At 69.0% G+C, this 54,908-nt stretch carries 56 protein-coding genes (2 of these 56 running past the window's edge); 25 read left to right on the top strand and 31 right to left on the bottom strand.

Annotation, left to right across the window (positions count from 1 at the left end; all coding sequences use genetic code 11):
* The 6 genes from kdgD to KW843_RS06430 form a co-directional block, all read right to left on the bottom strand.
* On the bottom strand, positions 1-557 hold the 5' portion of the coding sequence (kdgD, locus tag KW843_RS06455) for a 5-dehydro-4-deoxyglucarate dehydratase (RefSeq protein ID WP_218294224.1). 355 nt of this gene lie to the left of the window's left edge; the window shows 557 of its 912 coding nt (coding positions 1-557); its start codon is at positions 555-557; its stop codon lies off the left edge, out of view.
* A 349-nt stretch (positions 558-906) separates the two neighbouring features.
* A complete protein-coding gene (locus KW843_RS06450; protein WP_218294223.1) occupies positions 907-1,050 on the bottom strand; it encodes a hypothetical protein in 144 nt (47 codons plus the stop codon).
* Complete coding sequence (locus KW843_RS06445) at positions 1,044-1,217, bottom strand: hypothetical protein (protein ID WP_218294222.1); 174 nt, start codon at positions 1,215-1,217, stop codon at positions 1,044-1,046. The genes KW843_RS06450 and KW843_RS06445 overlap by 7 nt, the downstream gene beginning before the upstream one ends.
* Before the next feature lie 188 nt (positions 1,218-1,405).
* Positions 1,406-2,032: a DsbA family protein gene (locus KW843_RS06440; protein ID WP_218294221.1), complete on the bottom strand. Its 627-nt coding sequence runs from the start codon at positions 2,030-2,032 to the stop codon at positions 1,406-1,408.
* A 6-nt stretch (positions 2,033-2,038) separates the two neighbouring features.
* Positions 2,039-2,719, bottom strand: a complete 681-nt coding sequence (locus KW843_RS06435) for a glutathione S-transferase N-terminal domain-containing protein (RefSeq protein WP_218294220.1) — start codon at positions 2,717-2,719, stop codon at positions 2,039-2,041.
* A 15-nt stretch (positions 2,720-2,734) separates the two neighbouring features.
* The gene (locus KW843_RS06430; RefSeq protein WP_218294219.1) at positions 2,735-3,508 is read right to left on the bottom strand and encodes an enoyl-CoA hydratase/isomerase family protein; all 774 of its coding nucleotides are present in this window, start codon (positions 3,506-3,508) and stop codon (positions 2,735-2,737) included.
* Between the two features lie 149 nt (positions 3,509-3,657).
* Between KW843_RS06430 and KW843_RS06425 the strand changes: the two genes are divergently transcribed.
* From KW843_RS06425 to KW843_RS06410, 4 genes are all read left to right on the top strand, one after another.
* A complete protein-coding gene (locus KW843_RS06425; protein WP_218294218.1) occupies positions 3,658-4,389 on the top strand; it encodes an NAD(P)H-dependent oxidoreductase in 732 nt (243 codons plus the stop codon).
* Positions 4,382-5,215: an amidohydrolase family protein gene (locus KW843_RS06420; protein ID WP_218294217.1), complete on the top strand. Its 834-nt coding sequence runs from the start codon at positions 4,382-4,384 to the stop codon at positions 5,213-5,215. The genes KW843_RS06425 and KW843_RS06420 overlap by 8 nt, the downstream gene beginning before the upstream one ends.
* A gap of 38 nt (positions 5,216-5,253) precedes the next feature.
* Positions 5,254-6,012: a Crp/Fnr family transcriptional regulator gene (locus KW843_RS06415; RefSeq protein ID WP_218294216.1), complete on the top strand. Its 759-nt coding sequence runs from the start codon at positions 5,254-5,256 to the stop codon at positions 6,010-6,012.
* Positions 6,013-6,085: 73 nt separating this feature from the next.
* Complete coding sequence (locus KW843_RS06410; protein ID WP_218294215.1) at positions 6,086-6,772, top strand: Crp/Fnr family transcriptional regulator; 687 nt, start codon at positions 6,086-6,088, stop codon at positions 6,770-6,772.
* Between the two features lie 4 nt (positions 6,773-6,776).
* Here KW843_RS06410 and KW843_RS06405 read toward each other — a convergent pair whose 3' ends face one another.
* Together KW843_RS06405 and KW843_RS06400 are read right to left on the bottom strand one after the other, a co-directional pair.
* Positions 6,777-8,465 carry an acyl-CoA synthetase gene (locus KW843_RS06405; protein WP_218294214.1) on the bottom strand — a complete coding sequence of 563 codons (1,689 nt, stop codon included), beginning with the start codon at positions 8,463-8,465 and terminating at the stop codon, positions 6,777-6,779.
* A 22-nt stretch (positions 8,466-8,487) separates the two neighbouring features.
* Positions 8,488-9,249: a nitroreductase gene (locus KW843_RS06400; RefSeq protein ID WP_218294213.1), complete on the bottom strand. Its 762-nt coding sequence runs from the start codon at positions 9,247-9,249 to the stop codon at positions 8,488-8,490.
* A 372-nt stretch (positions 9,250-9,621) separates the two neighbouring features.
* Here KW843_RS06400 and KW843_RS06395 point away from each other — a divergent pair, with 372 nt between their 5' ends.
* Entirely contained in the window at positions 9,622-10,659 is a 1,038-nt protein-coding gene (locus KW843_RS06395; RefSeq protein ID WP_218294212.1) for a LacI family DNA-binding transcriptional regulator, read from the top strand.
* 37 nt (positions 10,660-10,696) lie between these two features.
* Here the strand turns inward: KW843_RS06395 and ispF are convergent, their stop codons facing one another.
* Complete coding sequence (gene ispF, locus KW843_RS06390; protein WP_218294211.1) at positions 10,697-11,176, bottom strand: 2-C-methyl-D-erythritol 2,4-cyclodiphosphate synthase; 480 nt, start codon at positions 11,174-11,176, stop codon at positions 10,697-10,699.
* A gap of 61 nt (positions 11,177-11,237) precedes the next feature.
* Positions 11,238-12,143 (bottom strand): 2-C-methyl-D-erythritol 4-phosphate cytidylyltransferase, encoded by a 906-nt coding sequence (locus tag KW843_RS06385; protein WP_218294210.1) that lies wholly within the window; start codon positions 12,141-12,143, stop codon positions 11,238-11,240.
* Positions 12,144-12,239: 96 nt separating this feature from the next.
* Between KW843_RS06385 and mfd the strand changes: the two genes are divergently transcribed.
* From mfd to KW843_RS06370, 3 genes are all read left to right on the top strand, one after another.
* The gene (gene mfd, locus KW843_RS06380; protein ID WP_218294209.1) at positions 12,240-15,713 is read left to right on the top strand and encodes a transcription-repair coupling factor; all 3,474 of its coding nucleotides are present in this window, start codon (positions 12,240-12,242) and stop codon (positions 15,711-15,713) included.
* Positions 15,714-15,794: 81 nt separating this feature from the next.
* Entirely contained in the window at positions 15,795-16,472 is a 678-nt protein-coding gene (locus KW843_RS06375) for a hypothetical protein (protein WP_218294208.1), read from the top strand.
* A 202-nt stretch (positions 16,473-16,674) separates the two neighbouring features.
* Positions 16,675-17,655 (top strand): tripartite tricarboxylate transporter substrate binding protein, encoded by a 981-nt coding sequence (locus tag KW843_RS06370; protein WP_218294207.1) that lies wholly within the window; start codon positions 16,675-16,677, stop codon positions 17,653-17,655.
* A 128-nt stretch (positions 17,656-17,783) separates the two neighbouring features.
* Here KW843_RS06370 and KW843_RS06365 read toward each other — a convergent pair whose 3' ends face one another.
* Positions 17,784-18,083 carry a hypothetical protein gene (locus KW843_RS06365; RefSeq protein ID WP_218294206.1) on the bottom strand — a complete coding sequence of 100 codons (300 nt, stop codon included), beginning with the start codon at positions 18,081-18,083 and terminating at the stop codon, positions 17,784-17,786.
* A 211-nt stretch (positions 18,084-18,294) separates the two neighbouring features.
* On the opposite strand from KW843_RS06365, the gene KW843_RS06360 reads away from it, so the two are divergent.
* Positions 18,295-20,652, top strand: coding sequence for a DNA polymerase II (locus KW843_RS06360; protein WP_218294479.1), 2,358 nt, complete (start codon positions 18,295-18,297; stop codon positions 20,650-20,652).
* A 107-nt stretch (positions 20,653-20,759) separates the two neighbouring features.
* Here KW843_RS06360 and KW843_RS06355 read toward each other — a convergent pair whose 3' ends face one another.
* On the bottom strand, positions 20,760-22,247 hold the full coding sequence (locus KW843_RS06355) for a carotenoid oxygenase family protein (protein ID WP_218294205.1): 1,488 nt from the start codon (positions 22,245-22,247) through the stop codon (positions 20,760-20,762).
* Between the two features lie 116 nt (positions 22,248-22,363).
* Positions 22,364-23,992: a serine hydrolase gene (locus KW843_RS06350; RefSeq protein ID WP_255594565.1), complete on the bottom strand. Its 1,629-nt coding sequence runs from the start codon at positions 23,990-23,992 to the stop codon at positions 22,364-22,366.
* A gap of 214 nt (positions 23,993-24,206) precedes the next feature.
* On the opposite strand from KW843_RS06350, the gene serB reads away from it, so the two are divergent.
* The 5 genes from serB (at position 24,207) to KW843_RS06325 (ending at position 29,300) form a co-directional block, all read left to right on the top strand.
* The gene (gene serB, locus KW843_RS06345; RefSeq protein ID WP_218294204.1) at positions 24,207-24,920 is read left to right on the top strand and encodes a phosphoserine phosphatase SerB; all 714 of its coding nucleotides are present in this window, start codon (positions 24,207-24,209) and stop codon (positions 24,918-24,920) included.
* 32 nt (positions 24,921-24,952) lie between these two features.
* Complete coding sequence (locus KW843_RS06340; protein WP_218294203.1) at positions 24,953-25,549, top strand: redoxin domain-containing protein; 597 nt, start codon at positions 24,953-24,955, stop codon at positions 25,547-25,549.
* A gap of 158 nt (positions 25,550-25,707) precedes the next feature.
* Positions 25,708-26,172 (top strand): (2Fe-2S)-binding protein, encoded by a 465-nt coding sequence (locus KW843_RS06335; protein WP_218294202.1) that lies wholly within the window; start codon positions 25,708-25,710, stop codon positions 26,170-26,172.
* Positions 26,169-28,268 carry a xanthine dehydrogenase family protein molybdopterin-binding subunit gene (locus KW843_RS06330; RefSeq protein ID WP_218294201.1) on the top strand — a complete coding sequence of 700 codons (2,100 nt, stop codon included), beginning with the start codon at positions 26,169-26,171 and terminating at the stop codon, positions 28,266-28,268. The genes KW843_RS06335 and KW843_RS06330 overlap by 4 nt, the downstream gene beginning before the upstream one ends.
* 24 nt (positions 28,269-28,292) lie before the next feature.
* Complete coding sequence (locus KW843_RS06325) at positions 28,293-29,300, top strand: AraC family transcriptional regulator (RefSeq protein WP_218294200.1); 1,008 nt, start codon at positions 28,293-28,295, stop codon at positions 29,298-29,300.
* Positions 29,301-29,356: 56 nt separating this feature from the next.
* On the opposite strand, the gene KW843_RS06320 is transcribed toward KW843_RS06325, so the two are convergent.
* A complete protein-coding gene (locus KW843_RS06320) occupies positions 29,357-29,857 on the bottom strand; it encodes an Rrf2 family transcriptional regulator (protein ID WP_218294199.1) in 501 nt (166 codons plus the stop codon).
* Positions 29,858-29,947: 90 nt separating this feature from the next.
* Between KW843_RS06320 and ytfE the strand changes: the two genes are divergently transcribed.
* Entirely contained in the window at positions 29,948-30,718 is a 771-nt protein-coding gene (gene ytfE / locus KW843_RS06315) for an iron-sulfur cluster repair protein YtfE (RefSeq protein WP_218294198.1), read from the top strand.
* Positions 30,715-31,167, top strand: coding sequence for a group III truncated hemoglobin (locus KW843_RS06310; protein ID WP_218294197.1), 453 nt, complete (start codon positions 30,715-30,717; stop codon positions 31,165-31,167). The genes ytfE and KW843_RS06310 overlap by 4 nt, the downstream gene beginning before the upstream one ends.
* 51 nt (positions 31,168-31,218) lie before the next feature.
* On the opposite strand, the gene KW843_RS06305 is transcribed toward KW843_RS06310, so the two are convergent.
* On the bottom strand, positions 31,219-31,392 hold the full coding sequence (locus KW843_RS06305) for a LiaI-LiaF-like domain-containing protein (RefSeq protein WP_218294196.1): 174 nt from the start codon (positions 31,390-31,392) through the stop codon (positions 31,219-31,221).
* A gap of 262 nt (positions 31,393-31,654) precedes the next feature.
* Between KW843_RS06305 and KW843_RS06300 the strand changes: the two genes are divergently transcribed.
* Positions 31,655-31,861, top strand: a complete 207-nt coding sequence (locus KW843_RS06300) for a hypothetical protein (protein ID WP_218294195.1) — start codon at positions 31,655-31,657, stop codon at positions 31,859-31,861.
* 149 nt (positions 31,862-32,010) lie between these two features.
* On the opposite strand, the gene KW843_RS06295 is transcribed toward KW843_RS06300, so the two are convergent.
* Genes KW843_RS06295 through KW843_RS06285 form a run of 3 tightly spaced genes read right to left on the bottom strand, consistent with a single transcriptional unit; the run spans position 32,011 to position 33,103 of the window.
* The gene (locus tag KW843_RS06295; RefSeq protein WP_218294194.1) at positions 32,011-32,238 is read right to left on the bottom strand and encodes a DUF3820 family protein; all 228 of its coding nucleotides are present in this window, start codon (positions 32,236-32,238) and stop codon (positions 32,011-32,013) included.
* A gap of 35 nt (positions 32,239-32,273) precedes the next feature.
* Positions 32,274-32,636 (bottom strand): translation initiation factor Sui1, encoded by a 363-nt coding sequence (locus KW843_RS06290; RefSeq protein WP_218294193.1) that lies wholly within the window; start codon positions 32,634-32,636, stop codon positions 32,274-32,276.
* Positions 32,633-33,103: a DUF2721 domain-containing protein gene (locus KW843_RS06285; protein WP_218294192.1), complete on the bottom strand. Its 471-nt coding sequence runs from the start codon at positions 33,101-33,103 to the stop codon at positions 32,633-32,635. The genes KW843_RS06290 and KW843_RS06285 overlap by 4 nt, the downstream gene beginning before the upstream one ends.
* A 210-nt stretch (positions 33,104-33,313) precedes the next feature.
* Here KW843_RS06285 and KW843_RS06280 point away from each other — a divergent pair, with 210 nt between their 5' ends.
* Positions 33,314-34,576, top strand: coding sequence for a DEAD/DEAH box helicase (locus KW843_RS06280; RefSeq protein WP_218294191.1), 1,263 nt, complete (start codon positions 33,314-33,316; stop codon positions 34,574-34,576).
* A 58-nt stretch (positions 34,577-34,634) separates the two neighbouring features.
* Here KW843_RS06280 and KW843_RS06275 read toward each other — a convergent pair whose 3' ends face one another.
* Positions 34,635-34,988 (bottom strand): DUF6172 family protein, encoded by a 354-nt coding sequence (locus KW843_RS06275; protein ID WP_218294190.1) that lies wholly within the window; start codon positions 34,986-34,988, stop codon positions 34,635-34,637.
* Positions 34,989-35,077: 89 nt separating this feature from the next.
* On the opposite strand from KW843_RS06275, the gene KW843_RS06270 reads away from it, so the two are divergent.
* On the top strand, positions 35,078-36,364 hold the full coding sequence (locus tag KW843_RS06270) for a GGDEF domain-containing protein (RefSeq protein WP_218294189.1): 1,287 nt from the start codon (positions 35,078-35,080) through the stop codon (positions 36,362-36,364).
* 36 nt (positions 36,365-36,400) lie between these two features.
* On the opposite strand, the gene KW843_RS06265 is transcribed toward KW843_RS06270, so the two are convergent.
* Both KW843_RS06265 and KW843_RS06260 read right to left on the bottom strand, forming a co-directional pair.
* On the bottom strand, positions 36,401-36,604 hold the full coding sequence (locus KW843_RS06265; RefSeq protein WP_218294188.1) for a hypothetical protein: 204 nt from the start codon (positions 36,602-36,604) through the stop codon (positions 36,401-36,403).
* Between the two features lie 15 nt (positions 36,605-36,619).
* Positions 36,620-38,275: a methyl-accepting chemotaxis protein gene (locus tag KW843_RS06260; RefSeq protein WP_255594564.1), complete on the bottom strand. Its 1,656-nt coding sequence runs from the start codon at positions 38,273-38,275 to the stop codon at positions 36,620-36,622.
* 387 nt (positions 38,276-38,662) lie between these two features.
* Here KW843_RS06260 and KW843_RS06255 point away from each other — a divergent pair, with 387 nt between their 5' ends.
* Both KW843_RS06255 and KW843_RS06250 read left to right on the top strand, forming a co-directional pair.
* The gene (locus KW843_RS06255) at positions 38,663-40,192 is read left to right on the top strand and encodes a CYTH and CHAD domain-containing protein (protein WP_218294186.1); all 1,530 of its coding nucleotides are present in this window, start codon (positions 38,663-38,665) and stop codon (positions 40,190-40,192) included.
* 82 nt (positions 40,193-40,274) lie between these two features.
* Complete coding sequence (locus KW843_RS06250) at positions 40,275-40,961, top strand: 3'-5' exonuclease (RefSeq protein WP_218294185.1); 687 nt, start codon at positions 40,275-40,277, stop codon at positions 40,959-40,961.
* Positions 40,962-41,024: 63 nt separating this feature from the next.
* On the opposite strand, the gene KW843_RS06245 is transcribed toward KW843_RS06250, so the two are convergent.
* Complete coding sequence (locus tag KW843_RS06245) at positions 41,025-43,088, bottom strand: NADPH-dependent 2,4-dienoyl-CoA reductase (RefSeq protein WP_218294477.1); 2,064 nt, start codon at positions 43,086-43,088, stop codon at positions 41,025-41,027.
* A gap of 95 nt (positions 43,089-43,183) precedes the next feature.
* Here KW843_RS06245 and KW843_RS06240 point away from each other — a divergent pair, with 95 nt between their 5' ends.
* Positions 43,184-43,816, top strand: a complete 633-nt coding sequence (locus KW843_RS06240; RefSeq protein WP_218294184.1) for a TetR/AcrR family transcriptional regulator — start codon at positions 43,184-43,186, stop codon at positions 43,814-43,816.
* A 9-nt stretch (positions 43,817-43,825) separates the two neighbouring features.
* On the opposite strand, the gene KW843_RS06235 is transcribed toward KW843_RS06240, so the two are convergent.
* Entirely contained in the window at positions 43,826-44,053 is a 228-nt protein-coding gene (locus KW843_RS06235) for a SlyX family protein (RefSeq protein ID WP_218294183.1), read from the bottom strand.
* A gap of 7 nt (positions 44,054-44,060) precedes the next feature.
* A complete protein-coding gene (locus KW843_RS06230; protein WP_218294182.1) occupies positions 44,061-45,251 on the bottom strand; it encodes a PLP-dependent aminotransferase family protein in 1,191 nt (396 codons plus the stop codon).
* A gap of 125 nt (positions 45,252-45,376) precedes the next feature.
* Between KW843_RS06230 and KW843_RS06225 the strand changes: the two genes are divergently transcribed.
* Entirely contained in the window at positions 45,377-45,853 is a 477-nt protein-coding gene (locus tag KW843_RS06225) for a GyrI-like domain-containing protein (RefSeq protein WP_218294181.1), read from the top strand.
* 11 nt (positions 45,854-45,864) lie between these two features.
* Here KW843_RS06225 and KW843_RS06220 read toward each other — a convergent pair whose 3' ends face one another.
* Positions 45,865-46,848, bottom strand: a complete 984-nt coding sequence (locus tag KW843_RS06220) for a tripartite tricarboxylate transporter substrate binding protein (RefSeq protein ID WP_218294180.1) — start codon at positions 46,846-46,848, stop codon at positions 45,865-45,867.
* A 78-nt stretch (positions 46,849-46,926) separates the two neighbouring features.
* Entirely contained in the window at positions 46,927-48,411 is a 1,485-nt protein-coding gene (locus KW843_RS06215) for an amidase (protein WP_218294179.1), read from the bottom strand.
* Between the two features lie 95 nt (positions 48,412-48,506).
* Between KW843_RS06215 and KW843_RS06210 the strand changes: the two genes are divergently transcribed.
* Positions 48,507-49,454 carry a LysR family transcriptional regulator gene (locus KW843_RS06210; protein ID WP_218294178.1) on the top strand — a complete coding sequence of 316 codons (948 nt, stop codon included), beginning with the start codon at positions 48,507-48,509 and terminating at the stop codon, positions 49,452-49,454.
* Complete coding sequence (gene nth / locus KW843_RS06205; protein WP_218294177.1) at positions 49,451-50,089, top strand: endonuclease III; 639 nt, start codon at positions 49,451-49,453, stop codon at positions 50,087-50,089. Before KW843_RS06210 ends, nth begins: the two co-directional genes overlap by 4 nt.
* A 130-nt stretch (positions 50,090-50,219) precedes the next feature.
* On the opposite strand, the gene KW843_RS06200 is transcribed toward nth, so the two are convergent.
* From KW843_RS06200 to KW843_RS06180, 5 genes are all read right to left on the bottom strand, one after another.
* Positions 50,220-50,966 (bottom strand): aspartate/glutamate racemase family protein, encoded by a 747-nt coding sequence (locus KW843_RS06200; RefSeq protein WP_218294176.1) that lies wholly within the window; start codon positions 50,964-50,966, stop codon positions 50,220-50,222.
* Positions 50,967-50,982: 16 nt separating this feature from the next.
* On the bottom strand, positions 50,983-51,744 hold the full coding sequence (locus KW843_RS06195; protein WP_218294175.1) for a GntR family transcriptional regulator: 762 nt from the start codon (positions 51,742-51,744) through the stop codon (positions 50,983-50,985).
* Positions 51,745-51,757: 13 nt separating this feature from the next.
* Positions 51,758-52,645, bottom strand: a complete 888-nt coding sequence (locus tag KW843_RS06190; protein WP_218294174.1) for an ABC transporter permease — start codon at positions 52,643-52,645, stop codon at positions 51,758-51,760.
* A 1-nt stretch (position 52,646) separates the two neighbouring features.
* Entirely contained in the window at positions 52,647-53,561 is a 915-nt protein-coding gene (locus tag KW843_RS06185; RefSeq protein WP_218294173.1) for an ABC transporter permease, read from the bottom strand.
* Positions 53,562-53,750: 189 nt separating this feature from the next.
* Positions 53,751-54,908 carry the 3' portion of a PotD/PotF family extracellular solute-binding protein gene (locus KW843_RS06180; protein ID WP_218294172.1) on the bottom strand. The gene runs 138 nt beyond the window's last position, so only the last 1,158 of its 1,296 coding nucleotides appear in the window; its start codon lies off the right edge, out of view; the stop codon is at positions 53,751-53,753.

The following is a 54,908-nucleotide window of genomic DNA, read 5'->3' as shown; positions in this document are numbered from 1 at the left end:
CGGTCACCCATCTTCATGAAGATGGAAGACATGGTCTCGATATTGCCCACGCCGTCCTTGAAGCCGATGAGGTTGGGGCAGCGGTCGGCCAGGATGGCCAGGGAATCGGCGGTGAGCTTGGTGCGGTCGCGGTTGTAGACGATGACGCCGAACTTCACGCTGTTGCACACGGCGGCCACATGCTCGATCAGGCCCTCCTGGCCGGCTTCGGTCAGGTAGTGGGGCAACAGCAGGATGCCGTGGGCGCCCAGGCGCTCGGCCTCCTGGGCATGGGCGATGGCGGTGCGGGTGGGGCCGCCGGCGCCGGCAATGATGGGCACCTTGCCGCGGCAGGTGTCCACGGCGGTCTTGATGACCTGGCCGTACTCGGGGCCCGAGAGCGAGAAATACTCGCCCGTGCCGCCGGCGGCGAACAGGGCGCTGGCGCCATAGGGGGCGAGCCACTCCAGGCGCTCGATGTAGGTCCTGGGGCGGAATTCACCCTGCTCGTCGAAGTCCGTGATGGGGAAGGACAGCAGGCCGGAGCCCATGATGAATTTGAGGTCTTGCGGGGTCATGGATGGTGGTATCAGGTCTGGTGGGTGGTCAGGGCGTATCAACAGGTCGTACAAGCGGCTTGCAGCACCCTGCCTTCGGCGGTATCAAGCAGTGTTCAAGGGGACGAGCCGCCTTTCAGACCGACCAAAGCGACTTGAAAACCCACTTCAGACCATGCCTGAACAGCAGCAACGTATGAATGTTAACGTTAACATTTCCACGAACCATAGGGAAAACCCTTTGTTATGCGACATCTTGGGAAATTGCGGAAGGGGCGTGGGCTGACCGGAGCCGGCCCGAACGGCCCCGTCGATGCCCCGAGGACGCCGGGTACGAGACCGTTGTGCCGACGGCGTGACCCCTTCTCGGCTACCGCACCGCAGGCGCGGCCGCAAACACCTCGATGGTTTCGAGCGCCGAGACCGGGCGGCCGGCCTTGCCATCGCCCGCTACCACCAGCCGCGCCATACCGCGTGCCAGTGGCTGGCCGTCCAGCCGACAGGCGATCAGCACGCGCTGGTTGTCCAGCGACACCAGGGCTGGTAGCCGTCGGCCCCGGTAGCTACCAGGTACACGCCCTGCACGTTGGCACCGCCGGCGCTCTCGGCCTCGACGCCGGCCACGCTACTCAGCAACACCCACCGGTCCGCGCCCGTGCAGCGGCCCGGGTAGCGCAGCATGTACCAGCCCGTGGGCGGTGGCGGCCAGCACAGCCTTCGTCAACAGGGCATTCCAACGGAGCATGGGGCTTTCCGGTAGCGCTTGGGCAATGGGTCATTCTGACGCCATGGGCCGGGCCCGCCCCACCACCCTCACACCTGCTTGCACATACCGCACCACCCCGTCCTCTGGCTGGTTTCGCCGCACGTCAATTGGCATCTGCACTGTTGCGCAAGGCCTCCAGGCGCCGTGCCAGCAACTCCATGCGGTCGCCGCCCCAGAACAGCTCGCCCTGGCAGACGAACGATGGCGCGCCAAACACCCCCAGCGCTTGCGCCCTTTGGGAGGCCATCGCAAAGTCACTCTGCGCATCGCGCTGCAGATAGCCCTGCCAGTCGCCGGCCGAGAGCCCGGCAGCCACCAGCGCTGCCTCCACCTGCACAGGCGACTCCAGATCGAACTCGCGGCGCCAGAACGCGGCCAGCAGCGGATCGCAGAACTCCCACAGCCTTTGCCGCGACCGCGCGAACAGCAGGGCCTGGCTGGCCAGTGTCGCGTCCCACAGCTTGGTGGTGGCGCGGATGGTGAGGCCTTGCAGCTGCGCCAGGCGGCGGCAGTCCATGTACAGGTACTTGAGCTTGGCCACGTCCCGCGGGGAGCGATCGCTCACCTCGCCGCCATAAGCCGATTGAAAGTCCGTGATGTATGGCCACCAATCGAAGCGCAACCCGCTGCGCTGCTCCAGATCGCGCGCCTGCCGCAGCGCCAGGTACGAGTACGGGCTGCGCAGATCGATGAAGGCATCCACGCCTGCCGTGCTGCTGTGGTCCGGCATGCCCGGTTACCCGCGCTCGAAGAGGTTGTGCCTGGCGTCGCTGGACGTGGTCACATCCACCCAGCTCCCGCGCAACAGGTCCATCGCTCGCCCCACGGCGGGCCGGCTGCGCACACGGCCATACCAGGCCTGCACGCGCGGAAAATCGTCCAGCGCAACGCCCGTCATCTTGTGGATGCGCACCCACGGAAAACAGGCGATGTCGGCGATGGAATAGGCGCCGCCAATGTACTCGCGGCCTTCGAGCCGCTCATCGAGTACCTTGAGCAGCCGCCGCGTCTCGTTCTGGTAGCGCCCGATGCCGTAGGGAACCGGCTCTGGCGCATAGCGAAAGAAATGCTGCGCCTGCCCCATCATCGGCCCGAGCCCGCCCACCTGCCAGAAAAGCCACTGCAGCACATCGCTTCGTGCACGCAGTTCGGCGGGCACGAAGCGCTGCGCCTTGTCCGCCAGGTACAGCAGGATGGCGCCGGTCTCGAACACCGTGAAGGGCCCGCCCCCATCGGCCGGGGCATGGTCGACGATGGCCGGGATCTTGCCATTGGGGTTGATGGCACGGTAGGCCGGCTGGTGCTGGTCGCCCTGGGTGATATTGATGGGCACCAGGCGGTAGGGAACGCCTAGCTCCTCCACCAGGATGTGCACCTTGTGCCCGTTGGGTGCGGGCCAGCTGTAGAGGTCGATCATGGATACCCCTGTGCTTCAACGCTTGCGCATGATCTCTTGCCGGCGGCGGTCCTGCGCACGGCGGTTGCCCGCGTCGCCCATGCCGGCAGGCAGGTAGTCGTCCAGGGCCACGGTGCGCTCCTCGATCTGGCGCATCACGCTGTCGTGCAGCGCCTTCTTGGACATCGCGTAGGCGGTGTTGCAGTCGGGCGTGATGCACTTCGCATAGCCAATGGCCGTGGCCAGCAGTTGCTCGGGCTCCACCACCTCGTGGAAGAAACCCAGTCGCTCGGCCTCTTCCAGTGTGTAGAGCTTGCCGCGCAGCGTGGCGAGCGCGCCCACCTGGTCGCCCAGGGCGTATTTGATGATCTCCACGTAGGCCGCCGGCATGGGGATGCCGATGGGCACTTCGTTCAGGCCGAACTTGGCGGGTTTGCGCGCCGCCACGCGGAAGTCGCAGTCCAGCGCCGTGATCAGCCCGCCCGCGATGGCATGGCCGTTGACCGCCGCTACCGTGGGCCGGGAGTACTCGAAGATCCGCAGATTGGTCTCGCGGTAGGCCTTGTACCACTCGCGGACGGCATCCTTGCTCCCGCTGCCGAAGATGCCGAAGCTGTAGTCGAAATCGATCCCGGCCGAGAACGCGTCGCCCTGCCCCGTGAGCACCACCGGCAGTTCACCGAACTCGCGTTCGAGCCGGTCGAAGGCATCGTGCAGGTCGGCAAAAAAAAGTGCGTTCTGCACGTTGACCTTGTTGGTGTTCATGCGGACGACGGCGCAGCCGTCCACCGCCTCGATATGCCATGCCATGGGTGTCTCCTTCGTGGGTCTGCAAAGCTTGCTGATTGCCGGCTTCATGCTAGCCACAAGGGCTCGGCCATGTTGTCTTTGCAACGACAACGCACGCGGCGGTTCCGGGCTACAAACCTGCCAACGAACCCAGCCTGAAAGCGAGCCCCATGCCGCGTGCCCACATCGTCTATACCCACCCCGAACCTCGTTCTTTCGTCGCGGCCATGCGCGACACCACCCAGGCGGCATTGGCCAACGCAGGCTGGCAAACCAGCGCGACCGACCTGCATGCGGCGGGCTTTGGCGCCGTGGCCAGTGCCACGGATTTCGGCGAACGGGCAAGCCCCGGACACCTGGTGTACCCGCTGGAGCAGCGGCACGCGTGGGAGCATGGCAGCCTCGCCCCCGAGATCGCGAACGAGGTCCGGGCAGTGGTAGACGCAGACCTGCTGGTGCTCGTCTTCCCGGTGTTCTGGTTCTCGGTGCCGGCGCAGATGAAGGGCTGGATAGACCGGGTGTTCCTGTCCGGCGTGTTCTACGGGGGACGGCGGGTGTACGACCGGGGTGGCATGGTGGGCAAACATGCGCTGGTGGTGGCCGCCCTGGGCGGGCGCGAGCACATGTTCGGCACCGGCGCCCTGCACGGCGAGCTCACTGGAATGATGCGCCACCTGCTGCAGGGCACGCTGGGGTATGCGGGGTTCTCCGTCTACGAACCCTTCTTTGCGCACCACGTGCCTTATGTGGACGATGCCACGCGGGCCGGCATGCTCATGCGCCTGTGGAACGAACTCCAGGCCCTGGGCACCCGGCCTGTGCTGCCCATGCCCAGCCTGCAAGGCTTCGACGACCATTTCAACCCAACCAGCACCACGCCGGGGAGCACCACCAATGCCTGAAATCATCGATGCCTGGATGCAATTGCCGAACCGGCCTTACCTGCTGGACTCCATGTTCGATTCATTGCGCCGCTGGCCCACCCACTGGTGCTCCCTGGCGCAGGAAAACCCCGGCATCACGCACGATGAAGCGCTGGCGACCTTCCGCGCCCAGGGCGTCCAGCGCGTCCTGGCCAGCGCCTGGTGGGGGCCTGCCGGGCCGATGATCACCAACGACGAGGTGGCAGCGGCCACGCAGGCGCATCCCGGCCAGGTGGTGGGCATCGCCTCGGTCGATCTCCACCGGCCCATGGACGCCGTGCGCGAACTGCGCCGCTGCGTGCGGCAGTTCGGCTTCAAGGGCGTGCGCGTGCTGCCCTGGCTCTGGGGCCTGCCGCCCGACGATCGCCGCTACTACCCCCTGTATGCGGAATGCGTGGAACTGGACGTCAGCTTCTGCCTGCAGGTCGGGCATGCAGGCCCCATGCGCCCTTCCGAGCCGGGCCGGCCGATGCCGTACCTGGACCACGTGGCACATGAATTCCCGGACCTGCGCATCGTGGGCGGACACATCGGTTTCCCATGGGTGAACGAGATGGTCTCGCTGATGATGAAACATCCCAACGTCTATGTGGACACATCGGCCTACAAGGCCTCGCGCTTCCCGCCAGAACTGGTCGCCTACCTGCGCGGCCCGGGCCGGCACAAGGTGCTGTTCGGCACCAACTACCCCATGCTCACACCGGCAGAATGCCTGGCTGGGCTCGATGCCCTGGGCCTGGACGCAGAGACGAGAGCCCTGTACCTGGCGGGCAACGCGCGCCGCGCGTTCAAGCTATCCCCCTGACCGATACTGCAAGCTCTGACCACCCAGGGACTCAAGCCATGCCTTCTCGCACCCCATCGAGCCCGCTTGAAACGCCCGTGCCCTCACGCGGGAAAAGGGCAGCACATGCCCCCGCAGGCACCGGCCTGGTGGACTTCCTGGAGTCGTCGGCCTGGTACCGCGTGCTGTCGCCCGAGTTGCAAGCCGTGGTCCTGCGCACCGCGAGCGAGCGGATCACCGTCCCCGGCGAGCTGGTGGCCCACCGGGGGCAACCCTGCACCCACTGGTACGGGCTGGTGCGCGGCTTCCTGCAGATGTACGTGGTGGCGTCGGACGGTGCCGAAACCACGCTGTATTGTTTGCGCGAGGGCGAATGGGGCGGCGAGGGCTCGCTGCTCAAAAAGGAACTGCGCCAGTACGACCTGCGCTCGCTCACGCCGGCCCACCTGTGCCTGGTGCCGGTGGAGACCTTCGAAACGCTGCGCCAGTCGTCCATCGCGTTCAACCACGTGATCTGCGACATCATGAACGCGCGCATGGGGGTGTTCGTGGGCATGCTGGAGGCATCGCGCCTGCGCGGGCCCGAGACGCGGGTGGCCCGGGCCCTTCTGATGCTGGCCGACAGCCAGGGCGAGGCGGTGCAGGAGCTGCTGATCTCGCAGCAGGAACTGGCCCTGATCTGCGGGCTCTCGCGCCAGCGGGTGAATGTGGCGCTCAGCGTGTTCAAGCCCCGGGGCATCGTGCGCATCGAGCCCAACAAGGGCTCGCTGATCGTGCATGTGCCGCTGCTGCGCGACCATGTGACGGGCATCGCCTGAACCTTCGGGCCGGCCCCATTGGCGCGGAGCGTGATCTCCCGCAGAATCTGGCGGTGCCTGTTTCCACGCCACCATGACCACAGATCCCCTCGACCTCTTCCTTGCCCAGTCGCCCTGGACGTCCGCCCTCACCGCCGAGGAGGCCGCACGCGTGCGCCGGGCGATCACGGTGCGCAGCTACCCTGCAGGCGGCGCGGTGTTCTCGAAGGGCACGCCCACCGCGCATTGGGCCGGGGTGATGGAAGGCATGCTCAAGCTGGACAACATCACCGCCGAAGGCCGCACCAGCACCTTCGCGGGCGTGCCCTCGGGCGCCTGGTTCGGCGAGGGCTCGGTGCTCAAGGACGAGCCCCGTCCCTACGCCGTGACGGCGCTGACCGACAGCGTGGTGGCCCTGCTGCCGCGCAGCGAGTTCCTGCGGCTGCTGCAAGGGAGCCACCCTTTTGCGCTGTGGCTGATCGGGCAGCTCAACGCGCGCCTGGCGCACTACGTGGCGCAGGTGCAGACCGACCGGCTGGGCGACACCACGGCGCAGGTGGCCTACAGCCTGTCGGGCTTGTTCAACGATGCGCTGTTCCCCAACACCGCGCGGCGCATCACGCTGTCGCAGGAGGAACTGGGGCGCCTGTCCGGCGTGTCGCGCCAGGTGGCCAACCGGGCATTGCAGGAACTGCAGGACCGGGGTGCGATCCGCCTGGGCTATGGCTCCATCGAGGTGATCGACCTGCAGGTGCTGCAGTCGATTGCCCGCGAAGGCTGAATGCTCAGCCTGCGGGCTCTGCCTGAATCTGTGCCAGCTTGGTGATGGCCTCGCGGCTGCCCGCGATCTCGCGCAGGCGGAACTTCTGGATCTTGCCGGTGGCGGTCTTGGGTAAGACCTCGAACACGACCTGGCGCGGGCACTTGAAGCGCGCCAGATGGCTGCGGCAGAACTCGATCAGCTCCTCGGCACTGACGCTGCCTGCGGCATCGGGCTTGAGCTCCACGAAGGCGCAGGGCACCTCGCCCCAGCGTTCGTCGGGCTGGGCCACCACGGCGGCCAGCAGCACGGCGGGGTGGCGGTGCAGCACGTCTTCCACCTCCACCGAGGAGATGTTCTCGCCGCCCGAGATGATCACGTCCTTGGAGCGGTCGGTGATCTGCACATAGCCGTCGGGGTGCAGCACCGCGATGTCGCCGGTGTGGAACCAGCCGCCGGCAAAGGCCTTGGCCGTGGCGCCGGGGTTCTTGAGGTAGCCCTTCATCACGGTGTTGCCCCGGATCATGATTTCGCCAGCCGTCACACCGTCCGCCGGCACGGGCTCCAGCGTGTCGGGGTCGAGCACGCGCAGGTGCTCCAGCGCCGCGGCGCGCACGCCCTGGCGCGCCTGCAGCCGGGCACGCCCGGCTTCGGGCAGGGCCGCCCAGCCGGGCTGGCGCACGCAGCTCACCGGCGTGCCCGAGACTTCGGTGATGCCGTACACATGGTCCACATCGAAGCCCATCGCGGCAATCGCCTGCAGGATGGCGGCCGGCGGCGGCGAGCCCGCTGTGAGCACGCGCACCGGGCGCGGCAGCGCGATGCGCTCGTGCGCCGGTGCATTCGCCAGCATGGCCAGCACGGTGGGCGCGGCACAGAAATGGTCCACACCGTGCTCGGCAATGGCCTCGAAGATGGCCTTGGCCGTGACCTTGCGCAGGCACACATGCGTGCCCGCCGCCGCCGTGACAGCCCAGGTGAAGCACCAGCCGTTGGCGTGGAACATGGGCAGCGTCCACAGATACACCGGGCGGCGCGGCATCGCCCAGTCGGTCATTTGCAACAGGCTCATGAGGTAGGCCCCGCGGTGGCTGGGCACCACGCCCTTGGGGTCGCCAGTGGTGCCCGAGGTGTAGTTCAGTGCGATCGGGTCCCACTCGTCCTCGGGCCACAGGCCTTCGAAGGCCGGATCACCCTCGGCCAGCAGGGCTTCGTAGTCGAGCTCACCAAGGGCCGGCTGCTCGGGCAGGCCCGCATCGTGGATGGCGACCACCAGCGGCTGCTGCGCCAGGCCCTCGACGGCCCGGGCCGCGAGCGCCGAAAATTCGCGGTCCACCAGCAGCACGCGCGCCTCGCCGTGGCGCAGGATGAAGCGGATGGCCTCGGCGTCGAGCCGGCAGTTGACGGCGTTGATGACCGCACCGCACAGGGGGATGCCCAGGTGCGCCTCCAGCATCGCGGGCGTGTTGGGCGCCAGGATGGCCACGGTGTCGCCGCGCTGCACGCCGCGTTGTGCCAGTGCGCTGGCCAAGCGGTAGGCGCGCTCGCGCGTCTGTGCCCAGGTCTGCGTGCTGCCCGCATGCACCACGGCAGTGCCTTCGGGATGCACCTGCGCGCTGCGGTCCAGAAAGCCCAGCGGCGTGAGCGGCAGGTGGTTGGCGGGGGTGCGTTCCAGGCCGTGCTGGTAGGGGCTGTGGTGGGTTGCTTGGCTCATGCTGGTCTCCTGTTTTGCGCGTTCATGGGTGGTAGGTGGTGAACGACTCGACGCTCTCGCGCTCCGTCACCAGCGTGTTCTCGATGCCCGCCGGGTCGGCGTGGCCCAGGCTCATGCCGCAGACCACCATCTCGGTATCGGGGATGCCCAGCTCGGCGGCAATGACTTGGTGGAATTTGGTGAACGCCACCTGCGGGCAGGTGTCGAGCCCGCGCGCGCGGGTCGCCACCATCACGCTCTGCAGGAACATGCCGTAGTCCATCAGGCTGCCGGCCTGCATCACCCGGTTCACCGTGAAGATCAGCCCCACGGGCGCATCGAAGAAGCGGTAGTTGCGGCCGTGCTGGGCATGCATGCGCGCCTTGTCGCCCCGGGCGATGCCGAGCAGGCCATACAGGTCCCATCCCACCTTGCGGCGCCGGTTGACATAGGGCGATACCCATTCGAGCGGGTAGTAGTGGTAGGGCTCGGTGAGGGTCGCAGCCCCATCCTCATCGTTATCCACGGCGGCGATGGCGGTGCTCAGCCGCTCCTTCGCGGCCCCCGTGAGCACGTGCACGCGCCAGGGCTGCGTGTTCATGCCCGAGGCCGCATGGCGCGCCACGTCGAGGATGGAATGCACCTCTTCGCGGGAGACCGGCGTGGGCAGGAATGCGCGGATGCTGCGCCGCGAGACGATGGCCCAGTCCACCGCCTGCCGCAGCTCTGGTAGGGAGGTGGGGGCGGCGGAAACCCGGCTTGCCGCTGGCGCGGCTGGGGATGTGCATGGGGGCGAACAGGTCATGGCGGCATGCTAGGCATGGACGCCGTCCGTGACTGTCGATGCAATGACATTTGGCCGCCTCGCCTGCCATCCGCCGCGACGGGTCTCAGAACCGGCTCAGTCTCTTTTTGGAGGTCGCATCGGAGGGCAATCGGGATGAGTGGCGCGTCGGGTGCGCCGCGTGGGCTCATGCCCATGCAGGCAGCCTGGGCGTCCAATCGCCCGATTTCACTCCAAACAGAAGGGCAACAGCCTTGCCGGGCGGTCTGCGGCGTTGCGGCGCTTGCCGATAGCACGGGCCATCGGCTGCGCACCGCGCCTGGCATCCCATCCCGGCAAAGCACTTGTGCGACTCCCCAAGGAGACTGAACAGGTTCTTATAGACTTCCCCGCATGCCAGCCTCCCCGCCCTCCCCCTCCCTTGCGCCCGCCACCCGCGACCGTCCTTCGGTCACGCTGCGCGAGGTGGCCGAGCGGGCCGGGGTCTCGATGATCACCGTCTCGCGCGCCATCAACACACCGCACCAGGTGTCGGAGGCGACGCGGGTGCGCGTACAGGAGGCCGTCTCCAGCATGGGCTACGTGCCCAACCTGGTCGCCGGGGGCCTGCGATCGGCGCGCAGCCATGTGGTCACCGCGCTGGTGCCCACGCTCACGGGGCCGCTGTTCGGCGAGATGGTGCAGGCGCTCACCGATGCGCTGGAGCTGCGAGGGTTCCAGGTGATGGTGGGCCAGGTCGGCTATGCACACTCGCGCGAGGACGAGCTGCTGCGCGCCATCGTCGGCCGGCGTCCGGACGGCATCGTGGTCACCGGCATCATGCATTCGCCCGAAGGGCGCCGCATGCTCATGGCATCGGGCATCCCCATCGTGGAGACCTGGGATTTCACCTCCACGCCCATCGACATGCTGGTGGGGCTGCGGCACGAACAGCTGGGCGCTGCCGTGTGCGAGCATCTGTACTCCAGAGGCCGGCGCCGCCTGGCACTGCTCAGTGGCGGCGACGAGCGCGCCGCACGCCGCGCACGGGGCTTCGAATCCGCCGCCGAGCGCCTGGGCCTGCGCGCGCCTGCCGTGCGTCTGGGCAAGTCACCCACCACGCATGCCGACGGGCGCGACGGCCTGGCCGCGCTGCTCGCCGGGCACCCCGACATCGACGCCGTGTTCTGCAGCTCCGACATGCTGGCCCTGGGCGTGCTGACCGAAGCCCGCGTGCGCGGCATGTCCGTGCCGGAACAACTGGCCGTGATGGGTTTTGGCGACATCGATTTCGCGCAGACCGTGAGCCCCAGCCTCTCCACCGTGCGCATCGACGGCACGCGCATGGGCCAGACGGCTGCCCGACTGATCGCGGACCGCGCCGAGGGCCGCCCCGTGGCCGAACCGGTGGTGGACATCGGCTTCGCGATCATCGGGCGCGAAAGCGCCTGACGAAGCGCGCCCCAGGACGCGCTGCCGCCGCAGAGGGTCAGGCCTTGAAAATCAGGGCGGTGGCCCGTGCCTCCATCGCCAGGCCTTGCCCCACGGGCCCCAGGCGCTCGGCGGTCTTGGCTTTCACGTTGACCTGGCCGGGGTCGACCCCCAGGGCCTTCGCAATGCACTGGCACATGCCGGGAATGTGGGCCGCCAGGCGAGGCGCCTGGGCCACCACCGTGCTGTCCACATTGCCGATGGCGTAGCCCGCGGCGCGCACGCGGCGCGCGGCCTCGGCCAGCAGCACGGCCGAATCGGCGCCCCGGAACTGCGCATCGGTATCGGGAAAATGGCGGCCGATGTCCCCCAGGCCCGCGGCCCCCAGGATCGCATCGGTAATGGCGTGCAGCAGCACGTCGGCATCGGAATGGCCCAGCAGGCCCAGGGTGTGCTCGATGGTCACCCCGCCAATCACCAGCGGCCGCCCGGGCACCAGTGCGTGCACATCCCAGCCTTCTCCAATCCTGAAGTTCATCCGTTCGTTCGCCTTCTGCCCGCCAGGGGCTCATGGTCGTCCTGCCCTTGCGCGGGCAGGCTCAGAAAATCGTCTTGCGCCCCGTCTCGGTCGCCCCCTGCCCGCGTTCGCCACCAAAGCGGGCCAGCGTGGTGCCGTGGCCGCGCTGCGCCAGCACGGCCTCGGCCAGCGCGAAATCGTCGGGGTAGGTGACCTTGAAGTTCTGCGCGCCGCCGGGCACCAGGCGCGGGTGCAGGCCCATGGCTTCCATGGCGCTGGCCTCGTCGGTCACGTTCGATCCCACCTTGTCGAGCGCGTCCATCAGGGGGCCTATGCGGAACATCTGCGGCGTCTGCGCCAGCCACTTGTTGCTGCGGTCCACGGTGGAGGCCACGCGCACGCCCCCGGGGCCGTCGATCGAGGTCTTGAGCGTGTCGGCCAGCTGGTGTGCGAGCAGGCCGCCCACGCTGTCCTGCGCGCACACATCGATCAGGTGGTCGATCTGCGCCGTGGTGACCAGGCAGCGCGCCGCATCGTGCACCAGCACCCAGTCATCCCGCTGCGCGCCCCGCGCGAGCAGCGCCCGCAGGCCGCCCAGCACCGTATCGGCGCGCGTGGGGCCGCCGCATTCGACCGCGAAGTACGCCGGGTGCGCATGCGCATCCAGGAAACGGTCGCCCGGCGCCACGGCCACCAGCGTGCCCAGCAGCCGGCCCACCCCGGCAAAGGCCGCCAGCGTGTGCAGCACCATGGGATGACCTGCCACCAGGTGGTATTGCTTGGGCAATGCAGCGACGGGTGGTGCCGCCGCCTCGGACGCGGAAAAGACCCCCAGCGTGGACCCGGCAGACAGGCCCGGGGCCGGCACCATTGCCGCAGGCGGGGCCGCCACGGCGCGCGACCCCGTTCCCGCGCAGGGCACCAGCGCCCAGAAACGTCCGTGGGCGGACAAGGGAACGAGGGGTGTTGGCAACAGCACAGCAGTCATGGCCCGCCCATTCTAGAATCTCCGGTTGCCCACCCGTGCGGCCTGCGTGCGTTTTGTGCGCCAGGGGATGCCGTGGGCCCAGACGACACAGCGCGCATGGAACTGCCCAAACTCTCCCCCGGAAAACGCTTCACCCTGCCCCGCCCCGTGGGCAGCGCCGATTCGCTGCTGCTGGCCCGCCTGGCCGAGCGCGACAAGGCCGCCGGCCGCACCACCGCCATCGTCACGGCCGATGCCACCGATGCGCAGCGCCTCATCGAGGAAATGGCGTTCTTCGCGCCCACGCTGCGCTGCGCGCTGTTCCCGGACTGGGAGACGCTGCCCTACGACACCTTCTCGCCGCACCAGGACCTGATCAGCGAGCGGCTGGCCACCCTCTGGCGCATCAGCCAGAAGGACAAGGACACCGGGGCCGACGTGGTGCTGGTGCCCGCCACCACGGCGCTGTACCGCCTGGCGCCGCCGTCCTTCCTGGCGGGCTACACCTTCCATTTCAAGGTCAAGCAAAAGCTCGACGAGGCAAAGTTCAAGGCCCAGCTCACGCTGGCGGGCTACAGCCACGTCTCGCAGGTGGTGAGCCCGGGCGAGTACGCGGTGCGCGGCGGGCTGATCGACCTGTTCCCCATGGGCTCGCTGGTGCCGTACCGGGTGGACCTGTTCGACGACGAGATCGACAGCATCCGCACCTTCGACCCCGACAGCCAGCGCAGCCTGTACCCCGTGCCCGAGGTGCGCCTCTTGCCCGGCCGCGAGTTCCCCATGGACGATGAGGCGCGCGCCAAGTTCCGCAGCCGCTGGCGCGAGATGCTCGAGGGCGACCCGACCAAGAGCCGCATCTACAAGGACATGGGCGCCGGCGTGGCCACGGCCGGCATCGAGTACTACCTGCCGCTGTTCTTCGACGAGACGGCCACCGTGTTCGACTACCTGGGCGGCGAAGCCACCGTGGTGCTGCACGGCGACCTGGAGCCCGCCTTCCAGCGCTTCTGGCAGGACACGAAAGACCGCTTTCGCCTGGTGCAGGGCGACCCCGAGCGCCCCGTGCTGCCGCCCGAGGCGCTGTTCCTCTCGGCCGACCAGTTCTACACGCGCGCCAAGGAGCATGCGCAGTTGTCCATCCGCCCCGGCGTTGAGGACGTGGATGACAACCCGCACTTCCACAAGCTCGGCGACCTGTCGGTGGTGCGCGGGGCCGAGGACCCGCTGGCCCGCCTGCACGCCCACATCCGCAACACCCAGCACCGCGTGCTGCTGCTGGCCGAAAGCGCCGGCCGGCGCGAGAGCCTGCTCGACTTTCTGCGCGCCAGCGGGGTGAACCCGCCGGCCTTCGACTCGCTGGCCGAGTTCCAGGGCACGGCCGACGAAAAGGTGGGCATTGCCACGGCCGGCCTCACGGTGGGCTTCAGCTGGGTCGAGGACGGCATCGACTTCGTCACCGAGACCGAGCTGTTCGCCGCCGGCCCCACCACGCGCCGGCGCAAGAAGCAGGAGCAGGTGAGCGACGTCGAGGCGCTGATCAAGGACCTGGCCGAGCTCAACGTGGGCGACCCCGTGGTGCACAGCGCGCACGGCATCGGCCGCTACCGCGGCCTGGTCAACATGGACGTGGGCAACAAGAACCCCGACGGCACGCCCGCCATGCAGGAGTTCCTGCACCTGGAGTACGCCGACAAGGCCGTGCTCTACGTGCCCGTGAGCCAGCTGCAGCTGATCAGCCGCTACACCGGCGTGAGTGCCGACGAGGCGCCGCTGCACAAGCTGGGCAGCGGCCAATGGGAAAAGGCCAAGCGCAAGGCCGCCGAGCAGGTGCGCGACAGCGCGGCCGAGCTGCTCAACATCTACGCCCGCCGCGCCGCGCGCGAGGGCCATGCCTTCCGCTACAGCCCGCAGGACTACGAGACCTTTGCCAACGACTTCGGCTTCGAGGAGACGGCCGACCAGAACGCCGCCATCCACGCGGTGATCCAGGACATGATCAGCCCCCGCCCCATGGACCGCCTGGTCTGCGGCGACGTGGGCTTCGGCAAGACCGAGGTGGCCCTGCGCGCGGCCTTCGTGGCCGTCACGGGCGGCAAGCAGGTGGCCTTTCTTGCGCCCACCACCTTGCTGGCCGAGCAGCACTACCAGACGCTGGTGGACCGCTTCAGCAAGTGGCCAGTGAAGGTGGCCGAGGTGTCGCGCTTCCGCTCGGGCAAGGAGATCACCGCCGCCATCAAGGGCATCGGCGACGGCACGGTGGACATCGTGGTCGGGACGCACAAGCTATTGAGCGAATCCACCAAGTTCCACAACCTGGGCCTCTTGATCATCGACGAGGAGCACCGCTTCGGCGTGCGCCACAAGGAGCAGATGAAGGCCCTGCGCGCCGAGGTGGACGTGCTCACCCTCACGGCCACACCCATCCCGCGCACGCTGGGCATGGCGCTCGAAGGGCTGCGCGACCTGTCGGTCATCGCCACCGCGCCGCAGCGGCGCCTGGCGATCAAGACCTTCGTGCGCAACGAGGGCACGGGCGTGATCCGCGAGGCGGTGCTGCGCGAACTCAAGCGCGGCGGGCAGGTCTACTTTCTGCACAACGAGGTGGAGACCATCGAGAACCGCCGCCAGAAGCTCGAAGAGATATTGCCCGAAGCCCGCATCGCGGTGGCCCACGGCCAGATGCCCGAGCGCGAACTGGAGCGCGTGATGCGCGACTTCGTGGCCCAGCGCTACAACATCCTCCTGTGCTCGACCATCATCGAGACCGGCATCGACGTGCCCACGGCCAACACCATCATCATGAGCCGCGCCGACAAGTTCGGCCTGGCGCAGCTGCACCAGCTGCGCGGGCGCGTGGGCCGCAGCCACCACCAGGCGTATGCCTACCTCATGGTGCCCGACACCGAGGGCCTGACCAAGCACGCCGCCCAGCGCCTGGATGCCATCCAGCAGATGGAGGAACTGGGCAGCGGCTTCTACCTGGCCATGCACGACCTGGAGATCCGCGGCGCCGGCGAGGTGCTGGGCGAGAACCAGAGCGGCAACATGCTGGAGGTGGGTTTCCAGCTGTACAACGAGATGCTGAACGAAGCCGTCAAGGCACTCAAGGCCGGCAAGGAGCCGGACCTGCTCAGCCCCCTGAGCGTCACCACCGACATCAACCTGCACGCCCCCGCCCTGCTGCCCGACGACTACTGCGGCGACGTGCACCTGCGCCTGTCGTTCTACAAGAAGCTGGCCACGGCCAAGAACCCCGACCAGATCGACGGGCTGCTCGAAGAGATCGTGGACCGCTTCGGAAAACTGCCGCCGCAGGCCCAGACCCTCATCGACGTGCACCGCCTGCGCGTGCTGAGCCAGCCCTACGGCGTGGTGAAGGTGGATGCCGCCCCGGGTGTGATCCACATCACCTTCAAGCCCCAGCCGCCCATCGACCCGATGCGCATCATCGAGCTGATCCAGAAGAACAAGCACATCAAGCTGGCAGGCAACGAGAAGCTGCGCATCGAGCGCGAGCTGAAGGACCCGAAGGACCGCGCCCAGATGGTGCGCGACATCCTGCGCTCGCTGGGGCAGCCGGTGGTGGCCTAGCGCGTGCAGACATGATTCGAATGGGCCTCCAGCGCTTATCCATCAAGCGCCAGAAGCTATCAAAACAATAGTAATTTAGAAATGGAAGCCGCCCTGGCCCTGATCGCCCTGGTTGCCGCGCTGGCCGCCCGGCCCTGGCGGCTGCTGGCCAGCCGAAAGCCCCTGGCGCATGAGGCAGGGCACGGCGCCCCCGCCCCGCTGTGGACGCCGCTGCTGGCCACGCTCGTCCTGCTGCCCTGGGTCTGGGCCCTGCCCACGCTGCACCAGATGCCGCTGCAACTGCAGTGGTCGGGCGCGTGCCTGGTACTGCTCATGCTGGGTTGGCCGCTGGCCGTGCCGACGCTGCTGGCGGTGGGCGCCATCGCTGCGTGGGTCTCGCCCGGCCTGGGCGGATGGGATGCGCTGGGCATCGCCGTGTGGCAGGGCGTGGTGCCCGCCACGCTGGCGCTGCTGCTGGGCGTGGCGCTGCGCCGCCTGGCGGGGGCCCGATCGCTCGCGGGCGTGCGCGCCTTCGTCTATGTGCTGGGCCGGGGGTTTCTGGGCACTGCGCTGTGCCTGTTCGTGGCGGGCACCCTGTCGCAATGGAGCGGCCACACGCTGCCCGGTGTGGGCGACCAGCTCTCGCTCGTGGCGCGCTGGCTGATGGCCTGGGGCGACGCGGTGGTCACCGGCATGCTGTGCGCGGTGTTCGTGGCGTTCAAGCCCGAATGGCTGGCCACCTGGTCGGACGATCTGTACCTGCATCAGAAAAAGGGCTGAAGCGCTTTTTCATTCAGCGCAAGCAGCTATCAAAAAAAGAGCAAACGGGCGCTTCGAGGGGCCTCTTCCTGGCGTGCAGGGAGGTCTGGTGCAGGAATTGCTTGAGAACGGAACACGCGGTATACCTGCGAAAAGGCAATGCCCACCCGCGCCCGCGGGGGCTCGCCTGGCGTGCTGTCCGTCCACCCTTGGGAGCTGTTCCATGCAATTTCGACGTCTTGCCCCGGCCCTGGCCTGTACCGTTCTTTCGCTGTATTGCGCAGCCTCTGCCTGGGCCCAGGGCACCTACCCCGACCGCCCCGTCAAGGTCATCGTGGCGCTTCCCGCGGGCGGCAGTGCCGACATGATCGCGCGCGTGGTCACGCAGAAGATGGCGGCCGAGCTGGGCCAGCCCTTCGTGGTGGACAACAAGGCCGGCGCATCCGGGCAGATCGGCACGCCGCTGGTCTCGCGCGCCGCGCCCGATGGCTACACGCTGATGGTCTCGCCGGCGTCTTTCCTCACCACCAACAAGAGCATCTTCAAGACCCTGCCCTACGACCCCGAAGCCGACTTCGTGCCCGTCACCAAGTTCGTGAACCAGCCCATGGTGCTGGTGGTCAAGGACAAGCAGAAATTCCCCACCGTGGCCGCCGTGCTGGCCGCCGCCAAGGCCGCGCCGGGCAAGCTGACCTACGCCTCGTCGGGCGACGGCAGCCCGCAGCACCTGGCGGGGCTGATGTTCACCACCCGCACCAAAACCGACCTGCTGCACGTGCCCTACAAGGGCGGCGCCCCGGCCATCAACGATGCCCTGGCCGGCACGGTGGACATGCTGTTCGCCGTGCTGCCCGAGGCGCTGCCGCACATCCAGTCGGGCAAGCTGCATGCGCTGGGCCTGATGGCTTCGCAGCGCACCGCCACCCTGCCGCAGACGCCCACCATGGCCGAAGCGGGCGCGCCGGAGATGAACCTCTCGGCCTGGGTGGGCCTGCTGGCACCGGCCAAGACGCCCCAGCCCGTCATCGACCGGCTGCAGCGCGCCGCCCACGCCGCCCTGGCCGACCCTGACACCAAGGCCAAGCTCGCCGCCAGCGGCATGGAAGTGGCGCCGGGCACCGGCCAGCAGCTCAAGGACGCGATCACGCAGGAGATCAAGGTCCATGCCGAGCTGGTGAAGGCGGCGGGGCTGGTCCCGCAGTAGGCCGCCGCCCTGGCGGACCTCCCGCCCCGAAAGGCCTGCACCATCCCCGAAAAATCGCCCCACACCCATGGATCTGGCACTCTGCGGACCTGCCGGGCTTCGGCAACCCCGTCAACGCGGCGGTACGGTCAGGGCTCGCGCAGCAACCGGGCATAGCGCCACAGCCCCCAGGCCACGCCCACGGCCAGGCCGATGGCCACGCTCCAGCCCACCGGGACACCGACTGCGAAGGCCAGCAGCAGCATCAGGCCCGCACTCACCAGCGAGATCAGCACCAGCGTCACGAAGTCGAAGTGCGCCACCGCCAGCGTGTCCTCGGCCACGCTGCGCTCCCGGCTTCCGCGCCTGTCGCGCTGGGACCGGAACAGCAGCACGTCGACCACGAACTCGAAAAAGCCAACAACAATATCGACCAGGAAACTGAACATCGGAATGCTCCGTGCTTGCAGGGGCTGCCATCGTAGCGCCGGGCATCGCCGGCAAAGGCCCCACTCCGGGCCGGTGAATCAATGCGCCAGCGCCACACCGTGTGAGCGTAGCGGGGCAACGGCATCCGCCCGCTGCTTCGGCGAGAATCAGCACCCCGACGATCTTCCCACCCCCTTGCGTGCCTTCTGCCTGCCCGTGGCCTCCATCCCCATGAAGGGCTTCATCCTCACGCGCCACTGGCGGGACACACCGGCGGGCACCGAGATCGAGTACTGGCTGGCGACGGATGCCGGGCCGCTGAAGGTGCTGCTGACCGGCCAGACCTCGGTGGCCTTCGTCGAGGCGCGGCACCAGGGCACGGTGGACGCGCAGCTCCTGGCCCTGCCGGGTGTGGAACTGCGCGGGCTTGAGCTCAGGAGCTTTCAGCAAGAGCCCGTGATCGGGGTCTACGCCAGGCACTATCGCCAGCTGGGGCGCCTGGCGCGCTCGCTGCAGCAGCTGGGCATCTCCCTGCTCGAAGCCGACGTGCGCCCGCACGAGCGCTACCTGATGGAACGCTTCATCACCGCCGGTGTGCAAGTGGAAGGCGGGTGCACCGAGAACGGCGCCCGCGTGGACTGCAGGCTGGCGCCCGCGCCCGGCTACCGGCCCGCGCTGAAGGTCGTGTCGCTGGACATCGAGACCAGCCAGCACCAGGCGCTGTACTCCATCGCGCTCGACGGCATGGCCGAGCGCGTGGTGTACATGCTGGGCGAGCCGCCCTCCGCATCCACGGAGCAACCGGGCTTTGCGCTCATCTACTGCCCCACCCGCCAAGCGATGATCGAGCAGCTCAACGACTGGTTCGAGCGCAACGACCCGGACGTGGTCATCGGCTGGAACGTGATCCAGTTCGACCTGCATGTGCTGCAAAAGACCGCCGACGAGTGCGCCACGCCGCTGCTGCCGGGCCGCGAGCGCCGGCCCATTGCCTGGCGCACGCACCCGGGCAAGCAGGGCTACCTCTTCGCGCCCATGCCCGGGCGGGTGGTCATCGACGGCATCGAGGCGCTGCGTGCGGCCGTGTGGAGCTTTGCGTCGTTCAGCCTCGAAAACGTCTCGCAGCAGCTGCTGGGCGAGGGCAAGGAGATCGGGGACGAGTACGACAAGATGGCCGAGATCGAGCGGCGCTACCAGCACGACAAGCCCGCGCTGGCCACCTACAACATCCGCGACTGCGAGCTGGTGCTGCGCATCTTCGAGAAGGCCCGGCTGCTGCAGTTCGTGATGGAGCGGGCCCACACCACCGGCCTGCAGATGGACCACTTCGGCGGCTCCATCGCCGCGTTCAGCCACCACTACCTGCCGCGCATGCACCGCCTGGGGTACGTGGCCCCGAATGTGGGCGAGATCCAGGGCAAGTCCTCGCCCGGCGGCTATGTGATGGACTCCCGGCCCGGCTTCTACGACTCCGTGGTGGTGCTGGACTACAAGAGTCTGTACCCCTCGATCATCCGCACCTTCCTCGTCGACCCGGTGGGGTATGTGGAGGGCCTGCACGCCAGCGATGCGGCGCCGCTGATCCGGGGCCCGCTGGGCACGCGCTTCTCGCGCGACAGGCACTGCCTGCCGGAGATCGTCACCACCCTCTGGCGCGCGCGCGACGAGGCCAAGCGCGCGAAGAACGAGCCCCTGTCCCAGGCGCTGAAGCTGGTGATGAACTCGTTCGCCGGCGTGCTCGGTGCGTCGGAATGCCGCTTCTTCAACCCGCAGGTGATCTCGGCGATCACCCTGCGCGGCCATGCGATGGTGAAAGCCACCCGCGACTTCGTGGAGCAACGCGGCTACGAGGCCATCTACGGCGATACCGACTCCATCTTCATCTGGCTCAGGCGCACCCACACCAACGCCGAGGCGCACGCCGTGGCCGCCGGACTGGTCAAGGACATCAACGCCTGGTGGACGCGCACCCTGCGCGAAGAGCAGGGCCTTGAGAACTACCTCGAGATCGAGTTCGACACGCACTACAGGAAGTTCTTCATGCCCACCATCCGCGGATCGGACGTGGGCAGCAAGAAGCGCTACGCCGGCCTGAGCGTGGACGTGGAGGGCAAGGAGGAGATGGTCTACCGCGGCCTGGAGATGGCCCGCAGCGACTGGACGCCCCTGGCCCGGCAGTTCCAGGAAGGGCTGCTCTCGCGCGTGTTCCAGGGCATGCCCTACCGGGACTTCGTGGCCGGCTACGCGCAGGCCACCCTGGCCGGCGGCAAGGACGACCTGCTCGTCTACCGCAAGCGCCTGCGCCACCGCCTGGACGCCTACGTGGCCAACGTCCCGCCACAGGTGCGTGCCGCCCGCATGGCCGACGAATACAACGCCCGCAGGGGCCGGCCCCAGCAGTACCAGAGCGGCGGCTGGATCCGCTACGTCATGACCCGCAACGGGCCTGAGCCGCTGGAGGCGCGCCGTTCCCCCATCGACTACGGGCACTACCTCACCAAGCAGATCCAGCCGATCGCGGACGCCATCCTGCAGCCGCTGGGCGAGAGTTTCTCCCACCTGACCTCGGCCCAGCAGGACCTGTTCTAGCGCCGGCCACCTGGCTCGGCAAGGCGGGCCCAGGGCAAGGCACAAACCGCCGGGCGCACCGCGGCTACCGGCGCGGTGCGGTTGCGGTGCAGGTGAAGACGCTCATCTCAGGCCCGCTTCCACGCCGCATGGAAGCCGAACGGCACCACCTGCGGCAGGCGCAGCGTGGCCAGGCAGTGCATGCTGGCCGGGTCGACCACGCCGATCACCGTGCCGGTGTCGTCCTCGGCCAGCGTGGGCACCAGCAGCACGCCGTCGTCCTCGGCGCTGGAGCCGGGGCGGTCCACGAACAGGGGCTCCATCTGCACGGCGGCCTCGCGCTGCCAAGTGCCGGCGATGCGGCCGCCGTCCAGGTCCAGCTTCACGGTGCGGTCGAACATGGGGGCCTTGCCTTCGGGGTCGAAGCCCGCGAACCAGGCGTGGCGGGACTGCTTCCGGCCCCAGTAGGCGCCATGCACGGCGGGCAGCTCCACGCTGGCGCCTTCCACCAGCGTCCGGGGCTGCGCATCGCTGCGGCCGGGCTCCAGCCGGTAGCGCTGCACGCGGTGCTGCACGCCCACCGGCACCCCGGCGCGCAGGCGCTCCAGACGCAGGGCGCTGAAGATCTCGGGGCCATCGGTGGTGCACAGGTCCAGCACCAGCACGGGTGCGCCACGGCCGTCGGGGCTGGGCTCGTCCCAGGCCTGCACGGCATGAAAACCGGTCATCGCCGGCACGGCCCAGCTGCGCACGCTGCCGTCGATGAGCGAGATGGCGTCGATGCGCGAGCCCAGGGACTGGTTCCACGCAAAGCTGTCGATGAAACCCCTGCCCGACAGCGCCAGCTTGATCGCGTTGAGCCGCATGGCCGGCTGCCACACGATGGCATGGGTGGGCGTCATCGCAAACGCATGCAGGTAGCCGGCCTGGCGCACGGACCAGCGCGCCAGCACCTCGCGCCGCCGGCTGCCCTGGACGATCTTGAACAGCTTGTAGGTGCACTGGGGGCCCACCTCCAGCCCCACGTTCCAGTAGGCGCCCTGCGCGTCCGTCATGCCATGGGCCGACATCACGTGGATCACCTCGGCATCGTCGTACACGATGCGCCCCGTGGTGGCCAGCGTGTCGGGATCGAAGCTGGTGAGCAGCGGCGTCTCGGTCTGCGCCACCCATTGCGAGCCGATGCGCGCCATCACCACCGCCCCGTTGTCCGTCACCTTGGGGTGGCGCAGGCGGCGCAAGCGCGTGAAGAAGCCCGCCGGGTCCGGCGTGCCAAAGGCCGCACGCGCCGGCTTGCGCGCCGCCAGGCTTTCGCGCAGGTCGTCGGTCTGCAGGTAGCGGCTGCGGTAGGTGGCACTGGCCCCGCCCATGTCCCCCGGGGCCAGCCGTACCCGGTGCAGCATGGCCAGGCCATCGAACCAGTGTTCGTAGCTGCCGTGCGGCAGGTCCCACAGCGCCGGGCCGTTGAGCAGCAGGCTGCCGCCGATGAGCCATGGGGGAATCTGGCCGCGGATCTCGACCGGGGCGTCGGACATTTCGCGGGCGATGGATTGGAGGCCGCGCAGGCGGCCCAGGGGGCTGGATGGCGCTGGTGCTGCGGACTGGGCGAGGGTCATGGGCTTCTGGTCAAAATGGCTGTTCAGGCGTCTTGACACGGGTGTGCGTCCATCATGTCCCAAACCGGGCCAAGGCTGCAGTGGAAATTTACCCAGGGAACTCGCACATGCCGCCCCTACCCGGCAGCCCGCCCCCGCACCTGCCCCCTGACCCCCCAGTTGTTCTCCAGCCCCACGTTCACCGCCCTCCCGCCATCCTCGAATTTCAGCGTGATGACGGTGACCTCCCCATCGGCCACCGAGCGCGAGATGAGCTGGAAGCTCTGCGCATCGAGCCAGTGGCCCTTGATGGCGATGACCCTGTCGGGGCCCTGCGGGGCGGTGCGGTACAGGCCGTCCAGGCCCAGGGGGCCGGCCACGGGCTCGCGCGGCAGCTCCGGACGGCCGGGATCGAACGTGACTTCATAGCGCGGATTGGCGGGGGTCAGGTCCAGCACCAGGCGCTGGATGCCCAGGGGGTTGCGCTCCAGCACCCAGGCCTTGCGCGAGACGGTGGCGGCCAGCTCGGGGGTGATGGCCGGGCTGGCGCTGGGCTTTTCCACCCCGGCGTCGCGGATGCGCGCGGCCAGCTGCTCCTGCGCGGCGCTGTCGGCGGGCAGCGGCTCGTGCGAGCGGGCCGCCGCAATGATCTGGTCAAGGAACGGAGGCAGCGGGTAGTTGCGCCGGCCCGTGACCGCCACGACCACGTCCAGGTCGGGCAGCACCACGATGAGCTGGCGGTTGAAGCCGGCCGTGAAGTAGGCGCGCCTGGACGGGATGCTCCACCAGCCGTTGGCGTACCTGAAGGCAGGCGCGGCGCTGCCGAAACCCATGTCCACCACCGGATTGAAGACCTGCTCCACCCAGGCGGCGGGCAGCAGCTGGCGGCCGTTCCACTGGCCCCGGCGCAGGTAGAGGTACCCGATGCGCGCCATGTCGCGCGGGTGCAGGTACAGGCCCCAGCCGCCCACCTCGATGCCCTGCGGGTCCTTGCGCCAGCGCACGTCGGTGATGCCCAGGGGGCCGAACAGGCGCTTTTGCGCATAGGCCAGGGTGCTGCCGCCGGTCTTGTGTGCGAGGATGGCCGAGAGCAGGTGGGTGTTGCCGCTGTTGTAGTTGAAGCCCGCGCCGGGCGCCTGGGCCATGGGCCGGTCGAGCACGAAGCCCTGCCAGTCGCGCGCGCGGGCCAGCTGCAGCATGGTCTCGGGCACGGCGTCGCTCAGCGGCTCGATCCAGTGCAGGCCCGAGGTCATGTCCAGCAGGTGGCCCAGGGTCATGGCCTTCTTGGCGGCATCGGCGCTGGCGACCTGGCGGCCTTCGAAGAAGTCGAGCACGGGCACGTCGCGCGAGGCGATCAGCCCGTCCTGGATGGCCATGCCGGTGAGCGTGGCGACGATGCCCTTGGTGGTGGAGTTGACGGCGTGCTGGAGCCCCTCGCGGTAGGGGGCGTAGAAGGCTTCGGCCACGAGGGTGCCGTGGCGCGTGACGAGCAGGCTGTCCATGCCCTGCGCGGCGCCGTAGCCGATGAGCCTGGCCAGCGCCGCGGAATCCATGCCCTGGGCCTCGGGCGTGCTTTCGGCCCAGTCGTCGCCCGGCCATGGGGCCACGGCGGGGGCGGCCTGTGGTGCGGGCGCCGCGGCATCTTGCGCGGCCGCCACCGCGAAGGGTGCGGCGGCACCGGCCAGCAGCACGGCCGTGGCCTGCCTGCGGTTGATCGGTGCGGCGCCGGCCTGCCCAGCCGCCCTGCGTCCCCTGTGCATCGCCATCGCCTGCCTCCCTCCGTTGCATGTTGTGCGGGAATCATATGCGCCCGGCCGTGCGCGCTCCGGCCCGCTGTGCGGGGAGCGTTGCCGTTTTTCCACGCCGGCATCGCCAGCAGGCGCCGGGCCGATGCGGCCCTGCCCGCCTCCGCCCGAGCCCCGGGGCACGGGCGATACCATTGCGGGTTCCGATCTCCGCATTTGCCAAGAGCGCCCCGCCATGAAAAACGCCACCGAATTCGCCCCCGGCCTTGTTGTCCAGGGCATCGAACCCCCGCTGTCCCTGTCCGCCTACAAACTCATCGCGTTCGACATGGACTCCACCCTCATCAACATCGAGTGCGTGGACGAGATCGCCGATGCCGCCGGCCGCAAGGCCGAGGTGGCCGCCATCACCGAAGCCGCCATGCAGGGCATCATCACCGACTACAAGGAAAGCCTGCGCCAGCGCGTGGCCCTGCTCAAAGGCGTGACGGTGCAGCACATGGAGCAGGTGTTCAGCGAGCGCCTGCGCTTCAACCCCGGCGCCCAGGAGCTGATCACCGCCGCCAAGGCCGCGGGCCTGACCACGCTGCTGGTCTCGGGCGGCTTCACCTTCTTTGCCGACCGTGTGAAGGCCGGGCTGGGCATCGACTTCGCCCGCTCCAACATGCTGGAGGTGGACAACGGCCAGCTCACCGGCCGCATGGTGGACCAGGCCTGGGGCGACATCTGCGACGGCGCGGAAAAACGCCGCACGCTGCTGGAAGTGGCCTCGCTCATGGGCATTGCGCCATCCCAGGCCATCGCCGTGGGCGACGGCGCCAACGACCTGCCCATGATGGATGCCGCGGGCCTGTCGGTGGCCTACCACGCCAAGCCCGCCGTGCGTGCGCAGGCCAAGGTGGCCATCAACCAGGGCGGGCTGGACCGCCTGCTGGAAGTGCTGCGCTGATCCACAGTCCTTCGCCCGCGCATCGCCCCGCCATGCTCCGGTCCTTCTTCGCCCGCGCATGGTTCTCACTGCGCACTGGCTGGAAGCAGCACCTGGCCACCCTCGCGCTGGCGTGGATCGCCGTCGTGGCGGTGGACACCTGGCGCACGCGCGATCTGCCCCGGGGGCCCGCGCCCGATGCACTGCTGGTGATGGCATCCACCCCCACCGGCGCCACCACCACTCCGCCCGCCGGCACCACCCTGGCGCAATGGCGCGCGCAGCACCCCGGCCAGGCCGTGGCCCTGCATTTCTGGGCCGAATGGTGTGCGGTCTGCAAGCTGGAAGAGCCCGGCATCGCCAGCCTGTCCACCGACTGGCCCCTGCTGGGCGTGGCCATGCAATCGGGCAATGCCGAGCGGGTCGCGCAGGTGCAGCGCCAACGCGGCATGGCCTGGCCCACGGCGGTGGACCCGCAGGGCACGCTCTCGCGCAGCTGGGGCGTGCGCGCCGTGCCCGCGCTGGTGGTCATCGACGCCCAGGGCCAGGTGCGGTTCGCCACCTCGGGCTATACGCCGCAATGGGCGATGCGCCTGCGCCTGTGGTGGGCGCAGACCATGCCGCAGTGGAATGCCATGCTCCCGAAATAATAGCTACCAACGCTTGAAGAATAAGCGCTAGCGGCCATTTTCATTCATATCCCTGGCGTGGCGAGCCCCTTGCCGCACCGGTCCGTCTGGCGCAGATCTTCAAGACGTGCCGCCCCTGCCTTTGCACACTGGCCTCCATACCACCACCGGAGGCCCGCATGCACATCACCCTGAACCAGCAACACCAGCCCGTGCCGCCCGGCTGGGAGGACGAACCCCTGCTCTGGCTGCTGCGCGAGCCGCTGGGCCTGGTCGGCACCCGCTTTGGCTGCGGCGTGGGCCAATGTGGCGCCTGCACGGTGCTCATTGACGGGGTGGCGCAGCGCGCCTGCCTGCACACCGCACGCGGGCTGCAGGGGCGCGCCGTCACCACCGTCGAAGGGCTGGCTGCGGGCGACGGCACGCTGCACCCCGTGCAACAGGCCTGGCTGGACCTGCGCGTGCCCCAGTGCGGCTACTGCCAGAGCGGCCAGATCATGGGCGCGGTGGCCCTGCTGCGCGCCACGCCCCGGCCCACCGATGCGCAGATCGACGCCGCCATGTCGGCCCACCTGTGCCGCTGCGGCACCCAGCACCGGGTGCGGGCGGCCATCCACCAGGCCGCCCAGGGCACCGCGCCATGAAGCGCCGCCAGTTTCTGGCCACCGCTGGCGCCGGGGCGCTCACGGTCACGCTGGCGGGCTGCTCGCTGGTGCCGGTGATCCCCCAGCGCCCCACCTCCACCGCCGATGACGCCCTGGGCTGGATACGCCACGAAGGCGGCCGCTACACGCTGTGGCTGCCCAGCACCGAGATGGGCCAGCAGATCAGCGCCGCGCTGCAGGGCCTGGCGGCCCAGGAGCTGGGCGTGCCGCCCGCGCAGGTGCACCTGCGGCTGCCCGCCACCACCGACATCGCCCGCATGCGCGCCACCGTGGGCAGCGCCAGCGTGCAGGATTTCGCCCTGCCGCTGGCACGCGCCTGCGCCACCCTGCGCGAGGCGCTGGCCCAGGGGCGGACCACGGGCACGCTCGGCGCGCGCGACATCCCTGCCAGCGCCCTGCGCAGCCTGCAGCCGCGCGCAGGCGCCCGGCCGCCCGCCGCCCCGGCCCCCGGCCAGCTGCACGCCATCGTCACGGGCCAGCCCCTGTTCGCGGGCGACACGCGCCTGCCCGGGCTGCTGTACGGACGCGTGCTGCGCGCACCGGCGTCGGCCGAGCTGACCTCGCACCCCCGGTCCTTCGACGAGGCCGCCGCGCGCGCCGACCCCGCCTGCGTGGCCGTGCTGCAAAGCCCCCGCCTGCGGCAGATGGGCAGCCGGGGCCTGGGCATCGTGGCGCGCACGCCCGCCGCGCTCGACCGCATCGAGGCCGCGCTGGCCGTGCAGTGGGAGGTGGATGGCGCCTTCGGGCAGCCGGCCATCGACGAGCGCATCGACATCGACCAGCACCTGCGCCGTGGCCGCCTGCAGCATGCCGTGCGCCAGGACGACGTGCCCGGGGACACCCTGTGGACGCTGGACCTGCGCATGGACATCCCGCTGGCCGCCCACGCGCCCATCGAGCCCCGCAGCGCCACCGCGCAGTGGATGCCGCAGGAAGGCGAAGGCCCCGCGCTGCGCGTATGGGCCGGGACGCAGGACATGTTCTACATCCGCGACGTGCTCGCCCGCCAGCTCGGCCTGGAGGCGGGGCGCATCGCGGTGCAGGCCTGCCGCGTGGGTGGCGGCTTTGGCGGGCGCACGCTGTGCACGGTGGAGCTGGAAGCCGCCGTGCTCGCCCAGGCGGCGGGCGCGCCGGTCAAGGTGCAATGGAGCCGCGCGCAGGAATTTGCCCAGGGCTTCCAGCGCCCGCCGTCGAGCCACCGCATCCGCGCCCGCGTGCACCAGGGGCGCCTGACCCACTGGTGGCATGCCTTCGCCAGCAGCCACATCCTGTTCACGCCCGCCGCCATGCCGGTGTGGATGCAACGCCTGGCCGACCTGGCGGGCGACAGCGGCGTGGCGCGCGGCGCGCAGTTGCCGTATGGCGTGCCCCGGCAGCGCATCGAATTCACCGCCGCCCGGCTGCCCGTGCACACGGGCCCCTGGCGCGGCCTGGGCGCGGGGCCCAACACCCTGGCCGTGGAAAGCGCCATGGACGAATGCGCGCGCATCGCGGGGGCCGACCCGCTGGACTGGCGCCTGCGCCACACCTCGGACACGCGCCTTGGCGCCGTGCTGGCGCAAGCCGCCAGCCACGCGCGCTGGGGCGAACGCCCCCGCAGCGACGCCACCACGCTGCGCGGCCGCGGCATCGCGGGCGGTATCTACAAGGGCTTGAGCTACGCCGCCGCCGTGGCCGATGTGGAGGTGCACCGGGGCACGGGCGAGGTGCGCGTGACCGCGATCTGGTGCGCCCACGACTGCGGCCTCGTCCTGCAGCCCGATGGCGTGCGCGCCCAGACCGAGGGCAACCTCGTCTGGTGCCTGGGCATGGTGCTGCTGGAGCAAGTCCCCGTGGCGCGTTCGGGCGTGGCGGCGGCCACCTTCGCCGACTATCCGCTGCCGCGCATGGGCGACGTGCCGCCGCTGCACGTGCACCTGGTGGACAGCCGCGAGCCCCCGACGGGCGCCGGCGAGACCGCCATGGTCGCGGGGGCGGGGGCCATCGCCAACGCGCTGCGCGACGCCACCGGCGTGCGATTCACCCGCCTGCCCGTGCGCCGCGCGGACGTGCAACACGCGCTGGCCCCGCGCTAGGCCGCGCGGGCACAATCCGGCCCCATGCAAGACTTCGCCAGCGCCGCCATGGTCCGCCTGCTGGTGCGCGCCATGCACGCGCACGGCCTGGCGCCGCCGCCCGCGCCCCATGGCCTGCACGGCGGTCCCCAGGGCAGCCGCGTGCCCCTGGCCTGCAAGCGCGCGGTGGTGGAAGCCATCCTGCGGCAGGGCGGGCCCGCGATGCTGCTGCGGCTGGCCCAGCGGGTGGACCTGCTGCAAGGCGACCCCGTGCACCGGGCCCTGATGGGCGCCGCCGACATGGCCGCCCTGCTCGCCCGCTGGCAGCGCCTGGAGCGCTACGTCCACTCCCGCCATCAGGTCAGCGTGCAGGCCCTGGGCCCAGGGCGCCTGCAGCTGCGCCACCACGCACGCGCTGGCGTGGCCCAGCCGCCCCTGCCCACCGAAAGCCTCGCCGTGCTGGGTGTGCTGCTGGGCGCCGGAAAGGCCCTGGGCGTGCGCGCACTGGGGGTGGAGATGGCGGCGTCCCGCCTGCGATGGGATGCCGATGACCGGCAGGGAGGGGGACTGGCCGGGGACCTGGACGGACGGCTCGCGCAACTCATGGCGCACGGCAGGGTGGACCAGTGGGTGCTGCACTGGCAAGCCAGCGGCGCACGCGCCCCCGAGGCGCCGCCGCCGAGTGCCGCCACCGGCCTGTGCGATCCCCTGCCCTGGCCGCCCCTCGCGCATGCGCTTGCACGCCATGTGCTGCAAGACCCCGCCGCCCCGCACACCGTGGATGCGCTGGCGCGCCAGGCGGGGCTCGCGCGCCGCAGCCTGCAAAGGGCCTTGTCAGGCACCGGCCTGAGCTGCCGCAGCATCGTGGCGGAGGCCCGGGCCCGCGCCGCCGCGCAGTGGCTGCTGCAGGAGCGCCACGGCCTGGCGGAGATCGGTTTTGCCTGCGGCTTCGCGGACCAGCCGCATTTCACGCGCGAATTCGCGCGCCATGTGGGCCTGACCCCCGCCCGCTACCGGCAGGCGTTCGGGGAGCCGGTGCAAACCCCTCGGTGACTATGTTTTTAATAGCACCTTGCGCTTGACAGTAAAGCGCCACAGCCCTTTTTCGCTCAGAATTCAACCCCATCCGGCGCGGCCCGCCGCGCGGCCCCGTTGCGAGGCACAGCCACGGTGGGCAGGGCGCCGAAGCCCAGGGCGGCGGCCTGTGGCGCCATCAGATCCTCCAGCGTCACGCCATCGAGCACCGCCAGGTAGGCCTGCATGGCCTGCCACAGCACGCCCTTGAGGCGGCAATGGCTGCTCAGGCGGCACTGGTTGGTGGCGGGGTCGAAACACTCCACCAGATTGAAATCCGTCTCGGTGGCCCGCACCACCGCGCCAATGTTGATGGTGCCCGCAGGCCGCATCAGCCGCATGCCGCCTCCCCGGCCGCGCGTCGTCTCCAGCAACCCCTGGGCGGACAGCTGCTGCACGATCTTCATCAGGTGGCTGCGCGAGATGCCGTAGCCCTGCGCCACCTCGGTGATGGTCACCGGCTGCTGGCGGCCTTCGGTGGCAGCGCAGTACATGAGCACCCGCAGCGTGTAGTCGGTCCATTGGGTCAGGCGCATGGGATTTGCCCCAGGTCAATTAAAAGATGCATCTACTGAGAATTTTATTGGATAAAATATTCACATCAAATGAATCTTTAAAGGATCGCCATGAACGCCCGCGTTGATCACCTGCAAACCGCCCACCCCGCACACGCGCCCCTCGGCGCGGATCAGCAGATCGGCCAGATTGCCGTGCAGCTGCCCGGCGCCACGGCGGTGTTCCGGCGGCTCAAGCTCGACTTCTGCTGCGGCGGGCAGGTCAGCCTGGCCCATGCCGCCGCCGAGAAGGGGCTGGACGCCCATGCCGTCCTGGCGGAACTGGCGCCCCTGCAGCGCAGCGACGCCTTGCCCGAAGCCGCCTCGCCCGGCGCGCTCATCGACCACATCCTGGCGCGCTACCATGAGGTGCACCGCGCCCAGTTGCCCGAACTGATCCGCATGGCCCGCCGCGTGGAAGCCGTGCACCGCGACAACCCCATGGTGCCTGCCGGGCTGGCCGACCTGCTGGAAGACATGCACGGTGAACTGCTTTCGCACATGGCCAAGGAAGAACAGGTGCTGTTTCCGATGCTCAAGGCCGGGGGCAACCCCTTCGTGGGCCAGCCCATCGGCATGATGCGTGCCGAGCACGTGGACCATGGCGCCGCGCTGGACAAGCTCAACGCCCTGACCAACGACGCCACGCCCCCCCAGGGCGCCTGCAACACCTGGCGCGCCCTGTATGCGGGCATCGCCCAGCTGGGTGACGACCTCGTCAACCACATCCACCTCGAAAACAACGTGCTGTTCCCGCCGTTCGAGGCAGGTGCGGCGGCCCCCTCGCAGGGTTGCGGTTCGTCGGGCTGCGGGTGCAGCGGAGCGGGAGCCGCACGGCCATGAGCGATCCGGCGGCCAGCCCCCCCGGGAAGGCCTCGGCACCCAGCGTGCAGAGCATCACGCAACTGGTGCATGGCTTTTACGCCGATGTGCGGGCCGACCCGCTCCTGGGGCCCGTTTTCGACAAGGCACTGCACGGCCAGTGGGAGAACCACCTGCAGCGGCTTGTCGATTTCTGGAGCACGGTGGCGCTGGGCACGCGCAGCTTCCGCGGCGATGTCTTCGGCAAGCACATGGCGCTGGACGGCGTCACGCCAGCCCACTTCGCCGCCTGGGTAAGGCTGTGGCAGCACCACACCGAGCGCCTGTTCACGCCCGAGGTGGCGGACAGCCTGCAGGTGGCGGCGCATGGCATCGCGCGCAACCTGTTCCGGGGCTATTTCGGCAGCGACCCGGCCTTTGTGCCGCCGCGCGAAGACGACGGGCACGGCCCACGGCGGGCCGGCGGCTGACCCCGCGCGCGGGGCGATGGTCGGTGTTGCGGGTGCCCCGCGAACCCGGCCTTACTTGCCCTTGGTACCGGGCGTAAAGAACAGGGCCACGCCCACCGCGATCAGCGCGACCGGCCACCATACCCGCAGCAACTCGCGCAGGCTGATGCTGATCAGCCCCAGATTGGTCAGCAGAAAAAACACGCCCAGCACGACCAGGACGATCGCCGCAATATTGCCCTTCATGTGCATTCCCTCGGAGTGGTGAGTTGGTATCGAAGGCGATTATGGCGGCACGCAGACTCCCCAGGAGTCCCGCAGGCTCAATGCCGTGAAGCTGGCCGCCGCCGTGCCACTGGTGGCTCCCTGTGTCCGCCAGCCGGTTGTTTTGATCTCTATGCGCCAGCCCGGCGATACCCTCCCACCGGAGGCGCCAATGGCATTCCCCCAAGCCCATAGAACGGGTGGGAGTTCATACTGAGGCTCTCAGAAAAATCAGGAGAACAACGTGACCCAGAACACAGACATCGTCCTTGCACGAGGGCTCTATCGAGCCAGCGAACTCGCCTCGAAACAAGTGATAGAAGCCCAGAGCCTGGCGAAAGATCTGTTCCCCGGAGCCGACCACTCGCGCGCCGATATTCTCGCTATCGCGCAACTCATTGCGATCAACTACGCCAGCTTGCACAGCAGCACAGGCCAGCACAAGGGCTGAGGGGCGCACAGAACCACTTCCGGGGTGAGGCCTGTGGCCGGTGCAAGGACCGGCACGGGCTCGGCAGGTCTTCGCATGCCCTCGCCAATTCCTGGGCCCATGCTGGTCGCGCAGCAGGCAGGCAGGCGTGCGCCCCGCGCGACCAGCGATCAAGTGTTCAGTTCGCGCGCCCCACGCAACGGTTTGAGCAGGTGTGACAAACCGTTGTGGTCGATCTCGTGCATCAGCGCCAGCAGTTGCCCCAGTTCGCCTTTGGGGAAACCCTCGCGCGCGAACCAGTTCAGGTAGTTGCCCGGCAGATCGGCCAGCACCGTTCCCTTGTACTTGCCATAGGGCATCTCCAGGGTGACCAGGCGCTGCAGTTTTTCGGGATCCATCGTGGTGCGGTGCCTTCTTTTCGTTTCAGGGGGCCTCAGCCTCCCGCGCGCTTGACCTTGTGGCCCAGCTTCTGGAGGGCGACGATCACGCGCTCCACATGGTCACCCTGCACTTCGATCACACCGTCCTTCACCGTCCCGCCGCTGCCGCAGGCGGCCTTGAGCTGCTTGCCCAGCTGCTCCAGCGCGGCACCGTCCACGAGCACGCCCTTGACCAGCGTCACGGCCTTGCCGCCGCGCCCCTTGGTTTCGCGCGACACGCGCACGATGCCGTCCCCCGTGGGCAAGGGTTTGTTCTGCTGGCAGGTGCACTGCGCCACGGGCTGGCGGCAGCCCGGGCACATGCGGCCGGAGTCGGTGGAATACACCAGGCCGCCCAGGTCGGCAAACGACTTCATGGCTTTTTACCTTCCACCTCTTGCTGCAGCATGTGGAAGTTGAGCAACCGCGTGGCCAGCAGCGTCTCGGTCAGGAAACACACCAGCGCCAGCAAGAACGACGCGACTCCCGCCAGGAAGCCCGCCACCGCCAGCCGGTTGGACTGGAAGTTGGTGGTCTCGCCCAGGAACAGCAGGATGATGGTGGTGCCGATCAGGAACGCGCAGAACGTGAGCAGCCCGATGCACCCGTTGGCCAGCCGCCCGCGCAGCCGCAGGTCTGCCAGCTCGCTGTAGGCGCGGGCCAGAAACTCGGGCTCGGTGTTGGCACGGGCGCGGTCTTCCACCACGCGGGCCCGGTCGATGATGCGGGCGAGCCGGCCCGCGACGGCGCCGATCATGCCGGACACGGCCGTGAGCAAAAACACGGGCGCCACCGCCAGCTGGATGCCGTGGGTGATGGCGGAGGAATCAAGGGTAAGGGCCATGGTGCGGGGAAAGACAAGGGAAAAACCGGCGAACCGCCGGTGCCTGATTATCAGGGCGGTGGCCACCCACGGGGCCCGCCGCCAGGCCCGGCACGCCAGCGCGCCGAGGCGGCGCACGGGCCCCGAGGGCAACTGCGGCGACAATCCCCCCATCTTTCCCCGTTCGCGCTGTCGTGCGTCCGCTTTCAACGCCGCTCCAGCGCTGCCTCCATGCCCTTTGCCTCCCTCGGTCTGTCCCCTGCCCTTGTCCACGCTGCCGAAAAGGCGGGTTTCGTGGCGCCCACGCCCATCCAGGCGGGCGCCATTCCAGCCGTCCTGCAAGGCGCTGACCTGCTGGGCGCCGCGCAGACGGGTTCGGGCAAGACGGCCGCTTTCGCCCTGCCCCTGCTGCAGCAGTTGCAACTGGGCGCCACCGGCGGCCCGCGCAGGGTGCGCGCCCTGGTGCTGGTGCCCACGCGCGAGCTGGCCGCCCAGGTGGGCGAGGTGCTGCGCAGCCTGGCCCAGCACCTGCAGCAGCCGCTGAAGATCGCCATCGTGTTCGGCGGCGTGTCGATCAACCCGCAGATGCTGGGGCTGCGCGGCGGCGCCGACATCGTGGTGGCCACGCCGGGCCGCCTGCTGGACCTGGTGGAGCACAACGCGCTGCGGCTGTCCGCCGTGGCGCACCTGGTGCTCGACGAGGCCGACCGCCTGCTGGACCTGGGCTTCGCCGAAGAGCTGGCGCGCGTGCTGGCCCTGCTGCCCGCCCAGCGGCAGAACCTGTTCTTTTCAGCCACCTTTCCCGCCGCCGTGCAGGCGCTGGCCGACGGCCTGCTGAAAAACCCGGTGCGCGTGGAAGTGCCCCACACCCCGGGCAACGAGCCCGCCATCGAGCAGCGCGCCATCGCGGTGGATGCTGCCCGCCGCACCCAGCTGCTGCGGCACCTGGTCAAGGAGCACGGCTGGCCGCGCGTGCTGGTGTTCGTGGCCACGCAGTACGCGGCCGAGCATGTGGCCGAAAAGCTGTACAAGGCCGGCATTTTCGCCAGCCCCTTTCACGGCGGCCTGAGCCAGGGCGCGCGCAAGCAGGTGCTGCAGGAGTTCAAGGACGAACGCTGGCAGGTGGTGGTGACCACCGACCTGGCCGCGCGCGGCATCGACATCGCGCAGTTGCCGGCCGTGGTGAACTACGACCTGCCCCGCTCGGCCGTGGACTATGTGCACCGCATCGGCCGCACGGGCCGCGCGGGCGAGAGCGGTGTGGCCGTGAGCTTCGTGACGGCCGATGCCGAAGCGCACTTCCGGCTCATCGAAAAACGCCAGCACCTGAGCCTGCCGCGCGAGCAGATTGCGGGCTTTGAGCCCACCGAGGCCGAGGCCCCCGCGCCGGCCTCGGCCGCCGCCCCCCAGGGCACCGGCGGCATCAAGGGAAAGCGGCCCAGCAAGAAGGACAAGCTGCGCGCTGCGGCGGCCGCAGACAAAAAAGGCTCCTAGAAGGAGCCTGTCGAACACCCGCGGGGGCTCCTGGCCGCCCGCTCGCCACGGCCCGGGGTCAAGCCCCTTCGCCGGCCTCGTCCATTCCGCCGCCGTCCTGGCCGGACGGGGCCCCGGGCTCGCCCTCGGGCCGGGGCGTGCGCTTGCCGGGCCTGGCGACGATCTCCACATGGAACTGCGGGCCGCCTTCTGCCGCCACTTCGTTGATGAGCCCGGTCAAGGCCGACAGGTGCGCCACGGCGGCGTCTTCCCTGGTCCGGCCGAACTGGCAGTCAAAGTCCCAGAAGTCAGCGCCTTCGGGCAGCTCGCGGCGCCGTTCGCGCTTGATGTACTTGCGGATTTCGTGCTTGACGGCATCCAGAACGCGGTCGCGGTTCTTGCCTTCAACATGGAGTTGGAAAGTTTTTCTCATGGGCGATGGTACCGCCTGTGACAAACATCGATTCCCACCGGCCCACCCCGGTGCCACAATGGGGCATTACCTTTTGTTACGTCACGCCGATGTTCAACGACCTCCGTCTGCTGCAACTGCTGCCAGCGGCTGTACTGGTCACCCAGGGGGGCATCATCCGCTTTGCCAACGCCGCCGGCCTGGATCTCCTGGAGGCACCGGGCCCGGACAGCCTCATCGGCAGGCCCTCGGACGACTTCGTGCATCCCATGGACCGCGTGCGCTCCAACCACCGTGTCCAGCAGGTCACCGTGCCCGGGCAGGGAGGACGGCCCAACAAGCCGTCGGAGTTCCGCATCCGCACGCTGCGGGGCAACCTGCGCATGGTGCTGATCAGCAGCGTGGCGGTGGAGTGGCAGGGCGCCCCCGCCGTGCTGATGTGCGGCCTGGACATGACGCACCAGAGCGAGATCGAGGACCAGCTGCGCGAAAGCGAACAGAACTTCCGCCGCCTGTTCGAGAACATGCAGGACGTGTACTACCGCACGGACGCCAAGGGTGTCGTGCAGCACGTGGGCCCGGGCGTGCGGCGCGTGCTGGGCTATGAGCCCCACGAGATCGAGGGCCGCACCGCCGAGTCGTACTACCCGCACAGCTCCGACCGCGACGCGTTCAAGGCCGCCATCGTGGAAAAAGGCGAGGTGTCGGACTTTCCCGGCCAGATGGTGCGGCGCGACGGGCAGGTGATCGACATCTCCATCAGCAGCCACGCGCTGTACGACCATGCGGGCAACTTCGCGGGCGTGGAGGGCATCTACCGCGACGTGACGCAGCGCAAGAACCTGGAGCGCGAGCTGCAGCGCCTGGCCACCACCGACATGCTGACGGGGATGGCCAACCGCCGCGCGTTCCTGGAATGCGCCGAATCGGTGTACGCGCGCTCGCGCAGCAACGGCGAGCCGCTCGCGCTGCTCATGCTGGACCTGGACCACTTCAAGTCCATCAACGACCGCTTTGGCCACCTGGAGGGCGACCGCGCGCTGGTGGCGTTTGCCCAGGCCGTCAAGAGCCAGCTGCGCGCCAGCGACACGGTGGGCCGGCTGGGGGGCGAGGAGTTTGGCGTGCTGCTGCCGCTGACCGCGCTGGCCGAGGGCATGGAAGTGGCCATGCGCATTCTCCAGAGCATCCGCGCGCTGCGCCTGGCCGACGAGGCGGGCCACGGCTATGGCATCACCGCCAGCCTGGGGCTGGGCGCCTTCCGGCAAAGCGACCGCAGCCTGCGCGACATGCTGGACCGTACCGACCAGGCGCTGTACCTGGCCAAGCACCAGGGGCGCAACCAGATCGCGTCCCTCGACGTGGCCGCCCCGCAAGAGCCGCCACCGGCCCCGCGCTGAGAAGGCGCACCGGGGCAGCGCCCGCCTCCCGGTGCTTCACAGGCGCAGCCGCTCCTGCTGCAGGTTCCACAGGCAGGCGGCGCTTTTGAGCAGCATCTCCATCGCCATCTCCGAACCACTGCTGGACAGCTCCAGGCCGTCGATGACCATGGCCAGCTGCGAAATGGAGTCCTCGGGGCTCGAAGCGCCTCCCGTGCGCGCCACCTCGGCAATGGCAATCAGTACATCGGTCCTGTTCATGGAAAGGGCTCCGTCCTAGCGCGGCACCGTGGCCAGGCGCTTGTGCGCCGCCTGGGGCCGTGGCGGTGCCGCCAGAAGCTGCCGCGCACCGCCCGATGGTTGCGGCGCCGTCCCGTCCACCGCCGCGGCGGCGCCGTCGGGGGCCAGGCGGAACTGGTGGATCACTTCCAGCAGCCGCCGCACCTGGTGCTTCATGCCCGTGGACGCCGACGAGCTGTCATCCACCAGCGCCGCATTTTTCTGCGTCGCGGCGTCAAGCTGGCGCACGGCTTCACCGATCTGCGCGATGCCCCGGGACTGCTCCTGGCCGGCGTCCCGGATCTCGCTGATGAGCTCCACCACCTGATCGACATGCCACACCGTATTGGCCACGCGCTCGCCCGCCTGGCCGACCAGCGCCGAGCCCCGCTCGACCCCATCCACGCTCGCCGTGATCAGCCCCCGGATTTCGCGCGCCGCCGTGCTGCTGCGCTGCGACAGCCCCCGCACTTCCCCGGCCACGACGGCGAAGCCCCGCCCCTGCTCCCCCGCGCGGGCGGCCTCGACGGCCGCATTGAGGGCCAGCAGGTTGGTCTGGAACGCGATGTCGTCGATCACCTTGATGATGTCCGTGATCTTTTGCGACTGGACATGGATCTCCTGCATGGTGGCGATGACATTGCGCATCACGCTGCCGCCTTCGTTCGCGACCTTGCTGGCCTCCTGCGCCAGGTGGGTGGCGCGGTGGGCGTTGTCGGTGTTGTGCTGCACCGTGATGGTGAGCTGCTCCATGGAGGCAGCCGTCTCCTGCAGATTGGAGGCCTGCGTCTCCGTGCGGCGGGCCAGGTCTTCGGTGCCCCCCGCGATCAGCACGGCCTCCTGCGCCACCGACTCGGTGCTCTCGCGCACATCGGTGATGACGCGCACCAGCTGCTGGTTCATCTCGCGCAGCGCCCCCAGAAGCTCCGCCGTCTCGTCGGCACCGCGCACCTCGATCTGCGCGCTCAGGTCGCCTCCGGCCACCGTCCGCGCCAACGCCACGGCCTGCCGCAGCGGATGCGAGATCGACCGGGTGATGACCCATGCCATCGCCGTGCCCGCCAGCAGCGCCAGCACGGTGGCCGCCAGCATCCACACATGGATGGTTTCGCTCATCTGCCGGGCCGCACCGAACTCCGCGTCCGCCAGGCTGATCTGCAACGCCACCAGCTGTTCCACGGCATCCTGCACCTTCGCGGCCTGGGGCCGGATCTGGCTGATGTAGAGCTCGGAGCCATCGTCGTACTTGCCCGCCACCAGCGCCGCGGCCGCGGGAATCAGCCCCTTGTCCAGGTACGCGGCATTGGCCTGCGCGAAGGCCCGGGCCAGCGCCTGCTCCTGCTCGCCGAGGGGTTTGGCGGTGTAGGACTTCCACAGGGCCCGGATCCGCTCCACGTTCGCGGACAGCGCCGCATGGCTTGCCTGCAGATTGCTGGTGCCGGGGTCCATCAGCATGTCCATCACGAGCACGCGGTTGCGCTGGGTCAGGTGGCTGATCTCGGCCAGCACGCCCATGGGCACCGTGCGGTCCCCATACAGCGCCGCGCTGCGCTCCGTCAGGCGCTTGGCGCCACTGATGCCGCCAGCCGCCAGCGCGGAGATCAGCAGCAGAAGCACTGCAAATGCCAGGGCCAGCCTGGTGCCAATTTTCATTTTCTGAAGCATCTGGAATCCTCTTGAATGGCCACCGGAGACGACCTCGGGCACCCAGAAGATACTAATTGTTTCAAATGACAGAACCGTGACCAATCGATAATCCAAGCCGAAAGGGAAGTATTGACACATCCTCCACCGAAGAACAGGGCAATTCGAACACGGATATTCATGGCCCCCCTATAATCCGCCGAATCCCCGCCACATCCGGCAGCCAACCGGGAATTCGATGCAAGGCACGGGTACGCTTGATGCCACTGGGGTCATTCAATAAATTATCATGATGACCATTCTTGGATATTTCCGATTATCTCCACGCATTATTCACCGCTGCATTTTCTCTCTGCAAAAATAAAAACACTTCCACGCGCAGGCAAAATAGACCCCATGGAAATCGAATTCAAGTTCTGCATTCCTCCCGAGCGCCTGGCGGCCGTGCAGGCGGCCGCGCGCCGGGGCCCGTGCGCGTCCATCCGCATGGAGGCCCGCTACTTCGACACGCCCGATGGCGCGCTGGCGGCCCGCGGCATCGCGCTGCGGCTGCGCCGCGAAGGCGACCTGTGGGTGCAGACCGTCAAGGCCCTGGGTGACGGCCCCCTGGACCGGGAGGAGCACAACGTGGACCGGGGCCCGGCCCACGCCGCGGGCCCCGCCCCCGAGCCCCACCCCGCACTGCATGCCGGCACCCTGGCGGGCACCCGGCTGCTGCACGCGCTGCAGGGCGCCAGCGGCCCCCTGGCCGAAACCTATGGCACCGCCATGGACCGCGTGACGCGGGACATCGCCTTCAAGGGCGGCGTGGTGGAGCTGGCCCTGGACACCGGGCGGGTCATCGCCCACCGTGGCACGCCGCAGCAGAAAGAGGCGCGCATCTGCGAGCTGGAGCTGGAGCTCAAGACCGGGCCGGTATCAGGCCTGGCGGCCATCGCCGCCCGGTGGGCCACACGGCACGGGCTGTTTCTGAGCACGGTGTCCAAGGCGGAGCGCGGCGAGCGGCTGCTGGCCGCGCAATGGGCCCGGCCCGCCACCAAGGCCGCCCCCCTGCGTGCCAGCGGCCAGCGCAAGCATTTTTTGCAGGGGCGCGGCCTGCAGCGCATGGTGGTGGCGCACTGCCTCCAGCAGATCCTGGGCAATGCCAGCGAGATCGTGGAAGGCGGGGGCGACGAGGAACATGTGCACCAGCTGCGCATCGGCATCCGCCGGCTGCGCACGGCCTTGCGCGAGTTGGCGCCGTTGGCCCCCGGCGCGTTCGACCCCGCCTGGGAGCCACCGCTGGTGGAGGTGTTCCAGCGCCTGGGCCAGCTGCGCGACCGGGGCCAGGCGCTGCAGGCCATCGTCGCCGACATGCGCGATGCGGGCGCGCCTGCGCTGGAGGTGCGTGCGGCGGCGGACCAGGCTCCCGCCGCCGCCATCATCGTGCGCACGCCCGCGTTCCAGGCGGCACTCATCGCCCTCATGGCGTTCACGGCCCGGGGCCGCGATGACGCGTCGGCGGGCGGGGACCAAGGCCTGGAGGCCCGGGACACCCGCCGCCTGCTGCAAAAGCGATTGCACCGCCTGCACGCCAGGGTGCGCCAGGGGGCCCAGGGCTTTGCAGCCCTGCCGGTGGATGAGCAACACCGCCTGCGCAAGCGCCTCAAGCGCTTGCGCTATCTCACGGAGTTCGTGGCGCCTGCGCTGGACGCCGAAGGGGAATCTTTCCTCGACAGCCTGCAGCCCGCGCTGGCGGCCCTGGGCCGGCTGAACGATGAACGCGTGGCCAGCGTGCTGTATGGCGACATCGCCGCCACCGACCCGAAGGCCTGGTTTGGCGTGGGCTGGCTGGCTGCGCGGCAGGCACTGACCGTGGCTGCCTGCGACGAGGCCCTGGGCCACATTGCCGAAATGCCCCGCCTGCACAAGACGGGCAAGCGCTGAGAGGCCGGCACGCAGGCGGATGCGCCCGACCTCTGGGCGCGGGCACATCGGGGCTCCAGGGCCCGCACGGCACAATGGGCCCATGACGGCACCACCCCCTCCCCGGCACCCCCACCCGCCTTCGCGCGCCGCCCACCACGCCACCCCCGGCAAAGACCAGATCGCCCTGCTGGAACCCTTCGAGCGCCTGGGCACCGACCGCATCGCCCTCGTCTCCACCCCGGAGCAGGCCGACAAGGCCTGCGATGCCCTGGCGGCGGCCAGCGCGTGGGGGTTCGACACCGAATCCAAGCCCACCTTCGTGCAGGGCGAACAGTCCGACGGGCCGCACATCGTGCAGCTGGCCACGCTCGACACCGCCTGGGTCTTCCAGCTGCACGACCCCGGCTGCCGCGCGCGCGTGGCCGAGCTGCTGGCCCTGCGCGGCGTGACCAAGGCGGGCTTTGGCCTGGGGGACGACACCAAACGCATCCAGCACAAGCTGGGCGTGCAGCCGGCCGATGTGCTGGAACTCAACACCGTGTTCCGCCAGCGCGGCTATCGCAAGGACATGGGTGTGAAGGGCGCGGTGGCCGTGCTGTTCAACCGGCGCTTCGTCAAGTCCAAGAAGGCCGCCACCTCGAACTGGGCCAACGCCCGGCTGACGGAGGCCCAGCTGGTCTACGCGGCCAACGATGCGTGGGCCGCGCTGCGGGTGTTCAACGCACTCGAGAGTTCTGCCGCGCAGCGGGGGACATCGGCCGTCGGCCAGACACTATCAAAACAATAGCTGCCAGCGCTTTCCTATCCAGCGCTGGCGGCCTGTTTTGCTTAAAAACCGGCTTCACTCGCCTTACAAGCGCGCCGCCAGCCGCGCCGCCTGGTCGATGGCGCGCTTGGCATCCAGCTCGCCCGCCTCCAGCGCGCCGCCGATGCGGTGCGGCTTGCGGCCCGTGGCCTCCAGCGCCTGCGCCAGGCTGAAAAGGGGCACCTGTCCCGCGCACAGCACCACGGTGTCGCAAGGGATCCAGGTCGGGTCCTCGCGCTTGTCGCCGTAGGACACCAGCAGCCCCTCGTCGGCGATGCGCTCGTAGTTCACGCCGCTCACCATCTGCACTTCTTTCATCTTGAGCGTGGTGCGGTGGATCCAGCCCGTGGTCTTGCCCAGGCCCGCGCCCAGCTTGCCCTTCTTGCGCTGCAGCAGCGTCACCTGCCGCGCGGGGGGCGTGGCGCGCGGGCCCGAGGGGGCCAGGCCACCGCGCGCCTCGGCGGGGTCGGTGATGCCCCACTCGGCCTTCCAGGCCGGCAGGTCGAGCGTGGTGGAAGGGTGCTCGCCATGCGTGAGGTACTCGGCCACGTCAAAGCCGATGCCCCCCGCGCCGATGATGGCCACGCGCTCGCCCACCGGCTTGCCGTGGCGCAGCACGTCGATGTAGCTGAGCACCTTGGCGTGGTCCTGGCCAGGGATCTGCGGGTCGCGCGGCAGCACGCCCGTGGCGATCACCACCTCGTCGAAGCCCTCCAGGTCGCAGGCCTGCACCACGCGGTTCAGGTGCAGCTGCACGCCCGTGTCCTCCACCCGCGTGGCCAGGTAGCGCAGCATCTCGTGGAACTCCTCCTTGCCCGGCACCACCTTGGCCATGTTGAGCTGGCCGCCGATGGCGGGCGCGGCGTCGAAGAGGTGCACCTCGTGCCCGCGCTCGGCGGCCACGGTGGCGGCGGTCAGGCCGGCGGGCCCGGCGCCCACCACGGCGATGCGCTTGCGTGCGGACGGTGTGGCGATGGGCCGGTAGACCAGTTCCGTCTCGTGGCAGGCGCGCGGGTTCACCAGGCAGCTGCTGGTCTTGTTCTGGAACACATGGTCCAGGCAGGCCTGGTTGCAGGCGATGCAGGTGTTGATGCGGTCGGCCCGGCCCTCTGCCGCCTTCTTCACGAAGGCGGCGTCGGCCAGCAGCGGACGCGCCATCGACACCATGTCGGCGCAGCCATCCGCCAGCACCTGCTCGGCCACCTCGGGCGTGTTGATGCGGTTGGACGTGACCAGCGGCGTGGCAATGCCTGCCGCCGCGAACTCGGCCTTCATCTTCTGCGTGACCCAGGCGAACGCCGCGCGCGGCACGCTGGTGGCAATCGTGGGCACGCGCGCTTCGTGCCAGCCAATGCCGGTATTGACGATGTTCGCGCCACCGGTGGCCACGGCCTTGCCCAAGGTGACGATCTCGTCCCAGGCGCTGCCGCCGGGCACCAGGTCGATCATCGACAGGCGGTAGATGATGATGAAGTCCGGCCCCACGGCCTCGCGCATGCGGGCCAGGATCTCCACCGGCAGGCGCATGCGGTGGCTGTAGTCGCCGCCCCAGGCGTCGCTGCGCAGGTTGGTGGTTTGCGAGAGGAACTGGTTGATGAAGTAGCCCTCCGAGCCCATCACCTCCACGCCGTCGTAGCCTGCCTCGCGCGCCTTCACGGCACAGTTGACGAACGCGCGGATCTGGCGCTCCACCCCGCGCGCCGACAGCGCGAACGGCGTGAACGGCGAGATGGGCGACTGCAGGCGCGAGGGTGCCACGGCCAGCGGGTGGTAGGCATAGCGGCCGGTGTGCAGGATCTGCAGCGCGATCTTGCCGCCGGCGCCGTGCACCGCGTCGGTCACCACCCGGTGGCGCCGGGCGGCACCCGAGGTCGCCAGCGTGCCCGCGAAGGGCTTGGCCCAGCCCGCGATGTTGGGAGCAAAGCCGCCCGTCACGATCAGTCCCACATCCCCCTCGGCCCGCTCGCGGAAGTACGCCGCCATGCGCGTGAGGTCGCGCCCGTCCTCCAGGCCGGTGTGCATGGAGCCCATCAACACGCGGTTTTTGAGGGTGGTGAAACCCAGGTCAAGCGGCGCGAGCAAGTGCGGGTACAAGGCGGCACCGGGCATGGATGCAGCGGCTGCAGGGGCGGCAATGGGGGAAGGATGCATGGAAATCGTGGACTAGAAGTATTTTCTAGAACTTTATTCTAGAATCGCATTCCATGGCAAGCCGCAATTCCCCGCCCTCCACCTCATCCCCGGCCGAGGCCGCCACCGACCGCCGCCAGGACATCCTGAACGCCGCCCTCGCCTGCGCGGCCGAAGGCGGCGTGGATGCCGTCACCATCGACGGGGTGCGCGCCCGCTGCGGGGCCAGCGTGGGCAGCATCTATCACCACTTCGGCAACCGCGACGGCATCGTGGCGGCGCTGTTCTTCGACATCTTTCACGACCAGTCGCGCAGCGTGCAGGCGCAGCTGGATGCCGCCCAGGGCGTCGAGGCGGGCGTGTCGGCCCTGGTCACGGGCTATCTGGACTGGGTGGTGGCACAACCCGAGCGGGCACGTTTCCTGTTCCAGGCGCGCGGCGCCGTGGCCGCAGGCCCGCGCACCGCCGACCTGGCCGAGGCGGCGCGGGGCCGCAACCAGGCGCTGGTGGCCTGGTTCGAGCCGCACCGCCAATCGGGCGCGCTGCGCGACCTGCCTTGCGAACTGATGCCGTCGCTGGTCATGGGCCCGGTGCAAAGCTATTGCAGGGCGTGGCTGTCGGGCAACGCTGCCCAGGGCGGCCTGCCCTCGCCCACCACGTACCGCGCGGAGTTGGCGGATGCGGCCTGGCGGTCCGTGAAAGCCTAGATCGCTAGATCAATAATGCGGCGGCAGCTCGTCGCGCAGGTTGCGCGGGCCGTTCGAGCCGCTCTCGGGCGCCTGCTGGCGCAGCTGGATGACCTCGTGCGTCAACCGGTCGATCAGTTGCTGCTGCTGGTAGATGGTCATGTTCAGCTGGTCCAGCAGGTCTTCGGTGAAGCTGGCCTTGATCTCCAGGCTTTCCAGGCGCTGGAGAATCTGGGCGAGATCGTTGGCGTCCGACATCGACGCTTCAGAGGGCCTGGCCGAGGCGCGCCACGCCTTCGCGGATCTTTTCCACGTCGGCCGTCGCGAACGACAGGCGCAGCGTGGCGTGGTCGGGGTTGGCGCAGAAGAAGGGCGTGCCGGGCACGAAGGCCACGCCCTTTTCAATCGCGCGCTGGGCCAGCACATTGCCGTCGGCCACCTTGCCACCCGCGCCGGTCAGGCGCGCCCACACGAACAGGCCGCCCTGGGGCTGCACGAACTCGATGGCGCCGCCCAGCTCCTTGCGCAGCGCATCGCCCATGGCCTGGGCGCGTTCGGCATACACCTTGCGCACGTTCGCCAGCGTGCCGGGCATGCGGCCGGCCTTGAGGTACTGGGCGGCGGTGGCCTGGGCGAAGGTGCTGGTGTGCGCATCGCTGAACTGCTTGCACATGGTGGCCTTGGCCAGCAGCTCGGCCGGGGCGATCATCCAGCCCACGCGCAGGCCGGGTGACAGCACCTTGCTCAAGCTGCCGCAGTGCACCAGCAGCTCGCGGCTGCCGGGCACGCTGGCCGACAGGTTGAGCAGGCTGGGGGGCGGTGCGTCGCCGAAGTACAGGTCGCCGTAGGGGTCGTCCTCGACGATCAGGGTGTTGTGCTTCACGGCCATCTCCAGCACGGCCTTGCGGCGCTCCAGACTCAGCATGGCGCCGCTGGGGTTGCCGAAGGTGGGGATGAGGTAGACGAACTTGGGCTTGTGTTCGGCGATGAGCTTTTCCAGCTCGTCGGTCTTCACGCCGTTGCCGTCGATGGGCGCGCTGATGAGTTCGGCGCCGTACAGGCGAAAGCACTGGATGGTGGCCAGGAAGGTCGGGCCTTCCACGATGACCTTGTCGCCGGGACTGATGAGCGTCTTGCCCAGCAGGTCCAGCGCCTGCTGGCTGCCGGTGGTGACGATGAGGTTGTCGGCCGCCACGTCCTGGGCGCCCTTGCTGGCCATGAAGGCGGCCAGTTGCTCGCGCAGCGGGTTGTAGCCTTCGGTGGCGCCGTACTGCAGCGCGGCGCCGGGTTCTTCGGCCAGGGCGGCGTTGCTGGCAGCGCGGATGCCTTCCACGTCGAACATCGCGCTGTCGGGGAAGCCACCCGCGAAGCTGATGATGCCGGGCTTGCCCAGCAGCTTGAAAAGCTCGCGGATGGCGGAGGTTTCTACATTGTTCAGGCGGTCGGCGAATTGCATGGCGTGGACAAAAATGGGTGACAAAGGATTCCCGCATTGTCGCCAATTGCCGAGCAGGTTTCCTGCGGCTTAGACTGCAAGGCACAAAAGCGCCCTCCCTACCGCAACCCCATCCAGGACCACCCATGCCCCTCGAAATCCGCCAGTTGCCCCCGATGCGCCTTGCCTACATGCGCCAGACCGGCCCCTACGGCCCGTCGCTCACGCAGCTGTGGGACCGCTTTGGCCAATGGTGCGCGGCCCATGGCCTCGCCGAGCCGCGCCCCAGGTACTACGGCATCAGCCTGGACAACCCCGCCTGCACACCGCCCGCGCAATGCCGCTACGACGCCTGCGTGCAGGTGGGCGTCGGGTTGCGCACGGGCACCGAGGCGCTGGTACAGGACTTTCCGGGCGGCGACTACGCCTGTTTGCAGTTCGTCGGCACCGGGCCCGAGATCGGCGCGGCCTGGGCGGGCATGATGGCCCCGGGGCAGATCCCCGCAGGCTGGGAAGTGGCCGCGCGGCCCGCCGTCGAGGTCTATGACGAGCACTTCGCCGTCAACCCCGCCACGGGCGCGTTTCCCTGCTGGCTGTGCCTGGCGGTGCAGCGCACCGCCTGAAACCCTCGCCCTCAGTCGACGCGGATGTCCGCCCGCGCCGCCACGGCGCGCATCAGCGGCAGCTCGCGCTCGATGCGGGCGCGCAGCGCGTCGCCGTTGCCCCAGGCGGGGGTCATACCGATGTCCACCAGCTTCTTCTTGAACTCGGCGGAGGCCATGGTGTCGGCCAGGGCCTTCTCCAGCTTTTTCTGCACCGGTGCGGGCAGGCCGGCGGGCGCGACGAACGCGAACCACGACCCCATGTCAAAGCCCGGGTAGCCGCTCTCGGCCACCGTGGGCACGTTGGGCAGCAGCGGCAGGCGCTGCGGGCTCAGCACGGCGATGGGCTTGATCTTGCCGGCCTTGATGAGCGGGGTGGAGGCCACCACCGTGTCCACCGCCAGCTGCACCTGCCCGCCCATCAGCGCCGTGAGGTTGGGCGAGCTGCCGTTGAAGGGCACGTGCATCATCGGAAAGCCCGCGGTGGCCTTGAGCATCTCGGCGCCGAAGTGCACCGACGAGCCCGTGCCGTAGGAGCCGTACGAGAACTTGTCCGGCGCGGCCTTGGCCTGGGCCACGATGTCCTTGAGCGTGCTGCCCTGCACATCGTTGTGGGCCACCAGCAGCAGCCCCATGTCCGCCACCATGCCGATGGGCGTGAAGCTGCGCACGGGGTCGTACGGCAGGTTGGTGCGGATGGCGGGGTTCATGGTGAGCGTGGTATTGGCGCCCAGCAGCAGGGTGTAGCCATCGGCCGGCGCCTTGGCCACCAGCGAGGCCGCGACCACCGTGCCCGCCCCGGGACGGTTCTCCACCACCACCGGCTGGCCCAGCCGCTCGCCCATCGCCGTGGCCAGCAGGCGCCCCAGGATGTCCGCGGCTCCGCCGGGTGCGAACGGAACGACCAGCTTCACAGGGCGGTCGGGATAGGTCTGCGCCAACGCCACGGCGGGCGCGGCCAGCGCGAACGCGCTGGCCAGAAGGCACGAGATGAAGCGGGAGCGCGGCAAGGGCATGGGGAAGTTCTCCGGTCAAGAAAATGCGGGAAAGGCGGCAGGGGAAGGCATATAAAACGTGGAACGGAACGGGGCCCATCAACCCAGCAAGGGGCTCGCCACACGGGCGTAGCCACTGGCCTGGTCGTATGCGTGCCCTATCTGCAGCACGGCGGCATCGGCCTGCGCCGGGCCGATGATCTGCAGCCCGGCAGGCAGTCCACCAGGCCCGAAGCCGGCGGGTGCTGCCAATGCAGGCAGGCCGGCCATGGTGGCGGGCACCACGGCCTCCATCCAGCGGTGGTAGGTGTCCATGGTGCGGCCGCCGACCTCGTGCGGCCAGTCCAGGTCGGCATTGAACGGAAAGACCTGCGCGGCCGGCAGCACCAGAAAGTCGAACTGCTCGAACAATCCGCGCAGCACCTGGTACCAGGCACTGCGCACGCGGGCCGCGTCGTACACCTGCAGGGCCGACAGGCGCATGCCGCGCTCGATCTCCCACACCGCCTCGGGCTTGAGCAGCGAGTGCGTGGCGGGGTTGCGGTACAGGCCTGCGTTGGCACCCGCCACGCTGAAGCTGCGCAGGTCGATCCAGGCGTTCCACAGCTGCTCCATGTCGAACGCGGGCACCACGGATTCCACCGCGCAGCCCACCGTGCGGAAGTGCGCAAGCGCCTGCTCGCAGGTGGCCAGCACGCCGGGCTCGGTGGGCAGGTGCCCGCCCAGGTCGCCCAGCCAGCCGATGCGCGCGCCGTGGAAGTCACGCTCCAGCGGCTGGCCCAGCAAGGCCACGTCCTCGTGCCGGCGGGTGAGCGGCAGCCGCGCATCGAAGCCCGCCTGCACCGACAGCAGCAGCGCCAGGTCCGGGATGTTGCGCGCCATGGGGCCGGCCACGCTGAACTGCTGGAAGAACACCTCCTCCGTCGGGCCGTGCGGCACCAGGCCGAACGAGGTGCGCAGCCCGTACACGTTGTTGAACGCCGCCGGCGTGCGCAGCGATCCCATCATGTCCGAGCCATCGGCCACCGGCAGCATGTGCAGCGCCACGGCCACCGCCGCCCCGCCGCTGCTGCCGCCCGCCGACACGGCTGGGTCGAAGGCATTGCGCGTGGTGCCATACACCGGGTTGTAGGTGTGCCCGCCCAGGCCGAACTCGGGCGAGTTGGTTCGGCCCACGAAGAGCGCGCCGCTGGCACGCATGCGCTCGAACACCACGGCGTCGGTGGCAGAGACCTGGCCCGCGAAAATGGGCGAGCCGCGTGTGGTGACCATGCCGGCGGCGGGCATGATGTCCTTGGGCGCCTGCGGAAAGCCGTGCAGCGGCCCCAGGCTCTCGCCGCGCGCCAGTTGCGCATCGCGCTCGGCGGCCTGCGCACGCAGCACGTCGCGGTCTGCCAGGGCCACCAGCGCATTAGCCACGGGGTTCAGGCGGTCGATCTGGGCCAGGTAGGCATCGAGCACCTCGACGCACGACACCTCGCGGGCATGGATGGCGTGTGACAGGCCCACGGCCGTGCGGGCCACGATGCCGCCGGGCGGGGTGCTGGTCTGGGGGTGCAAGGGGGTTGCGGGCGAATGTGTCATTGGGAAGTCAGCATAAGCAGCCGCTTGCGTTTCGACAATCGACGATTTCTGAGGTTATCGTTGCGTTTTACGCAAACCACACACCCAGGCCTCCCATGCTCTCAAGCCGCCTGCAGGACACGGCCCTGCGCTACTTTCTGGAGGTGGTGCGCAGCGGCTCGGTGAGCGAAGCCGCCACGCGCCTGCATGTGTCGCCCTCGGCCGTGAGCCGGCAGGTGGCGGCGCTCGAAGACCTGCTGGGCGTGCCGCTGTTCGACCGCCGTCCGCGTGGCATGGCGCCCAGCGCGGCGGGCGAGCTGCTGGCCGCGCACGCGCGGCGCGGCGCGCTGGAGGCCGACCGCGTGGTCTCGGACATCCAGGCGCTGCAGGGGCTGCACACGGGGCGGGTGCGGCTGTGCAGTTCAGCCGGTTTTGCCATCGAATTTTTGCCACGCGTGATGGCGCAGTTCCGCACGCAGTACCCGGGTATCCAGTTCCACCTGCGCGTGGTCAGCCCGGCGGCGGTGACCACGGCCGTGCTCAACGGCGACGCGGACATCGGCCTCACCTACAGCCGCTCGGCCGAGCGGGACATCACCGTGCAGCACCGCGAGGCCTCGCCGGTCATCGCGATCATGCGGCCCGACCACGCGCTGGCGCGCTTCCCCAGCGTGACGCTGGCGCAGATGCACCCCTGCCCCATCGCCCTGCCCGAACGCGACAACACCGTGCGCCAGCTGTTCGACATCGGCTGCAGCCAGCGTGGCCTGGTGTTCGAGCCCGTGCTGGTGTGCAACCACTTCGAGACGCTGACCCACTTCGTGCTGCACGGCGGCGGGCTGTCGATATCGGGCGAAGTGACGGTGCGCGACCGCGTGCGGCGCGGCGAGCTGCATGCGGCACAGATCCGCGAGCCCGGCATGAACGCACGCGCCGCCGAACTGCAGACGCTGAGCGGCCGCACCCTGCCGGCGGCCGTGCGCATGTTCCTGGAGTTCTTGCGCACACAGCTACGGGACAATGCAGAACCCACGCATTCCTCCAGAACAAACTCTCCCCCATGAAAACCGCGCAGATCGAACCCTTCTTCGCCACCCTGAAGGCGGCCAACCCCATGCCCAACACGGAGCTGGAATACACCACCCCGTTCGAGCTGCTGGCCGCCGTGCTGCTGTCGGCCCAGGCCACCGATGTGGGCGTGAACAAGGCCACGCGCAAGCTGTTCCCGGTGGCGGGCACACCCCAGGCCATCCTGGACCTGGGGCTGGAAGGGCTGGAGGGCTACATCAAGACCATCGGCCTGTACCGCACCAAGGCCAAAAACCTGCTGGAAACCTGCCGCATTCTGGTGGAGCAGCACGGCAGCGTGGTGCCCCGCACGCGCGAAGCCCTGGAAGCCCTGCCTGGCGTGGGCCGCAAGACGGCCAATGTGGTGCTGAACGTGGCCTTCGGCGAGCCCACCATGGCGGTCGACACGCACATCTTTCGCGTGAGCAACCGCACGGGCCTGGCGCCCGGCAGGAACCCGCTGGCGGTGGAATTGCAGCTGATGAAGCGCGTGCCCGCCGCCTACGCGGTGGACTCGCACCACTGGCTCATCCTGCTGGGCCGCTATGTGTGCCAGGCGCGCAAGCCGCGCTGCTGGGAATGTGTGGTGAGCGAGTATTGCGACTACCAGCCAAAGACGCTGGCGCCTTGAACGCAGGCTGCTTCTATTTTTATAGCTACTCGCGCTTACTGGATAAGCGCCAGATGCCAATAATACGTGTAACTTGAGAGCCAACGGCCCTCCCAGTGCCGTCGTAGGCCAGGTGGTCTGCCCAGGAGTGTCAAACAACCCCGGCTGTGCCCAAGGCCGCCATTTCCCCCGACACCCCCACCCACGCCACCTCAAACCCCGCCACTTTCCGCTCCGGCGGCACGGGGTGCGCACGCAGGGCCCAGGTCGCACCGGCCACCACGCTGTCGATCACCGGCACCCCCACCTGGGGTTGCACCGCAGCGGCCATGCCGGCAAGCCCTGCCCCGCCCAGGATGACAGCCTGCACCCCCATCTGCCGCACCACGTCGCGGCAGGCCTCCACCAGCAAGGCACGGGCGGCTTCAGGGTCTGCCGCCAGCTGGGCCCCCGTGGGCGCCACCGTGTGAATACCCGCGAGCCCGTGCGAATGCCCCAGCGCCTGCGCCAGGCGCTGCAGCATGGGGCCCCAGCGCTCGCCGCCCGTGACGATGGCATAGCGCCCATGGCGGGCGGCTTCGATGAAGGAGGCTTCGGCCAGGCCCGTCACAGGCACGGGGCAGCTTTCGCGCAGCGCCATCAGGCCCGGGTCGCCAAAGCAGCCGATCAGCACGGCATCGGGCCGGGGCCGGGGTTGCGCCAGCTCATGGGCCCAGGCGTCCAATGCGGCATGGGCTGCCACGGCATAGCTGGCCTCGCAGGCGATGTAGGGGGCGCCAAAACGTGCCGTGGCCGTGCGCACCGCCACATGCGAACCTGCGGCTGCCTGCACATGCCGCTGCAGCAAGGCGCTGACGCTGGCCGAGGTGTTGGGGTTGAGGACGAGCAGCTGGCGCATGGCAAGGTGTCGGGATTCAGGCGCCCAGCAATTGCGCCAGATCGGGCACATCGCTGGCCGGCGGGGTGAACTCCAGCTGCGTTTCGATGCGGGCCAGGTGCGTCAGCATGAGGCGCGCCGCCTCGCGCGCGTCGCGCAGGCGGATGGCATCGATCAACGCCCGGTGCTCGCGGCAGCCGCAGGCCGTGGCCTCCTCGCGTTCGCGGGCGTGGCTGGGGCTGTAGGTCATGAGGATCAGCGAGGTGCGCGAGACCAGCTCCCGCAGGATGCGCCCCAGTGTCTGGTGCCCGGCGGCCTGCGCGATGTGCAGATGAAAATCGCCCGACAGGCGAATGGCGCGGCGCATGTCGCCACTGGCCCGGGCCGACTCTTCGTCGTCGATGCAGGCGCGCAGCGCGGCAATGTCGGCATCGGTCGCGTTGGCGATGAACAGCTCCACCAGGCGCGGCTCCAGCAGGCGGCGGGCCTCGAACACCTCCAGCGCCTCTTGCGGCGTGGGCTGGGCAATGGATGCGCCCCGGTTGGGCGTGAGCGTGACAACCTGTTCATTGGCCAGCCGCACCAGCACCGGCCGCACGCGCGTGCGCGACACGCCAAAGGCCGCCGCCAGCTTGTCCTCCACCAGCTTGGTGCCCGGAGGCAGCCGGTGGTCGAGGATGGCCGACACCATGCGGTCGTACATGTCGTTGTCGCTGAGCTGGCCGGTCGCGCCGGGCTGCACGGGCGGCTCGGTGACCGCAGCGCGTGTGCGCCGGGGCTTGGGGTTGATGGTCGTCATAAGGGTGCCGTTTTTAACCCGGACGGCCCTTGCGCCTGCGCCCCAAGGCCCATACCAACGCCAGCGTGATGCCCATGACGATGAACGACACCACGGTGGTCAGCGTGCCCAGCGCGTAGATGGACGGCGTGGTCACCGTGCTGGTCAGACCCTGCAGCTCCAGCGGCAGCGTGTTCACGTCGCCGATGGCCTGCGAGGTGCGGGCGATCTCGTCCCAGCTCAGGGTGAAGCCGAACATGCCGATGCCCACGACCGAGGGCGCGATCAAGGGCAGCACCACATGGGCAAAGCCCTGCCAGGGCGTGGCGCCCAGGTCGCGCGCGGCCTCTTCGTAGGATGGGTTGAAGCGGTTGAACACCGCGAACATGATGAGCAGGCCGAACGGCAGCGTCCAGGTCAGGTGCGCGCCCAGGGCCGAGGTGAACAGGCCGAGCGACGTACCGTAGCCCTCGAGCGTGCTCTCCATGCCCAGCCATTCCAGGGCCGCCTTGATACCGTTGTCGATGAGCCGGAACTCCAGCCCGATGCCCAGCGAGACGATGATCGACGGCATGATCAGGCTGGCCACGACGATGAAGAACAGCGTGTTGCCCCCCGCCAGCCGCTTGCGGAAGGCCAGGCCGGCCAGCACCGACAGCACCACCGTGCACAGCATCACCGCCACGCCCAGGCCCAGCGAGCGCCACAGCGCCGCGCCGATGTCCACCACCCCCAGCCCCTCGGCCAGCTTGTGGAACCAGTGCAGCGACACGCCGCGCATGGGAAAGGTCAGCCCGCCTTCGGGGCCCTGGAAGCTCAGGATGAAGATGACCAGCATGGGCCCGTACATGAACAGCACGAACAGGGCAAACACGAGGGCCAGGGGCCAGAAGCTCGCGGGGCGGGAATCGCGCATGGACATGTCAGAGTTCCTTTCGGATGTCGACCAGGCGCGTGAGGCCCCAGATGATCATCAGCACCACCGCGAGCAGGATCACGGCATTGGCCGCGGCCAGCGGGAACTGCAGGTACGAGGTCTGCACCTGGATGATCTTGCCAATCGATGCGATCTGCTGCCCGCCCATCACGCCGATGGTCACGAAGTCGCCCATGACGATGGTGATCACGAAGATGGAGCCGATGATGATGCCGGTGCGCGACAGCGGGATGATCACGTTCCACAGCGTCTGCCAGCCGCTGGCGCCGCTGTCGCTGGCCGCCTCGATGAGGCTGCGGTCGATGCGCATCATGCTGTTGAAGATGGGCACGATCATGAACATGGTGTACAGGTGCACGAAGGCCAGCACCACCGAAAAGTCCGAGAACAGCAGCCACTCCACGGGCGTCTCGATCAGGTTCATGCCCATCAGCGTCTGGTTGACCAACCCGTTGCGCCCCAGCAGCGGCACCCACGAGATCATGCGGATCACGTTCGAGGTCCAGAACGGAATGGTGCACAGCACGAACAGCAGCGTCTGCGTGCCCGAAGAGCGCACATGGAAGGCCAGGAAATAGGCCACGGTGAAGCCGATCACCAGCGTGATCAGCCACACCAGAAAACTGAACTTGAGCGTGGAGTAATACGTCTTGAGCGTGACACACAGCCCGTCTGACGCATCACCACAGCCCGCAAAAATCGACACGTAGTTCTTGAACGTGAACCCCGGCAGCAATTCGTACTCATTGAAGTCCCAGAAGCTGACCATCACGATCAGCGCCAGCGGAATCAGGAAGAACAGCGCGAACACCAGCGTGAACGGCGCAGCCTGCCACCAGGCGGCAATGCTGCGGCCGGGGACGGCAGCAGCAGGCAAGGTCGGTGTGTGGGTTGTGCTCATGGTGTTTGCAAACAATCGGTATCAGATATCCGCAGCTCGGCGTTTCGTCTTAATCCTTGAAACTGGCGCGGCCAAAGGCCAGTGCCCCCGTGCAAGGGCCGCCCCGCCGCACCGGGGACGTCCCCCTCCCGACCCGCGCAGCGGGTCGAGAGAGGGGGAAGGCGCAAAGCGCCTCAGGGGGTGCACTCTCTACGCCGCGACGAATTCATTCCACTTCTGCACCATGTAGTTGTTCTCGTCCATCAGCGCGTTCCAGCAGGCGATGCCGCCCATGCGCGACTCATAGCTGCCGCCGTCGCGCACCGCGCCGGTCTTGGCCAGCACGTCGCCGTTGGGGCTCTTGATGTCCTGCGTGGCGGGCTTGCCTTCCATCCAGTAGGCCCACTCGTAGGCTTCCATCTTGGACTTGGCGGTCTCCAGCACGGCGCTGTAGTAGCCCTGGCGGTTCAGGTAGGCACCCGCCCAGCCGTCCAGGAACCAGTTGATGAACTCGTAGGCGCCATCGAGCTTCCTGCCCGACAGGGTGGCCGGCAGGCCGAAGCCGGCGGCCCAGGCGCGGTAGCCTTCCTTCAGCGGCTGGAAGTTGCAGGCGATGCCCTTGGTGCGCACGGCGGTGACGGCCGGGCTCCACATCGACTGAATCACCACCTCGCCCGATGCCATCAGGTTCACCGACTCGTTGAAATCCTTCCACAGCGCGCGGAACTGGCCCTGCTTCTTGGCCTCGATCAGGGTCTTGATCGTGAGATCGATCTCCTTCTTGGTCATGTTGCCCTTGTCGGGGTACTTGTAGATGCCCATGGCCTCGACCACCATGGCGGCGTCCATGATGCCGATGGAGGGGATGTTCAGGATCGCGGTCTTGCCCTTGAACTCGGGGTTGAGCAGCTCGGCCCAGGAGCTGATGGGGCGCTTGATGAGGTCGGGGCGGATGCCCAGCGTGTCGGCGTTGTACACGGTGGGGATCAGGCTCATGAACTGCGTGGGCGCGGTCGCGAACTTCTTGGACTTCTCGCCCTCCAGGTAGATCACCTTCTTGGGCGCCGTGCCCTGGTCGCCCACGGCCTTGCCAGCCACCTGGCCGGTGGTGAACAGCGTGGTGATCTTGTCGGCGTTCTTGATGCGCTTGGTGTCGATGCCCTTCAAGTTGCCCGTGGGGACGATCTTTTTCAGCGAGAAGTACTCGGTGTCGATCAGATCGAAACTGTTGGGCGCGGTCACGGCGCGCTTGGTCACGTCGTCGGTGGTCACGGCCACGTACTGGATCTCGATGCCGGTGTCGGCCTTGAACTTCTCGGCAATCGCCTTGTCCTGGTTCACCGCCGTGCCCAGGTAGCGCAGCACGAT

Origin of the sequence: Acidovorax sp. sif1233, assembly GCF_019218755.1 — a bacterium.
Taxonomy (GTDB): Bacteria; Pseudomonadota; Gammaproteobacteria; order Burkholderiales; family Burkholderiaceae_C; genus Acidovorax.
This window is presented reverse-complemented; position numbering and strand designations above follow the sequence as displayed.

Coding starts and splice junctions, on each gene's coding strand:
- KW843_RS06275 (WP_218294190.1), bottom strand. CDS start 34,988: ATGAGAAAAACTTTCCAACTCCATGTTGAAGGCAAGAACCGCGACCGC.
- KW843_RS06285 (WP_218294192.1), bottom strand. CDS start 33,103: ATGGCCCTTACCCTTGATTCCTCCGCCATCACCCACGGCATCCAGCTG.
- KW843_RS06350 (WP_255594565.1), bottom strand. CDS start 23,992: ATGGCGATGCACAGGGGACGCAGGGCGGCTGGGCAGGCCGGCGCCGCA.
- KW843_RS06245 (WP_218294477.1), bottom strand. CDS start 43,088: ATGCCCGGTGCCGCCTTGTACCCGCACTTGCTCGCGCCGCTTGACCTG.
- KW843_RS06395 (WP_218294212.1), top strand. CDS start 9,622: ATGCCAGCCTCCCCGCCCTCCCCCTCCCTTGCGCCCGCCACCCGCGAC.
- KW843_RS06210 (WP_218294178.1), top strand. CDS start 48,507: ATGCTCTCAAGCCGCCTGCAGGACACGGCCCTGCGCTACTTTCTGGAG.
- KW843_RS06365 (WP_218294206.1), bottom strand. CDS start 18,083: ATGTTCAGTTTCCTGGTCGATATTGTTGTTGGCTTTTTCGAGTTCGTG.
- KW843_RS06435 (WP_218294220.1), bottom strand. CDS start 2,719: ATGATCGACCTCTACAGCTGGCCCGCACCCAACGGGCACAAGGTGCAC.
- KW843_RS06335 (WP_218294202.1), top strand. CDS start 25,708: ATGCACATCACCCTGAACCAGCAACACCAGCCCGTGCCGCCCGGCTGG.
- serB (WP_218294204.1), top strand. CDS start 24,207: ATGAAAAACGCCACCGAATTCGCCCCCGGCCTTGTTGTCCAGGGCATC.
- KW843_RS06260 (WP_255594564.1), bottom strand. CDS start 38,275: ATGAAAATTGGCACCAGGCTGGCCCTGGCATTTGCAGTGCTTCTGCTG.
- KW843_RS06225 (WP_218294181.1), top strand. CDS start 45,377: ATGCCCCTCGAAATCCGCCAGTTGCCCCCGATGCGCCTTGCCTACATG.
- KW843_RS06235 (WP_218294183.1), bottom strand. CDS start 44,053: ATGTCGGACGCCAACGATCTCGCCCAGATTCTCCAGCGCCTGGAAAGC.
- ispF (WP_218294211.1), bottom strand. CDS start 11,176: ATGAACTTCAGGATTGGAGAAGGCTGGGATGTGCACGCACTGGTGCCC.
- KW843_RS06295 (WP_218294194.1), bottom strand. CDS start 32,238: ATGGATCCCGAAAAACTGCAGCGCCTGGTCACCCTGGAGATGCCCTAT.
- KW843_RS06250 (WP_218294185.1), top strand. CDS start 40,275: ATGACGGCACCACCCCCTCCCCGGCACCCCCACCCGCCTTCGCGCGCC.
- KW843_RS06220 (WP_218294180.1), bottom strand. CDS start 46,848: ATGCCCTTGCCGCGCTCCCGCTTCATCTCGTGCCTTCTGGCCAGCGCG.
- KW843_RS06215 (WP_218294179.1), bottom strand. CDS start 48,411: ATGACACATTCGCCCGCAACCCCCTTGCACCCCCAGACCAGCACCCCG.
- KW843_RS06405 (WP_218294214.1), bottom strand. CDS start 8,465: ATGAGCCAAGCAACCCACCACAGCCCCTACCAGCACGGCCTGGAACGC.
- KW843_RS06430 (WP_218294219.1), bottom strand. CDS start 3,508: ATGGCATGGCATATCGAGGCGGTGGACGGCTGCGCCGTCGTCCGCATG.
- KW843_RS06270 (WP_218294189.1), top strand. CDS start 35,078: ATGTTCAACGACCTCCGTCTGCTGCAACTGCTGCCAGCGGCTGTACTG.
- KW843_RS06420 (WP_218294217.1), top strand. CDS start 4,382: ATGCCTGAAATCATCGATGCCTGGATGCAATTGCCGAACCGGCCTTAC.
- KW843_RS06385 (WP_218294210.1), bottom strand. CDS start 12,143: ATGACTGCTGTGCTGTTGCCAACACCCCTCGTTCCCTTGTCCGCCCAC.
- KW843_RS06255 (WP_218294186.1), top strand. CDS start 38,663: ATGGAAATCGAATTCAAGTTCTGCATTCCTCCCGAGCGCCTGGCGGCC.
- KW843_RS06280 (WP_218294191.1), top strand. CDS start 33,314: ATGCCCTTTGCCTCCCTCGGTCTGTCCCCTGCCCTTGTCCACGCTGCC.
- KW843_RS06425 (WP_218294218.1), top strand. CDS start 3,658: ATGCCGCGTGCCCACATCGTCTATACCCACCCCGAACCTCGTTCTTTC.
- KW843_RS06185 (WP_218294173.1), bottom strand. CDS start 53,561: ATGAGCACAACCCACACACCGACCTTGCCTGCTGCTGCCGTCCCCGGC.
- KW843_RS06400 (WP_218294213.1), bottom strand. CDS start 9,249: ATGACCTGTTCGCCCCCATGCACATCCCCAGCCGCGCCAGCGGCAAGC.
- KW843_RS06360 (WP_218294479.1), top strand. CDS start 18,295: ATGAAGGGCTTCATCCTCACGCGCCACTGGCGGGACACACCGGCGGGC.
- KW843_RS06340 (WP_218294203.1), top strand. CDS start 24,953: ATGCTCCGGTCCTTCTTCGCCCGCGCATGGTTCTCACTGCGCACTGGC.
- nth (WP_218294177.1), top strand. CDS start 49,451: ATGAAAACCGCGCAGATCGAACCCTTCTTCGCCACCCTGAAGGCGGCC.
- KW843_RS06375 (WP_218294208.1), top strand. CDS start 15,795: ATGGAAGCCGCCCTGGCCCTGATCGCCCTGGTTGCCGCGCTGGCCGCC.
- KW843_RS06265 (WP_218294188.1), bottom strand. CDS start 36,604: ATGAACAGGACCGATGTACTGATTGCCATTGCCGAGGTGGCGCGCACG.
- KW843_RS06200 (WP_218294176.1), bottom strand. CDS start 50,966: ATGCGCCAGCTGCTCGTCCTCAACCCCAACACCTCGGCCAGCGTCAGC.
- KW843_RS06320 (WP_218294199.1), bottom strand. CDS start 29,857: ATGCGCCTGACCCAATGGACCGACTACACGCTGCGGGTGCTCATGTAC.
- KW843_RS06310 (WP_218294197.1), top strand. CDS start 30,715: ATGAGCGATCCGGCGGCCAGCCCCCCCGGGAAGGCCTCGGCACCCAGC.
- ytfE (WP_218294198.1), top strand. CDS start 29,948: ATGAACGCCCGCGTTGATCACCTGCAAACCGCCCACCCCGCACACGCG.
- KW843_RS06440 (WP_218294221.1), bottom strand. CDS start 2,032: ATGCCGGACCACAGCAGCACGGCAGGCGTGGATGCCTTCATCGATCTG.
- KW843_RS06370 (WP_218294207.1), top strand. CDS start 16,675: ATGCAATTTCGACGTCTTGCCCCGGCCCTGGCCTGTACCGTTCTTTCG.
- mfd (WP_218294209.1), top strand. CDS start 12,240: ATGGAACTGCCCAAACTCTCCCCCGGAAAACGCTTCACCCTGCCCCGC.
- KW843_RS06415 (WP_218294216.1), top strand. CDS start 5,254: ATGCCTTCTCGCACCCCATCGAGCCCGCTTGAAACGCCCGTGCCCTCA.
- KW843_RS06355 (WP_218294205.1), bottom strand. CDS start 22,247: ATGACCCTCGCCCAGTCCGCAGCACCAGCGCCATCCAGCCCCCTGGGC.
- KW843_RS06230 (WP_218294182.1), bottom strand. CDS start 45,251: ATGCAATTCGCCGACCGCCTGAACAATGTAGAAACCTCCGCCATCCGC.
- KW843_RS06330 (WP_218294201.1), top strand. CDS start 26,169: ATGAAGCGCCGCCAGTTTCTGGCCACCGCTGGCGCCGGGGCGCTCACG.
- KW843_RS06410 (WP_218294215.1), top strand. CDS start 6,086: ATGACCACAGATCCCCTCGACCTCTTCCTTGCCCAGTCGCCCTGGACG.
- KW843_RS06195 (WP_218294175.1), bottom strand. CDS start 51,744: ATGACGACCATCAACCCCAAGCCCCGGCGCACACGCGCTGCGGTCACC.
- KW843_RS06325 (WP_218294200.1), top strand. CDS start 28,293: ATGCAAGACTTCGCCAGCGCCGCCATGGTCCGCCTGCTGGTGCGCGCC.
- KW843_RS06445 (WP_218294222.1), bottom strand. CDS start 1,217: ATGCTGCGCTACCCGGGCCGCTGCACGGGCGCGGACCGGTGGGTGTTG.
- KW843_RS06290 (WP_218294193.1), bottom strand. CDS start 32,636: ATGAAGTCGTTTGCCGACCTGGGCGGCCTGGTGTATTCCACCGACTCC.
- KW843_RS06240 (WP_218294184.1), top strand. CDS start 43,184: ATGGCAAGCCGCAATTCCCCGCCCTCCACCTCATCCCCGGCCGAGGCC.
- KW843_RS06190 (WP_218294174.1), bottom strand. CDS start 52,645: ATGTCCATGCGCGATTCCCGCCCCGCGAGCTTCTGGCCCCTGGCCCTC.
- KW843_RS06305 (WP_218294196.1), bottom strand. CDS start 31,392: ATGAAGGGCAATATTGCGGCGATCGTCCTGGTCGTGCTGGGCGTGTTT.